The organism is Paeniglutamicibacter sp. NPDC091659 (assembly GCF_044756805.1).
Taxonomy (GTDB): Bacteria; Actinomycetota; Actinomycetes; order Actinomycetales; family Micrococcaceae; genus Paeniglutamicibacter.
Genome location: NZ_JBIVTO010000012.1, coordinates 1 through 55,528, shown reverse-complemented (window position 1 = coordinate 55,528; position 55,528 = coordinate 1). Strand labels below are relative to the sequence as shown.

56 protein-coding genes and 2 pseudogenes (1 of these 58 cut by a window edge) are annotated in these 55,528 nt (G+C 63.4%); 18 read left to right on the top strand and 40 right to left on the bottom strand.

Translation table 11 applies throughout. The features are described 5' to 3' along the window. On the bottom strand, positions 1-118 hold the 5' portion of the coding sequence (locus ACIQLF_RS18570; protein ID WP_400301738.1) for an ABC transporter ATP-binding protein. It extends 635 nt beyond the left edge of the window; 118 of the gene's 753 nt are visible here — the first part of the coding sequence; its start codon is at positions 116-118; its stop codon lies beyond the left edge, outside the window. Between the two features lie 126 nt (positions 119-244). Between ACIQLF_RS18570 and ACIQLF_RS18565 the strand changes: the two genes are divergently transcribed. From ACIQLF_RS18565 to ACIQLF_RS18555, 3 genes are all read left to right on the top strand, one after another. Then, the gene (locus ACIQLF_RS18565; RefSeq protein WP_400301735.1) at positions 245-805 is read left to right on the top strand and encodes a VanZ family protein; all 561 of its coding nucleotides are present in this window, start codon (positions 245-247) and stop codon (positions 803-805) included. A gap of 127 nt (positions 806-932) precedes the next feature. Next, a complete protein-coding gene (locus ACIQLF_RS18560; RefSeq protein ID WP_400301732.1) occupies positions 933-1,694 on the top strand; it encodes a FadR/GntR family transcriptional regulator in 762 nt (253 codons plus the stop codon). Then, entirely contained in the window at positions 1,691-2,395 is a 705-nt protein-coding gene (locus ACIQLF_RS18555; protein WP_400301729.1) for a cache domain-containing protein, read from the top strand. Before ACIQLF_RS18560 ends, ACIQLF_RS18555 begins: the two co-directional genes overlap by 4 nt. Before the next feature lie 47 nt (positions 2,396-2,442). Here ACIQLF_RS18555 and ACIQLF_RS18550 read toward each other — a convergent pair whose 3' ends face one another. From ACIQLF_RS18550 to ACIQLF_RS18515, 8 genes are all read right to left on the bottom strand, one after another. Further along, positions 2,443-3,267, bottom strand: coding sequence for a gamma-glutamyl-gamma-aminobutyrate hydrolase family protein (locus ACIQLF_RS18550; RefSeq protein ID WP_400301726.1), 825 nt, complete (start codon positions 3,265-3,267; stop codon positions 2,443-2,445). Then, positions 3,264-4,034: a gamma-glutamyl-gamma-aminobutyrate hydrolase family protein gene (locus ACIQLF_RS18545; protein WP_400301724.1), complete on the bottom strand. Its 771-nt coding sequence runs from the start codon at positions 4,032-4,034 to the stop codon at positions 3,264-3,266. The genes ACIQLF_RS18550 and ACIQLF_RS18545 overlap by 4 nt, the downstream gene beginning before the upstream one ends. Next, positions 4,031-4,753, bottom strand: a complete 723-nt coding sequence (locus ACIQLF_RS18540; protein WP_400301721.1) for an ABC transporter substrate-binding protein — start codon at positions 4,751-4,753, stop codon at positions 4,031-4,033. Before ACIQLF_RS18540 ends, ACIQLF_RS18545 begins: the two co-directional genes overlap by 4 nt. After that, entirely contained in the window at positions 4,753-6,168 is a 1,416-nt protein-coding gene (locus ACIQLF_RS18535) for a glutamine synthetase family protein (protein ID WP_400301719.1), read from the bottom strand. The genes ACIQLF_RS18540 and ACIQLF_RS18535 overlap by 1 nt, the downstream gene beginning before the upstream one ends. A gap of 28 nt (positions 6,169-6,196) precedes the next feature. Beyond that, complete coding sequence (locus ACIQLF_RS18530) at positions 6,197-7,426, bottom strand: NAD(P)/FAD-dependent oxidoreductase (RefSeq protein WP_400301716.1); 1,230 nt, start codon at positions 7,424-7,426, stop codon at positions 6,197-6,199. A 2-nt stretch (positions 7,427-7,428) separates the two neighbouring features. Then, complete coding sequence (locus ACIQLF_RS18525) at positions 7,429-7,620, bottom strand: ferredoxin (RefSeq protein WP_400301713.1); 192 nt, start codon at positions 7,618-7,620, stop codon at positions 7,429-7,431. Positions 7,621-7,670: 50 nt separating this feature from the next. Beyond that, entirely contained in the window at positions 7,671-8,882 is a 1,212-nt protein-coding gene (locus tag ACIQLF_RS18520; RefSeq protein ID WP_400301710.1) for a cytochrome P450, read from the bottom strand. A gap of 75 nt (positions 8,883-8,957) precedes the next feature. Further along, a complete protein-coding gene (locus ACIQLF_RS18515) occupies positions 8,958-10,466 on the bottom strand; it encodes an APC family permease (protein ID WP_400301708.1) in 1,509 nt (502 codons plus the stop codon). Positions 10,467-11,582: 1,116 nt separating this feature from the next. Between ACIQLF_RS18515 and ACIQLF_RS18510 the strand changes: the two genes are divergently transcribed. The 3 genes from ACIQLF_RS18510 to ACIQLF_RS18500 all read left to right on the top strand — a co-directional run bounded on the left by ACIQLF_RS18510 (position 11,583) and on the right by ACIQLF_RS18500 (position 13,066). Beyond that, the gene (locus ACIQLF_RS18510) at positions 11,583-11,792 is read left to right on the top strand and encodes a transposase (protein WP_400301705.1); all 210 of its coding nucleotides are present in this window, start codon (positions 11,583-11,585) and stop codon (positions 11,790-11,792) included. A gap of 390 nt (positions 11,793-12,182) precedes the next feature. Continuing rightward, a complete protein-coding gene (locus ACIQLF_RS18505; RefSeq protein WP_400301702.1) occupies positions 12,183-12,557 on the top strand; it encodes a PadR family transcriptional regulator in 375 nt (124 codons plus the stop codon). Further along, positions 12,557-13,066, top strand: a complete 510-nt coding sequence (locus tag ACIQLF_RS18500; RefSeq protein WP_400301699.1) for a hypothetical protein — start codon at positions 12,557-12,559, stop codon at positions 13,064-13,066. The genes ACIQLF_RS18505 and ACIQLF_RS18500 overlap by 1 nt, the downstream gene beginning before the upstream one ends. 248 nt (positions 13,067-13,314) lie before the next feature. Here the strand turns inward: ACIQLF_RS18500 and ACIQLF_RS18495 are convergent, their stop codons facing one another. The 7 genes from ACIQLF_RS18495 to ACIQLF_RS18465 all read right to left on the bottom strand — a co-directional run bounded on the left by ACIQLF_RS18495 (position 13,315) and on the right by ACIQLF_RS18465 (position 18,867). Then, positions 13,315-13,977 (bottom strand): ATP-binding cassette domain-containing protein, encoded by a 663-nt coding sequence (locus ACIQLF_RS18495; protein WP_400301697.1) that lies wholly within the window; start codon positions 13,975-13,977, stop codon positions 13,315-13,317. Beyond that, the gene (locus tag ACIQLF_RS18490) at positions 13,949-15,424 is read right to left on the bottom strand and encodes a hypothetical protein (protein ID WP_400301694.1); all 1,476 of its coding nucleotides are present in this window, start codon (positions 15,422-15,424) and stop codon (positions 13,949-13,951) included. Before ACIQLF_RS18490 ends, ACIQLF_RS18495 begins: the two co-directional genes overlap by 29 nt. A 101-nt stretch (positions 15,425-15,525) precedes the next feature. After that, complete coding sequence (locus ACIQLF_RS18485) at positions 15,526-16,404, bottom strand: hypothetical protein (RefSeq protein ID WP_400301691.1); 879 nt, start codon at positions 16,402-16,404, stop codon at positions 15,526-15,528. Continuing rightward, the gene (locus ACIQLF_RS18480) at positions 16,401-17,333 is read right to left on the bottom strand and encodes an ATP-binding cassette domain-containing protein (protein WP_400301689.1); all 933 of its coding nucleotides are present in this window, start codon (positions 17,331-17,333) and stop codon (positions 16,401-16,403) included. The genes ACIQLF_RS18485 and ACIQLF_RS18480 overlap by 4 nt, the downstream gene beginning before the upstream one ends. A 15-nt stretch (positions 17,334-17,348) precedes the next feature. Further along, positions 17,349-17,951, bottom strand: a complete 603-nt coding sequence (locus tag ACIQLF_RS18475) for a hypothetical protein (RefSeq protein ID WP_400301687.1) — start codon at positions 17,949-17,951, stop codon at positions 17,349-17,351. Beyond that, on the bottom strand, positions 17,948-18,475 hold the full coding sequence (locus ACIQLF_RS18470) for a hypothetical protein (RefSeq protein ID WP_400301685.1): 528 nt from the start codon (positions 18,473-18,475) through the stop codon (positions 17,948-17,950). Before ACIQLF_RS18470 ends, ACIQLF_RS18475 begins: the two co-directional genes overlap by 4 nt. 83 nt (positions 18,476-18,558) lie before the next feature. Continuing rightward, complete coding sequence (locus ACIQLF_RS18465; protein WP_400301682.1) at positions 18,559-18,867, bottom strand: hypothetical protein; 309 nt, start codon at positions 18,865-18,867, stop codon at positions 18,559-18,561. Between the two features lie 607 nt (positions 18,868-19,474). On the opposite strand from ACIQLF_RS18465, the gene ACIQLF_RS18460 reads away from it, so the two are divergent. Further along, positions 19,475-19,681, top strand: a complete 207-nt coding sequence (locus tag ACIQLF_RS18460) for a hypothetical protein (protein ID WP_400301679.1) — start codon at positions 19,475-19,477, stop codon at positions 19,679-19,681. Positions 19,682-19,834: 153 nt separating this feature from the next. Beyond that, positions 19,835-20,688, top strand: a pseudogene (locus ACIQLF_RS18455) (IS5 family transposase). Here ACIQLF_RS18455 and ACIQLF_RS18450 read toward each other — a convergent pair. Together ACIQLF_RS18450 and ACIQLF_RS18445 are read right to left on the bottom strand one after the other, a co-directional pair. Then, on the bottom strand, positions 20,685-21,605 hold the full coding sequence (locus ACIQLF_RS18450) for a cation diffusion facilitator family transporter (protein ID WP_400301676.1): 921 nt from the start codon (positions 21,603-21,605) through the stop codon (positions 20,685-20,687). The pseudogene ACIQLF_RS18455 and the gene ACIQLF_RS18450 sit on opposite strands and share 4 nt — an antisense overlap. After that, positions 21,605-22,000 carry an ArsR/SmtB family transcription factor gene (locus tag ACIQLF_RS18445; protein WP_400301674.1) on the bottom strand — a complete coding sequence of 132 codons (396 nt, stop codon included), beginning with the start codon at positions 21,998-22,000 and terminating at the stop codon, positions 21,605-21,607. Before ACIQLF_RS18445 ends, ACIQLF_RS18450 begins: the two co-directional genes overlap by 1 nt. Positions 22,001-22,064: 64 nt before the next feature. Here ACIQLF_RS18445 and ACIQLF_RS18440 point away from each other — a divergent pair, with 64 nt between their 5' ends. Continuing rightward, positions 22,065-22,661 carry a DNA-3-methyladenine glycosylase I gene (locus ACIQLF_RS18440; RefSeq protein WP_400301671.1) on the top strand — a complete coding sequence of 199 codons (597 nt, stop codon included), beginning with the start codon at positions 22,065-22,067 and terminating at the stop codon, positions 22,659-22,661. Continuing rightward, a complete protein-coding gene (locus ACIQLF_RS18435; protein WP_400301668.1) occupies positions 22,658-23,506 on the top strand; it encodes a DNA-3-methyladenine glycosylase family protein in 849 nt (282 codons plus the stop codon). The genes ACIQLF_RS18440 and ACIQLF_RS18435 overlap by 4 nt, the downstream gene beginning before the upstream one ends. 90 nt (positions 23,507-23,596) lie before the next feature. On the opposite strand, the gene ACIQLF_RS18430 is transcribed toward ACIQLF_RS18435, so the two are convergent. The 5 genes from ACIQLF_RS18430 to ACIQLF_RS18410 form a co-directional block, all read right to left on the bottom strand. After that, positions 23,597-24,265, bottom strand: a complete 669-nt coding sequence (locus ACIQLF_RS18430) for a heme oxygenase (biliverdin-producing) (protein WP_400301665.1) — start codon at positions 24,263-24,265, stop codon at positions 23,597-23,599. A gap of 611 nt (positions 24,266-24,876) precedes the next feature. Further along, entirely contained in the window at positions 24,877-25,725 is an 849-nt protein-coding gene (locus ACIQLF_RS18425) for a siderophore-interacting protein (RefSeq protein ID WP_400301662.1), read from the bottom strand. Positions 25,726-25,911: 186 nt separating this feature from the next. Next, positions 25,912-26,514: a histidine phosphatase family protein gene (locus tag ACIQLF_RS18420; protein WP_400301659.1), complete on the bottom strand. Its 603-nt coding sequence runs from the start codon at positions 26,512-26,514 to the stop codon at positions 25,912-25,914. A 261-nt stretch (positions 26,515-26,775) separates the two neighbouring features. Continuing rightward, entirely contained in the window at positions 26,776-27,240 is a 465-nt protein-coding gene (locus ACIQLF_RS18415; RefSeq protein WP_400301656.1) for an acyl-CoA thioesterase, read from the bottom strand. Further along, positions 27,237-28,319, bottom strand: coding sequence for an App1 family protein (locus ACIQLF_RS18410; protein WP_400301653.1), 1,083 nt, complete (start codon positions 28,317-28,319; stop codon positions 27,237-27,239). The genes ACIQLF_RS18415 and ACIQLF_RS18410 overlap by 4 nt, the downstream gene beginning before the upstream one ends. A gap of 120 nt (positions 28,320-28,439) precedes the next feature. Here ACIQLF_RS18410 and ACIQLF_RS18405 point away from each other — a divergent pair, with 120 nt between their 5' ends. Further along, positions 28,440-28,880: a pyridoxamine 5'-phosphate oxidase family protein gene (locus ACIQLF_RS18405; protein ID WP_400301651.1), complete on the top strand. Its 441-nt coding sequence runs from the start codon at positions 28,440-28,442 to the stop codon at positions 28,878-28,880. Here the strand turns inward: ACIQLF_RS18405 and ACIQLF_RS18400 are convergent, their stop codons facing one another. From ACIQLF_RS18400 to ACIQLF_RS18385, 4 genes are all read right to left on the bottom strand, one after another. Beyond that, positions 28,881-29,759 (bottom strand): 3-hydroxyacyl-CoA dehydrogenase family protein, encoded by an 879-nt coding sequence (locus tag ACIQLF_RS18400; RefSeq protein WP_400301649.1) that lies wholly within the window; start codon positions 29,757-29,759, stop codon positions 28,881-28,883. A 149-nt stretch (positions 29,760-29,908) separates the two neighbouring features. Then, positions 29,909-31,372, bottom strand: a complete 1,464-nt coding sequence (locus tag ACIQLF_RS18395; protein WP_400301646.1) for an aldehyde dehydrogenase family protein — start codon at positions 31,370-31,372, stop codon at positions 29,909-29,911. A 31-nt stretch (positions 31,373-31,403) separates the two neighbouring features. Beyond that, positions 31,404-32,591, bottom strand: coding sequence for an acyl-CoA dehydrogenase family protein (locus tag ACIQLF_RS18390; protein WP_400301643.1), 1,188 nt, complete (start codon positions 32,589-32,591; stop codon positions 31,404-31,406). A 69-nt stretch (positions 32,592-32,660) separates the two neighbouring features. After that, positions 32,661-34,022: an aminotransferase class III-fold pyridoxal phosphate-dependent enzyme gene (locus tag ACIQLF_RS18385; RefSeq protein WP_400301641.1), complete on the bottom strand. Its 1,362-nt coding sequence runs from the start codon at positions 34,020-34,022 to the stop codon at positions 32,661-32,663. An 82-nt stretch (positions 34,023-34,104) separates the two neighbouring features. Here ACIQLF_RS18385 and ACIQLF_RS18380 point away from each other — a divergent pair, with 82 nt between their 5' ends. Further along, the gene (locus ACIQLF_RS18380; RefSeq protein WP_400301638.1) at positions 34,105-35,658 is read left to right on the top strand and encodes a PucR family transcriptional regulator; all 1,554 of its coding nucleotides are present in this window, start codon (positions 34,105-34,107) and stop codon (positions 35,656-35,658) included. Here the strand turns inward: ACIQLF_RS18380 and ACIQLF_RS18375 are convergent. Next, complete coding sequence (locus tag ACIQLF_RS18375) at positions 35,644-36,846, bottom strand: CaiB/BaiF CoA transferase family protein (protein ID WP_400301636.1); 1,203 nt, start codon at positions 36,844-36,846, stop codon at positions 35,644-35,646. The two genes, ACIQLF_RS18380 and ACIQLF_RS18375, sit on opposite strands and share 15 nt — an antisense overlap. A gap of 362 nt (positions 36,847-37,208) precedes the next feature. Here ACIQLF_RS18375 and ACIQLF_RS18370 point away from each other — a divergent pair, with 362 nt between their 5' ends. Beyond that, positions 37,209-37,631, top strand: a complete 423-nt coding sequence (locus tag ACIQLF_RS18370) for a DUF1801 domain-containing protein (protein ID WP_400301634.1) — start codon at positions 37,209-37,211, stop codon at positions 37,629-37,631. A gap of 25 nt (positions 37,632-37,656) precedes the next feature. Here the strand turns inward: ACIQLF_RS18370 and ACIQLF_RS18365 are convergent, their stop codons facing one another. Next, positions 37,657-39,216: an MFS transporter gene (locus tag ACIQLF_RS18365; RefSeq protein ID WP_400301632.1), complete on the bottom strand. Its 1,560-nt coding sequence runs from the start codon at positions 39,214-39,216 to the stop codon at positions 37,657-37,659. Further along, entirely contained in the window at positions 39,213-39,677 is a 465-nt protein-coding gene (locus tag ACIQLF_RS18360) for a MarR family winged helix-turn-helix transcriptional regulator (RefSeq protein ID WP_400301630.1), read from the bottom strand. Before ACIQLF_RS18360 ends, ACIQLF_RS18365 begins: the two co-directional genes overlap by 4 nt. A gap of 158 nt (positions 39,678-39,835) precedes the next feature. On the opposite strand from ACIQLF_RS18360, the gene ACIQLF_RS18355 reads away from it, so the two are divergent. Then, entirely contained in the window at positions 39,836-40,696 is an 861-nt protein-coding gene (locus tag ACIQLF_RS18355; protein ID WP_400301628.1) for an inositol monophosphatase family protein, read from the top strand. Here ACIQLF_RS18355 and ACIQLF_RS18350 read toward each other — a convergent pair. Together ACIQLF_RS18350 and ACIQLF_RS18345 are read right to left on the bottom strand one after the other, a co-directional pair. Beyond that, a complete protein-coding gene (locus tag ACIQLF_RS18350) occupies positions 40,693-41,511 on the bottom strand; it encodes a hypothetical protein (protein WP_400301626.1) in 819 nt (272 codons plus the stop codon). The two genes, ACIQLF_RS18355 and ACIQLF_RS18350, sit on opposite strands and share 4 nt — an antisense overlap. Before the next feature lie 90 nt (positions 41,512-41,601). Beyond that, positions 41,602-42,093, bottom strand: coding sequence for a DUF2087 domain-containing protein (locus tag ACIQLF_RS18345; protein WP_400301623.1), 492 nt, complete (start codon positions 42,091-42,093; stop codon positions 41,602-41,604). 57 nt (positions 42,094-42,150) lie between these two features. Between ACIQLF_RS18345 and ACIQLF_RS18340 the strand changes: the two genes are divergently transcribed. Further along, positions 42,151-42,363 (top strand): hypothetical protein, encoded by a 213-nt coding sequence (locus ACIQLF_RS18340; protein ID WP_400301621.1) that lies wholly within the window; start codon positions 42,151-42,153, stop codon positions 42,361-42,363. A 50-nt stretch (positions 42,364-42,413) separates the two neighbouring features. Here the strand turns inward: ACIQLF_RS18340 and ACIQLF_RS18335 are convergent, their stop codons facing one another. Further along, a complete protein-coding gene (locus ACIQLF_RS18335; RefSeq protein ID WP_400301618.1) occupies positions 42,414-44,102 on the bottom strand; it encodes an FAD-binding dehydrogenase in 1,689 nt (562 codons plus the stop codon). Positions 44,103-44,311: 209 nt separating this feature from the next. Here ACIQLF_RS18335 and ACIQLF_RS18330 point away from each other — a divergent pair, with 209 nt between their 5' ends. After that, positions 44,312-45,649 (top strand): hypothetical protein, encoded by a 1,338-nt coding sequence (locus tag ACIQLF_RS18330; protein WP_400301615.1) that lies wholly within the window; start codon positions 44,312-44,314, stop codon positions 45,647-45,649. A 124-nt stretch (positions 45,650-45,773) separates the two neighbouring features. Here ACIQLF_RS18330 and ACIQLF_RS18325 read toward each other — a convergent pair whose 3' ends face one another. The 6 genes from ACIQLF_RS18325 to ACIQLF_RS18300 form a co-directional block, all read right to left on the bottom strand. Next, positions 45,774-46,568, bottom strand: a complete 795-nt coding sequence (locus tag ACIQLF_RS18325) for an IclR family transcriptional regulator (protein ID WP_400301612.1) — start codon at positions 46,566-46,568, stop codon at positions 45,774-45,776. Between the two features lie 144 nt (positions 46,569-46,712). Beyond that, positions 46,713-47,183 carry a nucleoside deaminase gene (locus ACIQLF_RS18320; protein ID WP_400301610.1) on the bottom strand — a complete coding sequence of 157 codons (471 nt, stop codon included), beginning with the start codon at positions 47,181-47,183 and terminating at the stop codon, positions 46,713-46,715. Positions 47,184-47,323: 140 nt separating this feature from the next. Further along, a complete protein-coding gene (locus tag ACIQLF_RS18315) occupies positions 47,324-48,580 on the bottom strand; it encodes an aminopeptidase P family protein (RefSeq protein ID WP_400301607.1) in 1,257 nt (418 codons plus the stop codon). A gap of 57 nt (positions 48,581-48,637) precedes the next feature. Next, positions 48,638-50,038 (bottom strand): MFS transporter, encoded by a 1,401-nt coding sequence (locus ACIQLF_RS18310; protein WP_400301604.1) that lies wholly within the window; start codon positions 50,036-50,038, stop codon positions 48,638-48,640. Between the two features lie 259 nt (positions 50,039-50,297). After that, positions 50,298-51,092 (bottom strand): creatininase, encoded by a 795-nt coding sequence (locus ACIQLF_RS18305; RefSeq protein WP_400301601.1) that lies wholly within the window; start codon positions 51,090-51,092, stop codon positions 50,298-50,300. Positions 51,093-51,261: 169 nt separating this feature from the next. Continuing rightward, a complete protein-coding gene (locus tag ACIQLF_RS18300; RefSeq protein WP_400301599.1) occupies positions 51,262-52,863 on the bottom strand; it encodes a purine-cytosine permease family protein in 1,602 nt (533 codons plus the stop codon). Between the two features lie 176 nt (positions 52,864-53,039). On the opposite strand from ACIQLF_RS18300, the gene ACIQLF_RS18295 reads away from it, so the two are divergent. Then, positions 53,040-54,548 carry a PucR family transcriptional regulator gene (locus ACIQLF_RS18295; RefSeq protein ID WP_400301597.1) on the top strand — a complete coding sequence of 503 codons (1,509 nt, stop codon included), beginning with the start codon at positions 53,040-53,042 and terminating at the stop codon, positions 54,546-54,548. On the opposite strand, the gene ACIQLF_RS18290 is transcribed toward ACIQLF_RS18295, so the two are convergent. Next, positions 54,545-55,216: a GntR family transcriptional regulator gene (locus tag ACIQLF_RS18290; RefSeq protein ID WP_400301595.1), complete on the bottom strand. Its 672-nt coding sequence runs from the start codon at positions 55,214-55,216 to the stop codon at positions 54,545-54,547. The genes ACIQLF_RS18295 and ACIQLF_RS18290 overlap by 4 nt on opposite strands. 163 nt (positions 55,217-55,379) lie before the next feature. On the opposite strand from ACIQLF_RS18290, the pseudogene ACIQLF_RS18285 reads away from it, so the two are divergent. Further along, a pseudogene (locus tag ACIQLF_RS18285) lies at positions 55,380-55,528 on the top strand (serine hydroxymethyltransferase); the annotation flags it as partial.

Genomic DNA, 55,528 nt, shown 5'->3' with positions numbered 1-55,528 from the left:
AGGAGACGTCGACGCCGCGCAGGGCCTCGACGCGGGTTGATCCCTCGCCGTAGGTCTTGGTCAGGCCCGTGGCGTAGACAGCGATATCGGTGCTGGTATGAGGTGCAGTAATGGTCATACCAACACGTTATGTTGCGGCTGTATGGTTTTGGATCATCCGTAGGGCCCTACTTGGAGTCCTTGCGGCTCATACCCGGGTATGAGACAGCACGCTCACAGGGTGGTGGGCTAGGCTCGTGGCCCTATGCTTTATTTCCCCGCGTCCACCGTCACCGTGCTGGTCGTTCTCGGTGTGTTGGCTTGCGTCCTGCTGCTGGTGCGCCTGCTGGTGTTGCACCGGAACGGCGACCGGACGCGCATTCGCAGGATCGCCAGGGTGGCGGTTCCGGCGTGGGCGATCGGATTGATGGTTGCCGTCTTCTCTGCATCGCCGCAGCCGGATCCGTCGATCCCGGGCGGAACGTTCAACTGGGTGCCGTTCCTGGCCCACGGGGAACGCGACCTCGGCGTCGAGCTTGCGGCGAACCTCGGGCTCTTTGCCCCGCTGGCACTGGTGCTTGCGTTCTGCTGGCGCAGCCGTGCGGTCGCCAAGACGACGCTGCTGGTGCTGGGGCTCTCGGCCTGCGTCGAGGTGGCCCAGCTGCTGTTGGACAACAACCGGGCCGCCGACATCACCGACGTCATCACCAATACCGCGGGCGGTTTGGCTGCGGCGAGCATTTGTTGGGCGTTGACGCGAATCAAGGCATCGAGCACGCGCGACACCGCAGAATTGACCGTCTTCCCCCGACCCTCACACCACTGAGTCCGTTCTCTTGGCGGCCGTCACGGGTGAAATGTTTCTTTCCCCCAAAGTGGCGATCCGTCGTTTTCGGGTGGCAGTGCCGATAGACTTGGCGGAATTCCCAATTGTTTGGCTTGGAGTACCCGGTTTGGCCCTGAACATTTCTTTCCAGTCGCAAATCTATCGGTCATTGCCCGACCTGGAACGTTCCGATGCCATCGTCAACCGAATTTCCAAGGCGATCACGTTGGGCATGCTGCGAGTCGGCGAGCGCCTGCCCAACGAAATCGACATGTCCGAGATGTTCGGTGTTGCTGCGGCAACCCTGCGTGATGCCCTTGCCGTCCTGCGCGACCAGGGAATCGTTGAGACCCGGCGTGGGCGCAATGGCGGCACCTTCATTTTGAAACAACCCCAGTTCCAGCTTGATGTCATGCGTGACTGGCTGCGAAACATGTCGATTGCCGAAATCCGGGATCTTGGCGACGAACAGTCCGCCATTGCTGCTGCCACGATCCGGTTGGCATGCGATCGTGCCGAACCACACGAGTTGGAGCGCCTGCAGGATCTGGCCCGTTCTTTGGTCTTGGCCGACAGCGCCCAGGCCAGGGCTCGAGCAGACAGCCGTTTCCACATTGAGCTGGCCGTCACCGCCCAATCCACCCGGCTGACGAATGCCGAGATCCGGTTGCAGGCCGAAACCGTTGAGGTCCTCTGGTCGCAATTGGGCGGCGATTTTGATGCCGAGCGTGCCACCGCCGAGCATTTGGCATTGGTGCGTGCCGTGGCCGAGGACCGCAGCCAGCAGGGCCAACAATTGGTGCTCGAACATATTCGTCGCAATACCCACCACCTCATTGATACGAAGCTTGCGCTGAGCTACGCGACCGCCCCGAAGGATGCCGAATGAGCCAGCCCCAACCGGTAGCAGCTGCTTTGAGTTCCATTTGCGATTGGTTCCGTGAGGCCTCGGTGTCCACATACGCCTTGGCCGCGGGGCTCACCGACCTGTTCACGAGCAAGCTTCCCCGCGGTTCGCATGTCTCCGGCGGGGACCTGGCGGGACTGCAGGAACTCGCGGCCGCATTCCTTCAGGAGCATCCATTTGCCTGCGGGTCCGGCGCAACATTTTCATCGGCGCGGGTCGCCGAGGGCCAGGGTCTGCTGGAGTGGTGGACGCCGGGTCCCCGCGGAGCAGAGAAGTTGGTGTTGGACCTGGACCCGGGTGGCGAAAGGTTTTATGACTATGAGCGACTTCCCTTCTTCACTGCCGCCGAAAGGACCGGTGAAGAAACCATCTGGGGTCCATACGTCGATTACTTGGGTTCCGACGAGTACATCCTCACGCACACGGCACCCTTTTATGTCCATGGGCAATTTACCGGCGTCGCCGGCTATGACGTCACGGTCCGTGCACTGGAAGAGGCCTTGCTGCCGACGATGCGTTTGATCAGCGGCCACGCGGCGTTGCTGAACGCCAGCAACCGGGTCATCATCGGCAATTCCGGCGCCTACCTGGTGGGCGACCGCATCAAGGCAGCCCCCGCGGGCAGCCGGATCGTCCCTCTGGACATCCCGCATTTGGGCTTTTCAATGTTGGTCCCAGCCTGAGGCAGCCGGTGGGTCGAGGTTCCCGACCCACCGGCCGCGTCAAGGTCTCAGACTCGCTGCGACATCTGGCTTCGCCGAAGCCGTGCCTGTTCCACCAGGGCTCCGAAGATCGCGGTGCGGTCCGTATCAGATCCGTCGCGGTCTTCCGGATGCCACTGCATGGCCACGGCCCATGTGTGGTCCGGATGTTCGGTGCCCTCTACGATCCCGTCGTCGGCGACCGCACTGACCAGCAGTTCCGGGGCCACTCGGTCCACGGCTTGGTGATGCCCCGATCGCACGGTGATCCGTTCACGGCCCAGGATCGCCCGAATCTTGCTGCCTTCTCCCAGCGTGACTTGTTCGTCAAGAAACATGGGTTTCCCTGGTTGTCCCTGGTGCAGGGTGGAAGGGACAATATCGGGGATCAGCGTCCCGCCGAGCGCAACGTTGAACAGCTGCGATCCCCGGCATATCGCCAGCAGCGGCTGGTCTCGTCCGAGGGTCCGATGGATCATGTCAATGCAGAAGTCATCGGCTCTTCGATCTACCCCATAGGCGTTGGGAATCCCGCCCAAGTGTCCGTATAGTTCGGCGTCGACGTCCCCGCCACCCAGGAAGATCACCCCATCGGCCTCTTCGGCCGCCGATGCGCTCCCGGGGTCTGCGGCGGCGCTGTCGATCAGGATTGCCCGGGCGCCGCAGTCCAGCAGCTGGTCAAAGGCACTGCGGGTGAAGCTGCGCATAATGTCATGACTCTCCCCCACCATGCCCGGGAATGTCAGTGAGACCACCACCGCCACCAGTGGCGCGTCCTGCGGCAATTGATCGAATCCCTCGGGAATTACATCTTCGAGGGCAAGTACCAGGTCTTTGCGTGATTCGGTGCTCATGCCGTGGCTACCTCCAAGGTGTTTGGGGCGCCGGGCGCAATGTCGGTTGCCCGTTGGTCTTTTGCTGCCTCGATCACCCATTCAAATAGCGCATGGTCGCTCGTCGATTCTTCGGCCAGGTCCTCCGGGTGCCATTGGACCGCGAGCAGCCTTGCCTCGGGAACTTCCAAGGCCTCAACGACCCCGTCCGAAGCCCGACCCGCAACTCGCAGACCCTCCCCCACCCGGTCAACCGCTTGGTGGTGGTAGGACGAAGTGCGCACCGGGGCAGGCCCCAGAACCGAGGCAAGCAGGGTACCGGATTCAATGGTGACCAAATGCTCGGCTCCGCGGTGTTCCACCGTGCCAACGGGCAGGTGCCCAATCAGAGTTCCGCCGTGGATGACGTTGAGTAGTTGCAGGCCGCGGCAAATCGCCAACGTGGGGATCCGGGACTCCAGACAGCCCTCCAGGAGGGCAGCCTCGTACGCGTCCTGTCCCGGATAGTCGGCCGGCCAATAGTGCTGATCGGGTTCACTGCCGTAGCGGCGTGGATCGATGTCCGCGCCGCCGGGAATGACCATGCCGTCCACGCGCGCCAGCTGTTCTGCCGCTGATTCGCTGCTGCCGGGGAACAGGATGACAGCTTCGCCGCCGGCCCGGTCAATGGAGCGCAGCACCTGCACCGCCACGGCCGTCCCGGCAAAGCGCATGCCCTGCACTTTGGCCGACCACATGCCGGGAACCCCAATCAGCGGCCGCCGTCCCGCGGTGGGTGCGCCCGTCATGCCCGGCTGCCCGTGGGCGTGTCGGCAGTGTGTTCCAGCGGGAATTCGAGCGTGGGCATCCACGCCTTCCAGACCTCGCCCAGGCTGCCATCGGCAATGACAGCCGTCAGCGCCGCATCGAACTCCTCCCGCAGGACCGGGTTGTCCTTCGCGACCCCGATGCCCCACGGGTTGCGGGTGGCCACCGTGAAGGCGACATCGTACCGGGGGTCGTTGGCGAGCGGAACCAACACCACGTCGTCATCGACCATGGCGTCCACGGTGGAATCGGCCACCGCCGCCAGCATGTCTTCATACACGGTGTCGCCACTGAACGGAACCAGGATGGCACCCTCGAAGGTCTTCGCCAGACGCATGTTGGCGCTGCCGGCAATGGCTGCCACCTTGTAACCGGCGAGGTCCGCCGGGGTACGCGCCGGGTCCCCCTTGCGCACCAAGACGGTCTCATCAAAGATGGCGTAGGGGCGGGTGAAATCCACGACCGCCTGGCGTTCGGGGATGATGCCCTGCCCGCACCACACGGCATCCACGCGGCGATCGCGTACCGCGGGGAGCATCTCGTCCCAGCCCATGACGACCCATTGGATTTCCAAGCCCATGCGTGCGGCGACCAGTGCGGCCACAGCCGGTTCATAGCCGGTGCGGTTTCCCCGGGCATCCACCGGGTCGAAGAGCGGGGACGCATCGGCATCGATGCAAGCCAGTGTCAGCGTGCGCATTACGGCATCGTCTCCCAGTACATTTCGCGGTCCCATTCGGTGATCGAGCCGCAGTATCGGGCCCATTCCTCCTGCTTCAGCTTGGTGTAAATGGAGACGAGATCGCCCGGGAGCTGGGAAGTCAGGTAGGTGTCGGAGACGAATGCGTCCACCGCATCGCCCAAGGTCAGCGGCAGCTGGGTGCCATCGGCTGGAACGTTGTCGGAGGCCTCATCCGGGGCTCCCGGATCCAGTTTACGGTTGATCCCGTCCTCCATCGAGGCAATCAGCAGGGCATGGGACAGATAAGGGTTCACGGCCGCATCCGGCACCCGGTATTCCATCCGGCCGTTGGCCGAGATGCGGATCAAGCAGCCTCGCGAGTCCAGACCCCAGTTGGCGGTGGAAGGCGCGAACTGTCCGGCATCCCAGAACCGTTTGTAGGAGTTCACGGTGGAGGCCATCACTGCCATGGAACCCTGGGCATGAGCCAGCATGCCACCAATTGCATGCTTGGCTGTTTCCGAGACGTGCAGCTCCAGGCGGCCCGCGTCTTCGATGACGTTGATGTCCCCGTCCCAGAGACTGAGGTTGTGGTGGCAGCCGTTGCCCATCTGGCCGTTGTAGGGCTTGGGCATGAAGGAGGCTGTGACCCCGAATTCGCGGGCTACCTGCTTACAGATCTGCCGGTAGGTGACCAGGCGGTCGGCTGTCTTTTCCACACGGTCGTACATCCAGTTCAGCTCGAGCTGGCCGTCATCCTCGTAGTCTCCTTCGATCATGTCCAGGCCCATGGCTTTGGAGTAGGTGACAAGTTTCTTGTAGATCGGACGCATGCGCTCGAGGTTTTCCACCTGGTAGGCGGGGCTGGAACCCGGGCGTTTGACGACCTCAAGACCTGGCCCTTCCCAGGTCATTTCGGGTTCGGTGCCCGAGCGCACTTCCAAACCCGTGCGTTCGGTGAAGGCAGCGTGGGTGCGCGTGAGGAGCGCGCGGGTGTCTATGGCCAGCGGCCGGCCACCGACCTCCGGCAGATGCGGGGGTTCGTATGCGGTGCAGAAGATCCGGGCGACCGAAGTGTCCCAAGGCAGCACCACGAAGGAATCAGGTTCCGGCAGGGCCCAGAATTCGCGGGCCTCGATGCCGCCGCCGATCAGGTTGCCGTGGCGATCGTTTTGCAGGTCGGACAGCGCCGTCCGGTGGAAGCAGATGCCTTTTTCCAGGTTGCGACGGAAGTGGTTGGCCGGCACCATCTTGGCGACCACGCGCGAACCGATGGTGGGCAGCGCATAGTAAATGTATTCAACTCCGGCAGCCTCGATCCGGGCCGCCAGGTCCCTGATGACCTCGGGCTCCAGGTTGCGTGTCTGGTGCCGGGCAAAGGCGTCGCGGTCCATCAGTGCGTCGGTTTCGGTACGGAATAGTTGCAAAGTCATCTAACTCAACTCATTTCTGCTTGAAGTCTTAGGTGGTGACAAGCGCGCCGGCGTCGAGCACCAGCTGGCGGTATTGCAAGTTTTTTTGGGCCGGGAGCCCTGCGTTGACAACCCCGATGAGTGTCCCGTTGCGGTAGTAGCCAACTGCCACTCCCGCCTCCGGGTCCAGCGGTTCACCCTCCAGGATTCGGGTCTCATCGGCGTGGGCGGGTGAACCGATGCCGTTGATGCGGAGCCCAAAGAGGTCGGTCCAGAACGTTGGAAGCGGGGATGGCGCCTCGGCAGGTGGCCGGTTGCCGAGCCCCGCGACCAGTGCCGGGGCAGCGATCTTGGCGGTGTCGCTGGGGGTTGCCCAATGCTCAACCCGTCTGGCCGGCAGGGCATTGCGCACGTCGGGGTAGCGGGCGATGTCGCCGACAGCGACGACCCCGACCAGCGGTTTTCCGTCCGCCGAAAGCACCCGCATGTGGCTGTCGCATTCCACCCCGTCGCCGAGGTCAAGTCCGTTGCCGGCCAACCATTCAATGTTGGCCATCGAACCCACCGCTTCGATGATCACCTCGGCATCCACCACGGTGCCGTCGGAAAGCTCTACCCCGGAGCAGGATTCATCACCCAGGCAGGCAACCACCGACACTCGTTCGCGACAGTCGATGCCGCATCCCGCCAGCAGATGACGTACCCCGCGGGAGAGCGCAGATCCCAGTGGACGTTCCATCGGGCCCGTGTTCCCTTCCACGAGGGTCACCGTGCAGCCAAGGGATGCGGCAGTCGCGGCGCTTTCGCAGCCGATGAACCCTGAGCCGATAACGACCACCCGGGCTCCGGGCACCAGTGCCGTGTGCAGCGCCAGGGCATCGTCAATGGTCCGCAGGACGAAACGTCCGGCACTCGGACCAGGCACTGCAACCCGGGCTGGGCGAAGCCCCGTGGCAACCACCAACCCGTCAAAGCCGAGCTCTTCCCCACCGTCGAGGGTGAGGGTTCCCGCCTCCAAGTTGGAGCTGGCGATGCGGGTTCCCAACCGCCACTGGATCTCGGTGGCGTTGCGCCGGGGTCGAAAAGCCAGCTTGGCCAATGCCTCCTCGGCTGTACCTGGTGCGGCCAGCACATCCTTGGACAAAGGTGGCCGGTTGTAGGGTGGGTGTTTTTCATCGCCGATAACCATGATTTCCCCGTCCCAGCCGGCCGCCCGCAGTTGTTCGGCGGCGCGTAGTCCCCCGAGCGAGGCACCTGCGACAATGATCCGCTGCCGCATGGCTAGTCCTTCAGGAAGATGGCTTGGACCGGACACACATCGATGGCTTCCTCGACCTCGTCGATGAGTCCATCGTCGAAGGTTTCGACGTATTCCAGGACTCCCTCGTCGTTCATCGAGAAAACAGCCGGGGCCGCGATGGCGCATTGGCCATGGTTGTCGCATAGTTTACGGTCGACGGTGATCTGTGCCATGGTGAAACTCGTTTCTTTGGTACCGGTAGTCAGGTGTTTTGGGCGGTGTTCTAGCCGCGTTTGGTGAACCCGATGGGCAGTCGGATGGGGCCGGTATTGCCCGAGTCAGGCAGCCATTCGTCCCCGCCGATCAGGTGCGGGTTTCCCAGGCGACTGGCGAGCAGCGGCAGGGCCTCGCTCATGTCGGCGCGTGCAACGAAGTGGCCCAGACAGTGATGGACGCCGCCACCGAATCCGTAGTGTGCAGGGTGCTCGCCGAGCAAATCCAGTTCAGGGTTCGGGAACGCACGCGGATCCGTTCCCGATGCCTGGGTAAACAGGTGCACGGTGGTGCCGGCAGTGATGTCCAGTCCCTGGTAGTTGAAGTCTTCGACAGCCTCACGGGTTACCCACGTGACTGTCGGGTTGATGCGCATGACCTCTTCGACTGCTTTGGCGCCCAGCTCCGGGCGTTCGGCCAGCAGCTCCCACTGGTCGGGGTTGCGCATGAATGACTGCATGGCCAGACCCAATTGGTTGCGGGTTGTGTCCATGCCGCCGAAGATCAACAGCACCAGGGCGTTGCGCAGTTCCTCGTCGCTGAGCTTGTCGCCATCGCGGCTGGCCAGCACCAGCCGGGAGACGAAGTCTTCGCCTGGGTTTGACTGGCGGTCCTTGATGAGCGCCTCCGCGTAGGCATAGAGCTCGGCCACGGCCGCGTCAACCTTGTCCAGGTCCTGCTTGAACGTGACACCCAGGGCCAATCCAATGGTGGAGGCGAGCCGGGCGATCGTTGGCCATTCGCTTTCCGGAATACCAAGCAGGATGGTCAGCACGCGTGTCGCATAGGGTTCGGCGAAATCACCAATGAATTCGCATTCACCCTTGTCAATGAATTCATCGATGAGTTCGTTGGCCAGTGATTGGAAGCGTGGCACCAGATCCTTGATCAGCCTTGGGGAGAATGCCGGGTTGAGCAGGCGGCGGATCCGGTGGTGGTCCTCGCCCTCTAGAACCAGCAGGTTCTTGGTCCACCAGTCGAAAAACAGACCGCCATGCACGCCGTTGTGCGCCGGCCACTTGGCACTGCCTTGGATGAGCTTGGGGCTCTTGAGCAGCTTGCTGACCTCGTCGTAGCGCAACACAGCGATTCCGTAGTTGGTTTTCGCGTACCAGCTGGCCTCACGGGCGTTGCGCAGTTCCTCCGACTGCATGGCAAACTTCGGATCGGAGATGTTCAGGTAGGGGACGTCAATGTGGTTGGGTGCGGTTTCGACGCTCACGGCGTGATCCTCTCGTGGTGGCTGTGGAAGTTGTTGGATGGGCCTTCCGGCTCATCGCAGACGAAGAAATGAGGACTAGGATTTGTTGGCAAAGTTCTGGGTTTTGATGGCATCGGCGGCCGGGGCATCGCCCAACAGGTGCGGCTTGCGTATGGCCAGGTACAGGCCTCCGACCGCCAGCACGACGAGGGAGGAAATCAGGACGATGTAGTTGGCAAACCATCCCGCTTCCGGGGTGCGTGGCCAGACCATGTTGAGCATGCCCAGGATTCCCCAGAACAGTGCCAGCACGTTGACCGGTATGCCCCATCCGCCAAGCTGGAACTTGCCGGCGGGCTTCCACCCCTTCAGTCGGGCGCGCAAGGCGGCCAGGATGACCATTTGGAACCCCATGTACATTCCCATGGCCGCGAAGGAAATGATCGCTACCAGCGCGTCCTCGGATATCTTTGAACCAATGACCACCAGTGCGGGGAAGATACCCGCGACCAGCAGCGCGTAGGGCGGTACATGGCGCCGTTCGCTGAAGCGGCTCAGCAAACCACTGGCCGGCAGGATGCCATCGCGTGCCATGGAGTAGGTCAGTCGACTGGCCGCTGCCTGCAGGCTCAGCACGCAGGAAACGAATGAAATGAGAACCACGCCAAGAACCACCCTGTATCCAACCGGGCCGAACGCTGCCAGCAGCACGCCCCCTAGCGGATCAGCGTCTGCACCGGAGATCACCGCACCAAAGTCGGGGACGGCCAAGATGAGGGAGAGGCAGACGAACATTGCGGCTGCGCCACCGATGTAGATGGTCATACGCATGGCCTTGGGGATGGTGCGGCCCGGGTTCGGGACTTCCTCGGCGACGTCGCCACAGGCCTCAAAGCCGTAGTACTGGAAGATACCGATCAGTCCGGCTGCGGCAAAGGCAACGAAGTAATCCGATCCTTCTCCAGCGCCAAAAGTATTGAAGAGGACCGATAGATCATGCTGCCGGTGCCCGATGATCAGCCACAGGCCAACGACGACTGCGCCGCCGAGTTCGGCGATCAGACCGATCATTGCCACCTTGTTCAGCACCCCGGTGCCCAGAAGATTGAGGCATGTTGCAATCGCGATGATGGCCAATGCGGCCAGGATGGTTGCGTCGACGGTGCTTTCCAGTCCCAGGAAGGAAGCGAGGTAGGGACCGGCACCATAGGCAACCGAGGCAATAGTGGTCAGCAGCGCGGCGAGATAGACCCAGCCGTTCATCCAACCCCATTTGCGGCCCCATAGCCGCCGCGACCAAGGGTATACCCCGCCAGCCACCGGATAGTTCGAAACAATTTCTCCAAAGATCATGGCGACCAGAAGCTGCCCCACGCCGACAATGACCAGTGACCAGAACATCGGGGGCCCGGCGGTGCCCAACGCGATGGCGAACAGCGAGTAGATGCCCACCACTGGTGAAAGGTAAGTAAAACCAAGCGAGACGTTGCCCCAGAAGGTCATTTCTCGTTTGAACTGCGTTTCATACTTGTAGCCGAGCGATGCTAGGTGCGCGGCATCCTCATCGGGCGAGGACTTTGATGCTTCGCGTGACTCTATAGACACGACGTCTCCTTGGCTGGAATGCGGTGTGGGGATCGATTTTCCGGAGCCACAAGTCATTGTGATGCGCATCACGTGATCTCCTGCAAAAACTGTATCCGTGAATGATTTAGAACACAACACTCTCCTCGGGATTTTTGCCACGGAGAGATTCCAGGAGATGCACCCTTGAAACCGCGAAGAACATTATCCATATCGCAGACTTAGGACGAAAAACAAGCGAGTCGACAACCTCCGAAAGGCCGGCGGCTCGCCCTTCCATGAGGAATCGGCTTCGAATTATTACCTGCAGTTTTGCAGTTTAAGAAGGAGTGCCGAGTCTCTGCCTTCGCCAAGCTGCAGCAAGTTCCGAAAAACCAGCGCACCCGCGCCCAGCAGACTCACGCTCAGCAAAATCGACAAGATCCACACAAAACAAGCCGGCACGCAAAAACGCTCGCACCCTAGTCTCAAACTGGAGAAACTAAGGCACGAGCGTTTCGATCAAAGGCCAACTCTCGGTAAACAACCATTGACCAATCTGCTTTCGCCGTGGTCGCATCGGAGATTTTAGAGCCAATGTCGTTTGGTTAGGGACCAGGATCGGGTCTCGAGATGTGCGTGTGTGTGTTCAGCGTTGCGGGGTAGGTTCGCCGGTCTATGCCACGACCTTTGGCCCGATACTTCGAGATCCCGCGTTTGACCACGCGGGCCGGGTGCACGCCCCGGCGCAAGGTAAGCGGTTTGTCAGTACCGCGGCCCCGAGCTTTCCGACCAGATCAAGGATGGACTGCGCAAGGATCCCGACTTCCTGAATGCCTTGGTCTGGTGCGGCCCGAATAGCAGGGTGGTGAATGAGGCTCACCCCGGATCGATCTCCGGACGATCAAGGATCGCATCGCTCATCGCGGACGTAGCATCTGGCAGGCCGTGAGCAGGTCCCTGACCTCCTGCTCGACTCCGGAGGAATACCGACACCCACCGAGCAAACCATCATTGTCCCCGAGATCTCCTCCGCTGGTCTCGTGCTGCCGCAACTGGCACTCGCCCTGACCCAAACCTGTGCCACCTGCGTCGAGGTATTGGCACAGGCAGAAAAGACTTGCGGAGGCCCGCCCTCTTCACCAGCTCCGCTCACCCATGCCAGCGCTCGGTGTCAGGGCCAAGGCCCGCGACCTCACCGAAATCGTCGACCGGGACTTCAAGACCGCGGGACATCTTAGATCCTACGCTGGGCTAGCCTTGGTCACATCGAGATCCGGGACCTCCATTCGAGACTCTCACTCCTCGAGTCAACGCAACAAAGTTCTCAAACGCGCTTTGCTTACTTTCGGCGCTTACGGCACTTGAATGCAAGGACCGAAGTTTGCGGGTCTATTACGACCGCAACCGGACCGAAGGAAAGAGGCACAAGCAGGCTGCCATCGGCCTGGTCGGCGCCGCTGCAACACGACCCCGCATGCGAGGCGGTCCGGCTCGGAAGATCCGAACTGAGCCGCTCAAAATCGCCCTCCGAAATATCTAGGAATACCTCCCAAACCCAGCAGAAGGCTTTGCGAACCAATAAAGTGGCACCCCGGGATTCCGCGGAAGTGTCTGCGAACACTGTCTGAAAACGAGATCAACCAAGCCATCAACCAATATCAATCGTGCATTTTTGTTGCTCTAGTGCCAAACGTCATCGATGAGAATCCAGCACACATTGTTGACACTCATACTAGATAGTGATTCTATCTAGTCATGGAATCGCAACCGAACACGGAGACCGAATCACCGTCGGACACCACTTGGAACAGCGAATGGATGCGGGGCCTGCTGCCTTTGTTTATCCTCGTTTCCCTGCGCGACGGGCCTTCATACGGCTACGCCATAATTTCCAAACTCTCAGATCACGGAATCAGCGGCGTCAAGGGAGGCACCCTCTATCCGCTTTTGTCGCGCCAACAGGAGGCGGGCCTCGTCACGACTGAGTGGAAGCCCGGGGATGGCGGACCAGGACGCAAGTACTTTGCGCTCACTCCCAGCGGCAGCGCCGAGGTAGAACGGCTCCGCGCAGAATGGACCCGCTTCATCAGGACCGCCGAAAAATTCATCATCAATGACGGGAAACTCTAATGAATACGACAGATCGATGGATAGTTGAGTTCCGCACAGAACTCGAGAAACGTCAGGTGCCAAACCACCGTATCGACGACGAAGTGGACACCGTTCGTGAGCATATTCGCGAAGCCGGCGACGATGCAGATGCCGCGTTTGGAGACCCTGTTGCCTACGCTGCAACCCTTGCCGACCCTGCCGACGATGACGCCCCAGGCGGTTTTCCCATCCTGGTTCTGTTGGCGGTCATCGCGTTCTTCATTCTCTTCACAATCACGGGCACGGGGTGGGTCAGCGGCGACACGGGCATGGCTACATGGGCTATCTTGAGCGGATCGGCTCTGTTAATCTCTGCAGCGGCAATGTCGATCTCACTATTCCAACGCGCTGTATCAGCTGCGTTGCGTGACAACTTGACGCGACAGACGAACGCGCAATGGCGGCTGGCTTCGGCCGTTCTACTTCTGCTGCCGTGGACTTTCATAGGCTTTGCGGGCCTCATTCTTTCCGTGACGGCACTCCGTTAGCGGATCCTTAGGGGTCGGACGATACCTATCATCAAGCTCGCCACACTGCAGAACTCGCTGACACCGGTCCATTGACGCTCGAACTTCGCCACCGTCAGCGGCCACGCGCGACGGACAACATCGACAACGGGTCTCAGAAGAGGCCAGATACCCCAAGATCAAGAACGCTGGGAGCCCCGATACTGAACTGGGCCCCCAGCGTTTTATCTAGCGCAACTTCTCTGCGATGAATCCAACGGCCTGATGCCTTAGTCGCGCTGCACCAGCGCTGGCTTGGCCAAGATCGGAGAATCTCTCCCAAGTTCCAGGATCCTCGCGTCTCTACGACCCAGCGCACCCTCATCGTGGGTCGCGCACAACACAGCACCACCTTCACCGAGGTGCGTAGCGATCTGCTGCCGCACGCGGGCGGAGCTGGCTTCATCGAGTCCATTGAACGGTTCGTCGAGCAGCCACAGCCAAGGCCGATGGAGGACAGCCAATGCGAGCCCCAATCTCTTGCGCTGCCCCAAGGAGAGCATGCTGGCGGAGATATCCGGAGTCCCCTCCAATATCGCACTGCTGATTTCCGCACCAGCAATCGGAATCCGCGCTGCAGTCCACAGTGAGATCGCGAGTTTCAGATGCTCATCCGGTGTCAGTTCTTCAAACAGATTTGGGGGATCTGTTACATATCCAATGTGACGCTTTGCGCGCGTGGAATCTGTGCGATGGCCCTCCACAACGACCGTCCCATCGAGAGGAGGGCGGTTGCCGGCCACGGTGGAAAGGAGCGTGGACTTGCCAACGCCATTCGCTCCGCGCACCAGGATGACATCACCGGGTGCCACGTCAAGGCGCACGCGTTGAATTACCGCACCACGCGCATATCCGATTTCGGCATCAATCTTGAGCACGATGTTTGACTCCAATCGTCGATGGTAGAGCCGCGGTGATCCCCGCGGCGATCAGGGGGGCAACGAGCACGGAAGACAACACAGTCGCTCCGGCAAAAAACCCGCTCCATTGGGCTCCCGAGGCGGTCGAGATGGCGACAGCAATAGAAATCCCGACGCCGTAGGTAACTGCCATTCGCGCCCAGCCACGTTGGCTGATCTCTGAGGCTTCCTTCCAGTCGGGCTGCGGATACCGCATGGACACAAAGCAGCCGAGGGTCGGGGCGACAATGGCAACCGCTGCACATGCCGATGCGGCAGTACCGATTGCCCTAGGACCGATCGGCACGAAAATGCAGAGAAGACCGATGAACAGTGCACCGGTGCCTGCTACGATCAAGGCGCCTGTAGCCGAACGTGCCGCCGCAAGAGAACGAATGCCGTGAGGGAACGTCCGCATTAGCGTCGTCCCATGCCTATCTGAATCGAGGGATATCAACGGATACAGCGAAGTGAGCAACACGAAAGAGTAGCCGGCACATACGCCGCCCACCACTGTGGCAGCAACAGGCCCCGCAGTCAGCTCTTCAATCGAGTCAACAAAGAACCATCTACCGAGCGCCCCAAGCATCGTTACGGACAGTGCCATGGACAGGATCATGTACAAGCCAGGCCGCATTCGCCATTCGAACGAGCGAAGCGACCGGCGGACGTCGAGCAGGATCAGTTCCGTAACAACGCGTCCGCCATAAACCCGTGACATACGACCTTGAGTTCGGTCTCCAATTGTTTCCGCTCGTTTTGTGACGATAGCCCAAGTGAGGGTTCCGCAATTTTTATAGGAACCGACTGCCACTACGATGCACACGACAGAGCTAACACACAGCGCTGCGGTCAGGGATGCCGATGGGAAGAACCCAGCACTTACGCCGTCTCCGTTCCGAAAACCAGCGACGCACGAATTTACCCACGATGTCGTCCATGCTGCGGAACACCCCACAAACGTGGCGAGGCCAATGACCGTGAAAACAACAGTCCACGGCCTGCCGTTCTGCGAAGCATGTGTGAGTCTGAGATTTGAGTAGGCGACACCGCATGCCGCCGCGCCTGGACCGGCGATGACGGCAACCGCCCATCCGATGGAGAGATCGGAATGTTCCGGGCTGAACAGCTTCAGGACAAACAATGCGGAAAGAATGCCGAACCCGGCAATGACCATCCGCGCCGACCGGCCCACAAGGAGGCGTCCGACAAGGAAGCTCCGAGGCGCGACTCCCCTGCCGGAGTAGAACCACCAGCTGCGTGTCTCCACAAGACTGGCTCGTATCTCCGGCCACAATGACCCGGTGCCGAAGCCACCTAGCAACCCTAGAATGGCCGCCGCGCCAACGGCTGTTTCCGGCGCGACTCCAAAGGCCAGGAGAATGAAGCCCATCCAAATACCGATGCCTGTCGAGATGAGGCCAGCGATCAATGTCGCCATAGCCCCGTGGCGAGGCGACAAGACGGGAATGGGTACGAATCGACGAAAACGACGCGTAGCCATTGCGCTCGATACGATGACCGAGTGTCGTATGTCTGAGGTCATTTCCGGTCTCCTGCCGCCGGCTCGCGTTGTGCTTGATGTCCACTCTCGGCATGCCAACACCAGTAGGCGAGCACAACGGAGAATGTGGCCCATACGATGAGCATGCAGCACGCGGACACCGTCCCCAGAAGATCGCCGGCTACTGTGGCCTCCAACACCGCGCCGACACGGCCGGCTGGCATCTGCGAGGCTACCCACGCATACAAGTCGTTTCGTGAAGTTGCACCTATCGTTCCCAATATTGCGGGGAGGACCACCATGATGCTCACGAAGACGCCAGCAGCGACCACACCGTGTCGCACGCAGAGCCCTATACCCGCAGCAAAGACTGCGACCAATGTCATTGCGAGTGTGGTGGCGCCCACGGCCAAGACTTGGTCGAGCAGGCCTACCTCGACAGAATGCCCAGACAATTCGCTAGCTACAAGAACCAAGATGCATGCCGACACGAAAGTAATCATGGAAACCGTAGCCGCACCCAGAGCTGTGACTGTCAATCGTGCGACAAAAGTCTTGCCAGTTGCTGGCACGGTGAGATCGGTCAGCCGCTCACGTCCGGTCGAACGTTCGTTGGCGGAAAGGTGAATGGCCGCGAACCCCAGGAAGAGCGCGACTGTTGCGGCACCGCTTATCGGTGCTCGCACAATGAGCATGTCTACTTCGCCTGCAGGAATGCCCTCTCCGAGAGATGTCAGGATCCGCGCGAACAGGAGGGCTGCGACAGTGCCGACCAGACCACCAGCGACAGCGGAACTCCACAACAGCCATTGGGAACGCAAGGTCCGTGCTTTGAGGAACTCCGACGCGATGACGTGCTTCAGCCTCTGCTGCCGCCGGGATCGCAACACAACGGGCACCCGATCAACGATGCTCAAGATTGGCCTTTCTCGCGGGGAAGCTCCCGCAGTGCAGGGTCGCGTGGTTCCATCTCAGCAAGCAAGCGGAGATACTCGTTCTCCAGAGAATCTTGTGCTTCGGACAGTGATTCCACGAAAAATCGTTCTCGAAACGTTAGTTCAGCCACAGCGCGCAACGTCATTCCGCGAATCAGAAGTGCGTTCCCTTCGCGCTGTGAAGTAGCGCCGTGTGTGGACAGCAGGCTTGCTAGTTCATCTGGCGTGTCACTCACGGCGACTACGTATCGTGCGAGATTACTCTCGCTGGTGCCGGTGAGATCCCGGGTTTGTAAAACACGACCGTTCGAGAGAATGCAAACATGATCGCTCACGAGTTCCAGTTCCGAAAGTACGTGGGATGAGATGAGCACGGTGGATCCCTCGGCGGCGGCCGTCCGCAGCAGGTCACGGATCCAATGGATGCCGTCCACGTCTAGTCCATTGAGGGGTTCATCTAGGATCAGATTTCGTGGTCGACCGAGCAGAGCAACTGCGAGGCCGAGACGTTGTCGCATGCCCATCGATAGTGATTTCACCCGTTTGTGTGCAACTGCCCCGAGGCCTACTTCATCGAGCACCGCGGTGACCCGCCGAGATGGCAGGCCACCCGCGGTTGCCGCGATCCGCACTTCATCCACTGCACGCCGCCCAGGGTGGAACGTAGATGCGTCGATGGCCGCACCCGCGCATTGCAAGGGCGATCGAGAGCGGGCATATGGATGCCCGTCGATGAGAGCGAAGCCCCCGTCCAGGGTTTCCAGCCCCAAGAGACAACGGAACAACGTCGACTTACCCGCACCGTTGGGCCCGACGACTGCTGTGACCTGCCCCGGGGCAGCTGTCAGATCGACGTTTGCTAGGGCCGTTGTGTGACCGTACTGCTTCTGTGCTCCGGAGACTTCTATCATTGTTCGTGTCTCCAGTCACTCAGCCGGTGAACCCGAAGAAGTGATTACAACTGTCTCGATCCCCGCACCGACCAGGATAAGAAAAATAGAGAGTGCGATAAGGAATGCCGCGGGTACCAGACCTGTGCGATATCGCTGTATAAGGTCTCGTCCACTGCCTCTCCCACCAGCGAGCGTGTATGCGAGAGGCAGGAACCCAGCAACAGCAGCCGCAGCAAGGCCAAGCATCTCTATGCCGACATAGGCGCCGACGGACTCGAACAAATCGCCAACCCCGACGGTGTTGACCGATGCCGCGATGGTGGCCCCCAGATACAAACCGAGGAACAGCCCGGATACAGCCGACAATAGACCGAAGGTGATGATCCCAGCAGCGAGTGAAGCAGCTGCAGGCAAGTTGCGGGCGAGGATGGCTAGGAAAACCTCTCCGAAATTGTTCGCGCCCGCCAACCCTGCTCGGACACCTGGCTCACCAGGAATTGTAATGCCGGACATGGCCGTCGAACCGCCGACAGCTCCCACACCGATCACCATCACGGCCAATGCGATCGCGATCGCGACAGAACGAACGATCGGCCCTTTCGGTGCCAACGACCGCCCAGTGACGAGAACGCTCATTGAACTGCGATAGCGTCAGTCTCGATGACACGGCCGCGGCGTCGGTGTGCGGTGCTCTCGGAAATGTAGCGGGTGGACGGAGCTGCCCAGCTCAGCGCAACGGCGGCACCGATGACAATCAGGCTCCCAATGGATAGAACGGTAGGTGAGGCGATCGTTCCCAATGCTTGAAGAAAGAAGAGGATGCTTGCGAGGATGCGAATGTATCCCCGGCCGGCCCGCAATGCGATCGCGATCCAGAGAGTCACACCTAGCGTGATCAAGACCAATAGCGCTTGAATAACAACGGCCGTCGATTGTGCGATGCTGACTAGCGCGTCGATGCCAATCTCGCCTTCAAGCGCCTCAGGTGTCGCGTAGATGCCCTCCCGTAGCATCGCCGCACCTTGCGGAGACATCACGCTCGCGATGGAAATCGCGGAACTTGCTATTGCGAACCCGGCCGAAAGTATGACCAACCAGAACGCGATAGTAATCGTCCTGGGTCGAGCAACTGGTGCCATTTTCTGTTTCTGGGTAGACATGGGGGGTACCTCATCTTTCTTGCTACCAAGATGGGGGCCGGACGACATGGAAACGCCGGCCCCCACCCAACGGGGGATTGGAATCAGGCGATGGCTGGGCCAGCGGCCCAGCTAACGACGATGAATGCGATCGTCGCCGTGATCGCTGATGCGACCCCTGCACCCGCAATGGCTGCAACTACGGTCACCGCACTCCTGCCAGCCTTGATGGCGGCTACGATTTGCGATGCCGCCGCGGCACTGATGCCCAGCGATCCTGCAATCCACATGGGGTTGAATCCGGTATAGACGACACCGACGATGGCGAAGGCGAGGGCGGCGCCGACGACGACCAGCCTCACATTGGATGTTGATCGCTGTTCGACGGCGAAGCCTGAACTGATTGCACTCATGATGGTTACTTCTCCTCTATTTATGTCATCACGCGGACTCGCTCTTGCGAGTTTTCACATCGGATGTGATTAGGACGGTATCGTTAATATCCAGTTAGACAAGACTAAAAAAGCGTTAAAACCAATCGTTTGACAATATTGTGGCCAAAAGTTTAGTGGATAAATCATCCAGTATTATTAACTTCCCACACACTGCGTCGGCCACTGGTTCAGTGCGCTCTAACTTCGGACGCGCATGTTTTGAATTATGAACTTTGAACCATAAAAACTAAACCTTTTCATGTCGAACAAAAGTAGAAAACAACAGAATCTTCACCATTTGGACATTTCTGCAATGCGGAAAACTTGAGAAATAAATGCGATCAACTAGTGGGGTTTGTTTATATTTCTATAATTATTGCGGGGTTCCAACGAAACCCCGAGAAACCCACCAATTAAAGTGTCCATAGAACCCCGGACGATCAGTTGTAGAGCCCCCACCAGTTGCTCACGCATGATTGAGCTATCAATACGTCGGAGCCCGTCCTTATGCTCATTTCAAGTTAGGCAACCGGCCACCCTCATACGCAACCGCATTTGATACGAAACTGACGCAGGAAACAAACTCATGATGTTCTTCATCGCCCCCTTCGTCATTGCAATCATCTTGCTCCTCTTCACGAAGCCGGGAATCAAAATCGCTCTCGCCATCCTGCTCCTGGCGACCGCAGCCCGCGTGCTGCTCATTGGCACCATCACGTTCTACGGGCTCTTCATGCCCGAGCATTTCCAGCACCTGCAGGAAGTCACCAGCACCCACGGCGACCATGACTGACCTCTACATGGAACGGTTGTTCGGCAACTTCTTCCCCCTGGCAGCACTAGGGCGTGTCTCTTAATCCCCGGCAACCGGGTTTGGGAGGATTGACGGGCGAAATCCCGTTACACCGTTTTCTCCGATGCCCAGTGGGAACTGATTGCCCCGCTGATGCCCGATTCCACGGGCAGGGCCGGGCGTCCCTTCAACGACCACCGGCTGATCACCGAGGGAATCATCTACCGCTACCGCGCAGGGATCCCGTGGCGTGACCTGCCGGAGCACTTCGGGTCGTGGAAGACCGTGTGGAAGCGCCACCGCCGCTACAGCAACGACGGTACCTGGGACACCATCTTGGGCGCCCTGTTGTCCCGCGCCGACGCCGAGGGGCTGATCAATTGGGAGGTGTCGGTGGATTCCACGGTGAACCGTGCCCACCAGCACGGCACCAACCTCCCGCGCCACACGGGGGGACCTGTCGAATTACAAGAATCTGCTCATTGAGCCCGAGGACCACGCCATCGGCCGTTCCCTCGGCGGGCTGACCACCAAGATCCATGCTCTGATCGACGGAAACCGGCGTCCCTTGGTGCTGCTGCTCGGAGCCGGGCAGGGCGGGGATTCGCCCATGTTCCAAAACCTCCTGGAGGGACTCAAGGTCAGGAAGGCCGGGTCTGGGGCGTCCCGGACCCGGCCCGACCGGGCGCTGGCGGACAAGGCGTACTCGTCAAAGGCCATCCGCAAATACATGCGGGACCGCGGCATCCAATGCGTGATTCCCGAATAGGAAGACCAGAAGGCCAACCGCAAGCGCAAGGTGAAGGCCGGCGGGCGGCCGGTGACCTACGACAGGGACGCATACAAGCGACACAATGTCGTGGAATGCAGCTTCACCACCCTGAAGCAGTGGAGGTCCTTGGCCACCAGCTCGCGGTTTGCTCGCCCTGACCTACCGCTCCGCGGTCGTGCTGCAGGCCGTTGTCATCTGGAGCGCGGCAATTTCGGCATTGGAAGACACACCCTAGTCGTGGCCCTCGTGTTCCGGGGTCTGGTGGCTGGAAGCTTCGATCTGGAACGTGGAGTGCTCGATGCTGACCTCGAAGTGCTGGGCCACGCAGGACTGCAGTTCGCCCAGCAGCGTCGCCGCGGCCCCGTTTCGGAAGGCCTCGTCCGCCACCACCACGTGGGCGGAGAGGATCGGCAGGTTCGAGGCGATCTGGCTGGCGTGCAGGTCGTGGACGGCGAGCACCAGCGGGTGGGCCGTCAGGTGCGCCCTCACGTCTTCAAGGTCAAGGCCCTTGGGCGTTGATTCGAGCAGGATGTGGGTGGTCTCCCCCAGCAGTTTCAGCGCGCGGGGAATGATCAGCCCCGAGATGAGCATCGCGGCGATGGAGTCGGCCTGCATCCACCCCGTGGTCGAAATGATGATGGCCGAGATGATGACGGCCACCGAACCGAGCGCGTCGTTGAGCACCTCAAGGAAGGCGGCGCGCATGTTCAGGTTGTCGTCCTTGCCCGAGGCGAGGATGAGCATCGAGGCGATGTTGCCCACCAGGCCGATGATGCCGAAGATGAGCAGCCCGCCGGCCGCCACCTCCGCGGGATCAAAGAGCCGGCGGATGCCGTCGATGAAGGCGTAGATGCCGACGCCGAGCAACAGCGCCGATTGCAGGGTCGCCGAAAGGACCTCGGCCCGGCGGAACCCCCAGGTGCGCTTGGCGGTTGGCTTGCGCATGACAAGGGTGGCCGCGGTGAGCGCCAGCAGCAGGCCGGTGGAGTCGGTGAGCATGTGGGCCGCATCGACGAGCAGCGCCAGCGAGTTGGTCGTGATCGCGCCGACGATTTCGGCGATCAGGATGGTGAAGGTGATCCCGAAGGCCCAGGCGAGCTTGGTGCGGTTGGAAGTGGCCGCACCGTGGTCATGGCCGTGGTCGTGTGCCATTACAGCCCCGCTTCCCTGTCTTGGTGCGGCCCGTGGACCTCGCTGAAATCGTGGTCGTCCAGCCCAAGCGCGGTGCTGCTGGCGATGTAGTTCGCGGCGCCGTCCAGGATCATGGAGAGCAGCCCCGGATTGGCCAGCGAGAACATGCTGGAACGACCCACCGCGCGGGAGGTGACGAGCCCGCAGTCGCGCAGGCAGGAAAGGTGCGCGCTGACGGTGCTCTGGGCCAGTCCCAGGTGTTCGGTGAGGTCCTTGACTTTGTGCTCCCCGGTGCGCAGGTGGTCCAGGATCATCAGTCGGGTCGGATCGGCCAGCCCATGGAAAAGTGCCGCCGACGGCGCATGGGTTTCCAGCGCTTCGTTCCTCGCGTGTCGCTCGCGAACTATCATCGTCATATTCCGATGATAGCGCTATTTGGCGATAAGGCCAGGGGCACGGAACCCGTGGCAGGATTGGAACATGGATACGGGGATTGTCATCGGAGAAGACCAACTTGCTCGGCCGGCCTGGGCCGCGACCGACCCGATGATGCGGGAGTACTACGACATCGAGTGGGGCATGCCGGTTCGAGACGAGCACGGGGTCTTCGAGCGACTGAGCCTCGAGGCGTTCCAGTCGGGGCTGTCGTGGGCCACGATCCTGCGCAAGCGGGAAAACTTCCGCGAGGCATTCGCAGGCTTCGACCCGGACACCGTCCAGGGCTTCGGCGAGGACAAAGTCGAGGAACTGCTCGGCAACGCCGGGATCATCCGGAACCGGGCAAAGATCCTGGCAACCATCAAGAACGCGAGGGCCACCATCGAGTTGCGGGAAGACTGCGGCCTGGCCGAATTCGTCTGGTCCTTCAAGCCCGAGCAGACACCGACCCCGCGCACCATGGCCGAGATCCCGACCACCAGCCCGGAATCGCTCGCGCTGTCCAAGGCCCTGAAGAAGCGCGGCTTTTCCTTCGTGGGACCCACGACGATGTATGCGCTCATGGAGGCGCTCGGGATCGTCGACACCCACCTGGTGCAGAGCCACCGCCGGGGCACCTCGGGGGTTTGGCCCGCGTGATCCGGCACTTTCTCGAAGCCAACGGAAAGCTGGACCCGGGGCACATGATGCATGTGCTGGGCATCCATTCAATCCCCGGCCTGGACATCCACGACCCGGCAAGCAACCGGCACACGCGCATGGTCCCCTTGGGTGCCGGGCCCCGCGCCGCCACCCTGGAATTCACCGAAGACGGCGTCCTCCTCGAGTGCGCGGGACCGCCAGCCGGTGACGCGGCGGAGCTCGTCCAAGCCGTCCGAAGCTGGCTGGATCTGGACACCGACCTTGCCCCGATCCAGGCGGCGTTCGGGGACGACGGGCTGCTGGCTCCGCTGGTGGGCGCCAGACCGTGGCTGCGCTCGGTCGGCTACCTCAACGGTTTCGAGGCGGCGGCCACCACCATCCTGGGGCAGCAGGTCTCGCTGGCTGCCGGCCGCACCTTCGGCGGGCGATTCGTCGCAGCCTACGGCCGCGAGGCCGCGGATGGGCTCCGGAATTTTCCGCGTCCGCAGGACGTCCTCGAGTACGGCCCGGATGCCCTGCGCGAGGCGATCGGGCTGACCCGGGCCCGTGCAACCACCCTCTTTGCCATGGCGGAGAGCTTTGCCGCCAAAGACTTTGCCGCGCCGGACGCATTCCCGCTGAATCGCAAAGAACTGCTCGCCTTGCGCGGCGTGGGTCCGTGGACCGCCGACTACCTGCAGATGCGCGGCAGGAGCGACCCCGATGCGTTTGTGCCCGGGGACTTGGTGGTCCGCAGGGCATTGAACCGCGTCACCGAGCGCAAAGCGGCGCAGCTGTCCGAGGCGTGGGCCCCGTACAGGTCCTACGCCATGGTGCACCTGTGGGCATCCGACGCGGCCTGACAGGCAAGCAAAAGGGCGGCTCCCCGAGGTGTTACCAAACCTCGCGGATCCGCCCTTTTCACCGGCTGAACTGGAATTCGCCGATTTTTGCTATGCCGACATCAATGCCGACTGCTGCGATTGGGTGAGCAAGTCCCTAAACAGCGCCTTGTTAAGCGTGAATCCCTTCGCCGCTTCTTCGAGCAGGGATGAAACCCGCTCGGGTGTCACCGCGTAAGCGTCAAGCTTCGCGCGGTATTCGTCCTTGTATGGCTTGTGCTTGTCGATCCCGTCGAAGCGCCACATGGTCAGGTCATCCTGGGCGATGCCGTAGTGGCGCTCGACGAGTCGGCCGATGATTTGGCCGCCGGACAAATCTCCCAGGTAGCGCAGGTAGTGGTGGGCCACGAGCCTGGCCGGATCGCCGGCCGCGGCACGAATGTGCTGCACATATTCTTTGGTTGCACCCAGCGGCTCGGGGATGTTCGAAAATCCATGCCCAGGCAGGAGGCTGGCGAGATCCGCCTGGATTTTCGACAGGCGTTCCAGGCGGAGATCAAAAATGGGATCCAGGTCGGCGTCGCCCGCCAGCGCCCGGACCTCGGTTTCCAGCGCTGAATAGATGTAGGTGTACTGCGAGAGCAAGAGGACGTAGTCGCGCGAGGTTCGCGTTCCGTTCATCAATGTCGTGATGAACTCGCTGCCTTCTGCCTCGCGGTGGTCGGACTGCGTGGCTTCCTTGAGCCTGGCAGAAAAAAGCACCTGGTCGTCCAGCGACATCGTTATCTCCCTGCGTATTGGCCTTTGAGTTAATGCCATCCTAACCATAAGCGCCCTAATAACGATAGTTTACAGTGACCTAATTGGCGGACTGTCGGTCACATGCCTCTCGAACACCGGCCCTTCAGGCCGCCGACCGCCCTGATTTCGGCGGCAAAACGTCCGGTCAAGGACGGCGGGCAGTGGAGCCGGGATCACGCGCACGCCCGGAGCACCAAACTCCCGCCCTGCCGCAACCAGCGGAATTGGCAAGCGAAGTGGCCGGCGACGGCCGACACCCCTTTCCGGGCCCAGGGCGCCTGCAAAGCCGCCGAGAAATCGCGGCCTTGGAATGAGGCAAACTCGGCGCCCACTCTTTAAAAGAGGAACTCGTGTCGAACGGGTGAATATCAATTCACGCGTCCGGCAGGAGTTCCTGCGCTCTTTTCTTCTCACAGGCAGGCGTTCATCGGCCGGTTCGACAACATCGTCCGGCTGCGGTGCGGCAAAAACCCTTCGGGGATGTGAACGAAGCATAGGTGGCCGCCGGATCGGCGACGCTCTCGATTGCGGTCCGGGCACATGTTGCCAAGGCCCCGTCGCGGCCTTGCCGTGCCAGCACCTACCGACAGTCAGGCGTTCAGCGGCTCGGGGAAGATCTGGCCGATCGGGCTTTTCTTCTCGGCCTGGAATTCGTCTTCGGCGCGGCCATAGGCCCAGTACGCAGAGAGGGACATGGCCTTGCGGTCAACCTCGCGTTCACCATGCAGGTATTCCCGAAGCGATTTCATGGTCTCCCGCTCGCCGTGGGCGAAAACCTGGACCGTTCCTTCGGGCCAGGGCGCGGCGCGCACCACCGATTCGAGCCTTGTGTTCTCCGGGGTGAAAGGTTCCCCGCGGTGCAGCCAATGGACCTCGATCCCCATCGGCACGTCGAGCTCGACATGGTCACCGGGGCCGCCGACCTCAAGGTAGATGTCGCCGATCATTTCGGGAGTCATGTCCAACACTGCGGCCGAGATGGCAGGCAGGGCCGTTTCGTCGCCAATCAGCAGCTGGCGGTCGAATTCCGGATCCGGCGTGTACAGGCCGCCGGGGCTGGTGAAGCAAATCAGGTCGCCGATTTCGGCGTTCCGTGCCCACGGGCCGGCCAGCCCCTCGTCTCCGTGAACCACAAAGTCGATTTGCACGGTTTTGGCTTCCAAATCCACGTGGTGCAACGTGTAGGTACGACGGACCGGGAAATCCTCGGGCGCAAGTTCCTCGCGCAGGGCGTCCAGGTCATAGGGCGGAACGAGCCCCAGCTCGGGCTTGGTGAAGAAGATCTTCACGTAGCGGTCGGAAACCAGCTTGTCTTGGTAGTTCGCAAATCCCTGTCCACCGAAGGTCAGTCGAACCATGTGCTCGGACAGCATCTCGGTTGCCAGCACTTCGAGAACTACCTGTGGACGAGCCGGACGTGCCAAACGCTGTGTACTCACCGAAGACCGCTTTCTTGGATTAGGGAAGGTATTCCTATCCTAATCGATGGTTCGATCGGCCGGTGAATGGCCACGTCAGCCACCAAGCCAGTGCATTTCGGCCAAAGCGTCAACAAGAATCCCCAAACCGATCGCGAACGCCGCGTCGTCCGGCGGTGCCCCGCGCACGGCTCCGTCTGGTCCTGCCTAAAGCGCTTGGCCCTGCCAACTGCGCACGGTCCAGGTGTCCCCCTTGCCCGATTCGAGGACGGCAACACCAGTGTTCTGCAACGGGGCATGGTGCAAGAGAGACACGTCGAAGTTTGATTTGCGGCTGGCCAGCCACGTCATCAGCATGGCCCCGTGGCTGACCACGGCCAGCGATTCGGTGCCGTCGGCACCCGCCCGCTCGATGACGGCACTGAACCGCTCCAGGGCGCTGCGCCCGTCCTCGCCGCCGGGGATCTTCGCATGCAGTTCGCCCTGCAGCCACTTGAAGAACACGTCACGGTAGGCCAGCTGCGCCGCCAAGTCCGTCCGCATTTCCAGTTCGCCCGCGGAGATTTCGCTCAGGCCCGTATGTTCGGCCAGCAGCAGCCCGCGGGTCGTCGCCAGCGGCGTTGCCGTCATCTTGGCGCGGATCAACGGGGATGAATAGACAGCGTCCAGTTCTTCCTTGGCGAGTTGCTTGGCAAGCCTTTCGGCCTGGGCCACGCCCACGTCGTTCAGCGGGGCGCCGGGGGCTGCCGTGTCCAGTGCCTGCACCACGTTGGAGGCCGTCTCACCGTGGCGAATCAGTATGAGTCTCACACTTTTACTCTAAAGCGTCGGAGCCCGGTTGGCAGGATCATTTACGGCTTCACGAGATGCGCGCCATTTTTCGGGTTCCGACCCGGCGTACACACCAGCCCCATGCTTCAAGGGTGGTTGGGATGACGAATCGGCTTTGCCGGCGCCCGCCGAAACAGGGCAAGAGCAGACGAAAGGCGCCATCGTCATGGGCAATGATCCTTCCATTCCCGACATCTGGCACGGGAGTTTGCCCGCGTGACCGAGGCTTTGCCGCAAGGGTTACTGGAACAGCGCCTTGGCTTCGTAAGCGCCCAGCGCGACTTTGTGTTCGGCACTCAGGCGCAGCAGCCGCTGGGTCTCCACGGCGAAAAACGCCAGGGTGGTGGTGGCACGCACACAAATCCCGCCGTCCACCGGATCGTGGAACTCGTAGCAAATGTCGAAGCTCGCAGCCTTGATTTTGCTGATCCACAAATCCACGTGCGCCGGAACGTTGCGGTAGTCGAGCGGTTTCACGTAGCGCACCCGATGCTCGACCACCAGGATCTGGGTGTTTTCCGGGACGGTGGAGAACAGGTCGACCTGCGGCAGGATGCCGGGTTTGCCGGTGCCTCCGGGTACCCCGAACCCGGCAATGCGCGCTTCCTCCATCATGCGGACGAGGTTGACGTTGTTGATGTGCCCGTAGGCGTCCATGTCGCCCCAGCGCATGGGCACCTCGACACTGATCTTGTATCCGCTCACATGTCGCTCCCGGGGAACGGGTCGGCCTCGAGGTAGCCGAGTTCGGTGAGCTGCGCGGCAATGCGGGCGCCGTCCGGTTCATATACCCAGGGCACGCCGGGGGTTGAGTTCAGGATCCCCTGGCTGCGCCCGCCGGCAAGCACCGCCTCCGAAGGCGTGAGCTGGCGGATGACGATGGCCGCGACGTGCCCGGGGAAGCGGCGGGCGAACTCGGCATAAAGATAAGGGTCGTGCTGGCCGTCGTCGCCGATCAGCAGCCACTTGATGTTCGGGAATTCGGAGGCGACGCGGCGCAGCTGGTCGGCCTTGTGCTGCATGCCTGAGCGGAACCAGCGCCGTTCGGTGGGTCCCCAGTCGGTCAGCAGCAGCGGGCCCTGCGGGTAGAGGTTTCGCGACAGGAACCGCGTGAGGGTTTGGGCGACGTTCCACGCACCGGTGGACAGGTAGAAGGTGGGGGCTCCCGGCTTGTTGCGCAGCAGCCGATCCATCATCACGGCCATGCCGGGGGTGGCAAGCCTCGCGTGCTCGGAAAGGACAAAGGAGTTCCAGGCCGCCAGCAGCGGGCGTGGCAGCGCGGTGACCACCACCGTGTCGTCGACGTCGGAAAGGACCCCGAACTCCTGGGCGGCATCGACCATCAGCACCGGGGCGATCACGGGCGCACTGTCTTCGATGGTCATCGAGATTTCATGCCAGCCCGGCTCGAGCACGGCGGCCACCCGGACGTCGAGGACTCCCCCGCGGTCGGCCTGTACGTCGAAATCCTCGCCGTTGATGCTCACGCGGATCTGCCCGTGGGGAACGATGGGCGACATGAAGTTGCGCCATCCGCGCACTCCGTCGGCGATGACCTTGGCGACGTGGCGCCCGTCCTCGAAGGCGCCGGGCTTGGCCAGGACGGCGCGGGCAAAGATGCGAACCCAGCCCTTTTCCGGGTCCGCCAGACCGTATCCGGTGTATGACAGGAGAGTGGGCACCAATCCGCGCTCGCGGGCGCGCTCCGCGCGCAGCTCGTACACGCGATCTTCGAAACGCGCGGCTATATGCCGTGCATGTTCCACACTCAAATCCTTGACCATGGTTCCAGTCTTTCATGTGCGGTGCGGCACCGATGGATCGGAAGGATGATTCTTCGACGCGCCAAATGATTCGACGGCACAAATCTGGTATTTTTCTACGATACGTAGAATACTGAAGCCATGATGTTTGAACACGACGATGACCAGCCGATACTCACTCTCGACGACGACCAGTCATGGCGTTTGCTCGAACATACAAACCACGGACGCCTGGCCACGGCAGTGGGAGGAATCGTTGATATCTTCCCGCTGAACTTCGCGGCAAAAGACCGTGTCATATACATACGCACGGCGCCCGGGGAAAAGCTTGCGGCCTTGACGGTCAACGGGCAGGTCGCGTTCGAGGCCGACGGCATCCTGTCCGACGAGGCGTGGTCGGTGGTTGTCCACGGCACGGCGCACCGGCTCGAAACCCAGGACGAGATCGCCGCCGCCCGCGACTCGGGCGTCACCCCATGGATCCCCACCGAGAAGGAATCCTGGGTGAAGATCAAGGCCGAAAAGATCTCCGGACGCCACTTCCGCCTCGGGTCCCAGCCCGAGGTCGGAGACGCCGTCTAGTTACCGGTAGTCGTAGAAACCCGAACCGGACTTGCGGCCCAGCTTGCCCTCGGCAACCAGCGCGGCAATCCGCGCGTTCGGGGCGTCTACGTCCGCGCCGGTTTCGGCGTAGGTGGCCTGGTCGATGAAATTGACGACGTCCAGGCCCACCAGGTCCATGAGCGCAAACGGGCCCATGGGGTGGCCCAGCGCGGTGCGCGCCGTGGTGTCGATGTCCTCGATGCTGGCGATGCCCGAGTCGGCCAGGAACAATGCCTCGCGCCGGACCGCGCCCATCAGGCGGTTGGCGACGAATCCGGGGATCTCGCGGTTGATCAGCACCGGTTCCTTGCCCAGCCGGCGCGCCAGCTCCATGGTCGTTTCAACGGTTGCGTCGCTGGTGGTTTCGTGGCGGACCACCTCGACGCACTTCATGACCAGCGCCGGGTTGAAGAAGTGCATGTTGCAGACCCGGTCCGCGCGCCCCGTGGCCTCGGCGACCTTGGACGAACCGAGGGTTGAGGAGTTGGTGGCCAGGATGGCGTGCGCCGGGGCCAGCTTTCCGAGGCGCTCGAAGATCTGGGTCTTGATGTCCAGGCGCTCCGTGGCTGCCTCGATCACGAAGTCGGCGTTCGCCGCGGAAGCGTCGAGGTCGGTGCTGTAGGCCAGGGCGCCCAACGCCGAGTTCGCTGCCTCCTGCTCCAGCTTGCCCTTGGCTACGCGGCCCGCGGCCCATCCCTCGAGCTCGGTGCGCGCAGCCGCCAGGCCGTCCTCGGAGATGTCCTGGATGGTGGTCGCGTAGCCGGCAAGGGCCGCGGTCATGGCGATCTGGCGTCCCATGGTCCCGGCGCCGATGACCAGGATGGCGGAAATGTTCTCGATGCTGATTGGTGTACCCATCGTTGAATCCACTGCTTTCTAAGAATCGTGTTCACCGGCTCGCGCGCGGCCCGGGTTTGGTGTTCATCCTTGGCATGCCCGGGGGCGCCGGCCGCATCCACGAACGAGGATGACAACAGGCGCCCCGGGGCACTGCCGGTCGGGTTTGCCTACGCGCCGCGCAGGTACACGGTCGTCGTGTGCGTGAAGAATTCCCGGGCGGCCGAGCCCTGTTCCTTGGGTCCGTAGCCGCTTTTCTTCGCCCCGCCGAACGGCACGTGCGGATCCGCGCCCGCCGATTCGGAGTTCACGTGGAGGATGCCCACGTCGATGGTTTCCATGGCTTCCAGTGCCTTGGTCAGGTCCTGGGTGAAGACCGCGCAGCTGAGTCCGTATTCGGAATCGTTGGCCAGCGCGAAGGCCTCAGCGGTGGTTGCCGCGCGGCGGACCGCAAGGACCGGTCCGAAGAACTCGTCGCGCCAGGCAACGTTGTCCTCGCCCGCGGGGATCTCCAGCACCGTCGGCGCCACGAAGGCGGGACCGAGCCCGGACACGTCGCCCTCGAAGCGCGTGATGGCGCCCTGGGCGACTGACGCCTGGATGCCGGCACGGATTTCCGCCGCGGCCGAATCGGAGACCACCGGGCCCATGTGGACCGAGGCATCGGTCGGGTCGCCGGTCTGCCATTCGGCAAGGCGCTCGGCCAGGCGCGTCAGGAACGCATCGGCGATGGAATCCTGCAGCACCAGGCGCGAGGTTGCCGTGCACTTCTGGCCGGTGGAACGGAACGCCCCGAAGAGGACCTGCTCGGTGGCAAGTTCAAGGTCCGCGTCGTCGAGCACGACCGAGGCGTTCTTGCCTCCCATTTCCGCCTGGATCGGCACGCCGTTCCCGGCTGCCGCGGCCGCCAGCATGCGGCCCACCCCGGTGGAGCCGGTGAACGTGAGCCCGTCCAGGTCCGGGTGGTTGACGATCTCGTTGCCGAGCGAACCGGAGCCGATGACCAGGTTCAGCACGCCCGCCGGCAGGCCGGCCCCGGCGAGGGCCTGGGCCAGGCGCAGCGCCAGCAGCGGCACGGTGCTGGCCGGCTTCCACACCACGGTGTTGCCGAAGACCAGCGCCGGGGCGATCTTCCACGCGGGGATGGCGATGGGGAAGTTGAACGGGGTGATGACCCCGACGACGCCCAGCGGCTTGCGGGTGACAAGGATCCTTTCGCCGCGGCGCGGGGAGGAGAAGACTTCCCCGGCCAGACGGTCGGACTCGGCCGAGTAGTAGGTGAGGATCTGCGCGGCGCGCAGCACCTCGCCGCGGCCCTCGGCGAAGGTCTTGCCTTCCTCGCGGGCCAGCTCGGTGCCCCACGCATCGGCGTTGGCGGTGACGATGGCCGCGGCACGGGACAGGTATCCCCCGCGTTCGGCCATCGGGGTTGCCGCCCATCCGGCGGCCGCGGTCCGTGCTGCGGCCATGGCCGCCTGCACGTCCCCGGCCGTGGCGGTGCCGCCGGCGGCGATCACCGGGTCCGGGCTGGTCGGCGAGGTGGATTCCAGCCGGCGCCCGGTTCCCTCGACCCACTGGCCGTCGATCAGCAGGCGCAGCGCGACGGTGTCGGTCTGCGTGATGGTTTCAGTCATTTTTCCCTCAGGGTGGATGTCGGCCGAACGTTTAGCGGAAGGCCGGGACGCCGGTGAGCTTGTTGCCCAGGATCAGCGTGTGGACCTCGTCGGTGCCCTCGTAGGTGCGCACGGATTCCAGGTTGTTGGCGTGGCGCAGCGGCGAGTAGTCAAGGGTGATGCCGTTGCCGCCCAGGATGGTGCGGGCCTCGCGGGCGATCTTGATGGCCTCGCGGCAGTTGTTCAGCTTGCCGACGGAGATCTGGTGCAGGTCGAGGGTGCCGGCGTCCTTCTGGCGGCCGATGTGCAGGGCCAGCAGGTAGCCCTTGTTGATTTCCAGGGCCATGTCCACGAGCTTCTGCTGGGTCATCTGGTAGCCGGCCAGCGGCTTGTCGAACTGCATGCGCTGCTGCGAGTAGGCCAGCGCGTCCTCGAAGGCGTCGCGTGCCGCGCCCATGGAGCCCCAGATGATGCCGTAGCGGGCCTCGTTCAGGCAGGAGAACGGGCCCTTGAGCCCCACGACGTTCGGCAGCACTGCGGTGGCCGGCAGGCGGACGTCGGTCAGTTCGATCTCGCACTGGATGGATGCGCGCATCGAGAGCTTGGGCTCGATCGGGGTGGCCTTGAAGCCGGCGGTCTCGGTGGGGACCACGAAGCCGCGGATGCCCTCGTCGGTCTGCGCCCAGATGACGGCGACCTGTGCCACGTTGGCCAGGCCGATCCAGCGCTTGGTGCCGTTGATGACCCAGTCGTCGCCGTCGCGGCGGGCGAAGGTCTTCATGGCGGAGGGGTCGGAGCCCGCGGTCGGTTCGGTCAGGCCGAAGCAGCCGATGGCCTCGCCCTTGGCCATCTTCGGCAGCCATTCGGACTTCTGTTCCTCGGAGCCGTGCTTGTAGATCGCGCTCATGGCCAGCGAGCCCTGGACCGAGACGAAGGTGCGCAGGCCGGAGTCGCCGGCCTCCAGCTCGGAACCGGCCAGGCCGTACTCGACGGCGGTGGCGCCGGCGCAGCCGTAGCCTTTCAGGTGCATGCCCAGCAGGCCGAGCCTGCCCATTTCCGGGACGATTTCCAGCGGGAAGACGGCGTCCGCGTACCAACCGGCGATGTTCGGCTTGATGGCCTCGTCGACGAAGCTGCGGACCTTGGCGCGCAGCGCGAGCTCCTCGGCGCTGAGCAGCGAATCGAAGTTGATCAGGTCTGCCGGGTCCAGCAGGTGGGTTTCGTGGGCGGTGATGGTCATGGAGAACTCCTTGGAAGAGAGGGACCTAAAGGTTTTGGGCGATGCTTGCTTGGCGGGTTGCCTGGCCGGTTACTTGGCGGCGTCGGCGATGGCCTTGGCCAGGACCGTGAGGCCGTCGCGCAGCAGGTCCTCGCCGATGACCAGCGGCGGCAGCAGGCGCACGACGTTGCCGTGGGTTCCGCAGGTCAGGGTCAGCACGCCGGCCGCGTGGCAGGCGGAGGAGATTTCCTTGGCCAGGTCCGCGCGCGGTTCCAGGGTGGCAGCGTCCGCGAGTTCGATGGCAAGCATGGCGCCGCGGCCACGGATCTCGGCGACGACGTTGGTGGAGTCCAGCAGCGGCTCGAGGATTTCGCGGGCCACGGCCTCGATGCGGCGGGCGTTTTCCAGCAGCGTGCCGTCCTCGAACTGCTCAAAGACCGCGAGGGCGGCCTCGCAGGCCAGCGGGTTGCCGGCGTAGGTGCCGCCCAGGCCCCCGGCGTGCGGCGCGTTCATGACCTCGGCGCGGCCGGTGACCGCGGAGAGAGGGACGCCGTTGGCCAGGGCCTTGGCGGTGAGGATCAGGTCCCCCGCAACGCCCTCGTGCTCGGAAGCGAAGAGGGTGCCGGTGCGGCCCATGCCGGCCTGGATTTCGTCGATGACCAGCAGGATGCCGTACTTGTCGGCAAGCTTGCGCAGGCCCGGGATGAAGCCGGCGGCCGGGACGATGAAGCCGCCCTCGCCCTGGATCGGCTCGATGACCATGGCGGCGAAGGTGTAGGCTCCGTGCTCGAGGATGGTTGCCTCGACCGATTCCAGTGCCGCCTCGGCGCCGGCGGCCAGTCCCTCGGCCGGGCGCAGCGGGTTGGCGGAAGCGGCGCGGATGATCTCTGCGGGCAGCGGCCCGAAGTTCAGCTTGTACGGGTTGACCTTGGCGGTCATGGCCATGGTGAGCAGCGAGCGGCCGTGGTAGGCCTCGTCGAAGACCAGGACATTCGGGCGGCCGGTGGCGGCGCGGGCGATCTTGATGGCGTTTTCAACGGCTTCGGCGCCGGTGGAGAACAGGCCCGTGCGCTTGTCGAAGTCGCCAGGGGTGTTCCGGTTCAGCCATGCACAGACCTTGGTGAAGGACTCGTATTCGGTGACCATGAAACAGGTGTGGGTGAAGGCCGCGAGCTGGGCCGCGACGCGTTCGGCGACGAGCTTGTTGCTGGCACCCAGGGAAGTCACGGCGATGCCGGAGGCGAAGTCGACCAGGCGGTTGCCGTCGACGTCCTGGATGATGCCGCCCTCGGCGCGGGTCACGAAGACCGGCAGCGTGATGCCGAAGCCGTTCGTCACCTGTGCGGCGCGTTCGGCGTGCAGTTCGGTGGAACGCGGGCCGGGAATGGCTGTGGCAAGGTGGCGGGTCTGCGGCAAGGTGGCGGCTTCCGCGGCCAGGAGAGTTTCAGTCATGGGCTCCACGTTATGTGACTGCGTGACACGCGTCATTGGATGTTCTGCCCAATCTGATGGCTTGTGTTGGATAATCTAGCCCATGATCTCCCTTTTGCAATTGGGTGCGGAGCTGGGTAGCGAACTCGCGCCCTGCGAGGACGCCGACTTCAGCGCCAAGCCGATCACCGGTGTCCACGTTTCCGAACTGGAGGACCCGACCCCCTACCTGGAGGGCGGGGAACTGCTCCTGACCACCGGCATGCCGTTCGCCGCCTCGGCGGCGCTCTCCCGCGCCTACATGGCCAGACTCGAGGCCAAGAACGTGCACGCCGTCGGGCTGGGCCTGGGGCCATGGCTCAGGTCGGTCCCCGGGCACGTGGTGGCGGCGAGCCTTGCCGCGGGCATCGAGCTGGCGATCGTGCCCGACGGCGTCCCGTTCCAGAACGTCACCCGCGCCTACTGGCGGCTTGCCACCAGGGACGACACCACCAACCTGATGGATTCCCTCGGCACCCAGACCGCGCTGGCCCGCGCCGCGATGCGCCCCGACGCCACCAGCGCGGTGGTGCGCGGATTGGCCCAGGCGCTCGGCGGTTGGGCTGCCTATCTGCCGGCCGATGCCGGGGCGGAGACGGTGTGGCCCGCCTCGACGAGCGCCCTGGTCCCCGACCTGCGCTCCGAGTCCATCCGCTTCAACAAGGCAGGAGTGCCCTCCGCCGCGACGTTCGAGGTCCACGGGCAACCCGTGGTGCTCTACCCGATCCTCGTGGGCACCCGCATCCACGGCTTCCTGTGCATCGGCTCGGGCCGCACGCTGACCAAGGCCGACCGGCAGGTCATCATGACGGTTTCCACGCTGCTGGCCCTGCGCGCACGCCAGCGCGAGGTCATCGTCGGGACCACCAACGCGCTGGGCGCCGCAACCACCAAGCTGCTGCTGCACGGCCAGGGCGAGGCGGCGCACATGGTGGCCGAGGACGTGGGACTGGGCGAACTTCCCAACCGGGTGCGGCTGCTGGGCATCAGGCTTTCGCCGGGCGACGACCCGGGGCTTGCAGCCCGTGCGGCGGTGCGGCTGGTGGCCGACCCGGGATTGCCGGACCTGGCCGCGTCCGTGGACACATGCGTGCTGCGCCATGTCCAGGATTCGATCCTGTACCTGGTGCTGTCCGCCGCCGGCCTGGGCAGCTCCCCGGCGGACAGCGAGCGCGACTCGCTGGAACAGAATGCGATGCTGGGGGTCTCGGCGCTCGAGGAGCCCGAGGTCTCCGGGTCGCTGGCCGCGGCGCTGGGCGATCCGGTGAGCCTCGGCGAGATCCCCGGCAACCTTGCGGTGCTTCGCCAGGCCGTGTTGCAGGCAGCTCCGGGACGCCTGGTGGCGGTGAGCGCGAGCGAGGACGCGCGGGCCACGGGCTGGGTGCGGGTCCTGGCCGACTACCCGCGCGCCGACCTGCTGGAAACGGTCAGGGCCTACCTCAGGGCGCGCGGCACCTGGGAGGATGCGGCGCGGGCCCTGGGCATCCACCGGAATTCGCTGCGCCACCGGATCGCCGTGGCCGGCGGCCTGCTGGGCGTGGACCTTGACGATCCGGACGTCGCTGCCCACCTGTGGCTGGCGCTTCGGCGCGAGGAGAGCGGTTTAGGACCGCGCTAGCGCCGGATCCTGCTTTGCCGGCTTGCCGGGTTCGGCGGGCTTGCCGAGCCAGGAACGGACCGCGTCGGTGTGTTCGCCGAGCAGCGGCGGGGCCACGGACGGTGCATCCAGCCGCGGCGTCCAGCTGATCGGGTGGCGGATCTGCTTGCCGACCACCACACCCTCGGCGTTCCGCACCTCGATCACCGGGTCCAGCCCGAGCGATTGCGCATAGTCGATACCCTCGTCGATCCCCGCGACCTTGCCGGCGGGAACGCCGACGCCGGTGAAGCGCGCCTGCCACTGCGCACCGGTGTCGGCCTGCAGCGCATCCTCCAGCAGCGGAATGAGCACCTCGCGGTTGGCCACGCGCGCCGAATTGGTGGCAAAGCGGGCATCGGAGGAAAGCTGCGGTTCGCCAATCTCGGCGCAGAGCCTGGCGAACTGCCCGTCGTTGCCGCAGGCCACGGCGACGGATCCGTCGGCGCAGGCCAGCAGCTGGTAGGGCACGATCGAGGGGTGCGCATTGCCCATGCGGGTGGCGACCTTGCCGGCGCCCAGGTAGGCCTGGGCCTGGTTGGCCAGCGCACCCTGCAGGCTGGAGAGCAGGTTGACCTCGATGTGGGCACCGGCCCCCGAGTCGTTGCGGGCGGTCAGCGCCGCCAACACCCCGATGGTCGCATCCTTGGCGGTGAGCACGTCGACGAGCGCGACGCCGGCCTTCATCGGGTCGGCGTCGGCCTCCCCGGTGATCGACATCAGCCCGCCGAGGGCCTGGACGATAAAGTCGTAGCCGGGCAGGTGCGCCCCGCCGGCGGAACCGAATCCGGAGATCGAGGCGTAGACCAGTCCCGGGTTCTCCGTGGCCAGCTCCCCGTAGCCGAGCCCGAGCTTGGCCATGCCGCCGGGCTTGAAGTTCTCCACCAGCACGTCGGCGCGCAGCGCCAGCTCCCGGGCCAACACCAGGTCCCCGGGGTTCCCGAGGTCCAGCGCCACCGACTGCTTGTTGCGGTTCACCGACTCGAAGTAGGTGGAGCCGGTGGCGGAGAACGGCGGGCCCCAGCTGCGGGTGTCGTCCCCCGTCCCGGGGCGTTCGACCTTGATGACCGTGGCGCCGAGGTCGGCCAGCGTCATGGTGCACAGCGGGCCGGCCAGCACCCGGGAAAAGTCGGCGACGATGATGCCGTCAAGCGGGCGGATCGAATTCATGCGGGGATTCCTTCCGTGGCCTTCCTGCTCCGCACCATCTGCGAACAGCGTCCCGCCGGGATCTCCTGGATCCCCGCGTGGGTGCAGTGTGGTGGAAAGCCGGCCAGCGTTGTTCCTTCCACGTGAGCTACATGGAACACCCTACGAACAAACGTGACAGGAGTCTCGGATAATTCATCCAACTCGATGGCCACTTCATCCAGATGGAGTGCCGCTGACACGACCTGAGCTGCGCGCGGCTGCGGAATCAGATGTGAGTTGAAAGGCTTGCAGCTGCGGCACCGATGGATTGCTACGCCACCACCGGGGACTTGACCCTGCAGTAGTACTCTGGGTTATCCAGCACGATCTCGAGGAGACCCATGGCAGCGAAGCCGCCCGCAATGTCACCGTCCGACCTGCCGGTTGCGGAGGTGCTCGACCGCGCCACGGGCCCTCGGCGCGCCGAGGTCGACGAACTGCTCGCGCTCCTCGGCGATATCAGCGGCGAGCAGCCGGTCGTATGGGCGGGCCGCATCATCGGCTTCGGAGAGTACGAGTACCGCTACGAGAGCGGCCACGGGGGCCGCGCGCCCCTGCTCGCCTTCGCGCCGGGTCCCGCGAAGCACACGATCTACCTCGTCAACGACTTCTCGGAGCGCTGGCCCGATCTCATGGCCCGGCTCGGCAAACACCGTGCGAGCAAGGCCTGCCTCTACCTCACGCGATTGACGGAGGTGGATCGCAGGGCGCTGCGCCAACTGCTGGAGCGCTCGCTCGCCGACACGCGTGCGCAGGTGCGCTGAGCGCGCCCGCCCCGACACTTCGCATCTAGACGGTCCGGCGCAGCGGGGCTTCCTTGATGAACAGGATGCAGACCAGCGCAACCACGGCAACGGCGGCCGAGGCCATGAAGATGACGCCCGTGGCGTCGCCGAAGGCCGTCTCGTACATGACCCGCACGGCCGGCGGCATGGTGGACAAGTCCAGCGACGTGCTTCCCGAGGCAACCCCACCGGAACCGTCCGGGGAGATCAGGTGCGCGGCAATGAGTGCGTGGATGACCAGCGAGCTGACCTTGTCGGACAGCATCGCGCCGAGCACCGCGACGCCGGCCGCCCCGCCGACGGAGCGGAAGAACGCCACTGACGAGCTCGCGGTGCCGATGTCGGTGACCTTGACGTTGTTCTGCACGGCGAGCACCAGGTTCTGCACCATGAAGCCCATGCCTACGCCGTTGAAGAACATGCCGGTGGCCAGGATCCAGTAGTTGGTGTCGTGGGACATGGTGCCCAGCAGCGCCAGCGCGCCGATGTTGACGCTAGCTCCGACGACCAGGAAGATCTTCCACCGGCCGTGCCGGGAAATCATCTGCCCGGAGAACACCGAGCCGAACAGGTTGCCCAGGATCATCGGCAGCGTCATGACGCCGGCCAGGGTGGGGCTGGCCTCGCGGGCCACCTGGAAGTACTGGCCCAGGAAGGCGCCGGAGCCGAACATCGCCACGCCGATCGAGACCGAGGCAATGATGGACAGCGCGGTGGTGCGCATGGCGATGATGCGCAGCGGGATGATCGGCTCCGGGACGCGTCCCTCGATCCAGATCAGCAGCGCGATCAGCGCCAGCGAGCCGCCGACCATGGAGTAGGTCTGCCAGGAGTTGAATTCGAAGTAGCCGGCCTTGCCGACGTAGGAAACCCAGATCAGCAGCACGGACACGGAAACCGTCACCAGCACGGCGCCGGCCCAGTCGATGTACACCTTGCGGGCAACGTGCTTGATGTGCAGCGTCTTGTGGATCATCCACATGGAAATCAGCGCAATCGGGACGCCGATGAAGAAGGTCCAGCGCCAGCCCAGCGGCGAGTCGACGATCACGCCGCCCAGCAGCGGTCCACCGGCCGTGGCCAGCGCCATCACGCCGCCGAAGTAGCCCGAGTAGCGTCCGCGTTCGCGGGGCGGAATGACGGTGCCGATCACGGCCATGCCCATGGCGGTCAGCCCGCCCATGCCGATGCCCTGGATCACGCGGGCGCTCATGAGCATGGGGATGTTGATCGCGAACCCGGCCAGCAGGGAACCCGCAACGAAGGTCAGGATGCCGACCTGCAGCAGCTTCTTCTTGTCGAAGAGGTCGGCCAGCTTGCCCCAGATCGGGGTGGTGGCGGCGTTGGCCAGCAGTGCCGCGGTGAGGACCCAGTTGAAGTCGGTCTGCGTGCCGCTGAGGGCGTCCATGATGGTCGGCAGTGCGATCGAGACGATGGTGGTGGCCAGCATTGCAGCGAAGAACGCGGCCAGGACGCCGACGATGGAGCGCAGCACCTCCTTCTGGTCCATCTGAGGCTGGTCGCCCTGGCGCTCGCGCGTCACGGCGGTTGACTGCTCGCTCATGCTTTTCCTTCCTGTGCAGCTTCCGCCACGGGTAGGTTCTTGCCTTGCAACTGGTCGACGCCTGCGCGAAGCGCTTGCTGGATCCGGTTCACGGTGGCCGCGGCCTCCGCGATCTCCGTCGGGTCCCAGTCCTTGAGCAGATCGGACAGCAGGTCGGTCCGGCGCTTGTAGGCGCGGTCCACCTCGTCCTTGCCCTCTGGTGTCAGCGAAATGAGTTGCGCCCTGGCATCGTTGCGGCATGGGGTGCGTTCCAGAAGCCCCATGGACTCCAGGTCCGCAACCTGCCGGCTCAGCGCGGCGGGGCCGATCCCGATCCACTGCGCAACGTCGGTGGCCCGCGTGGGCTGGTTTCGGTAGACGTAGAGGAGCACCCCCATCGCGGCGAAGCCGACCTTCTGGCCACCCTCGCCCAGGTGAACGAGCTGTCGCAGGGTGCGGTTCAGCGAGCTGACGCTCTCCACGAGTTCCAATGTTTGCGAATCACCCTGAGGCAAAGGACGGCACTCCTCGAATCGAAAATTAGTTGACCTAGGCAAATGTTGCCTCGGTCAACCATATGGGCAATTTAGTTGCTCCGTCAAACTAATTTGGTGAGACGTTTGCGACTACGCTTGATCCCGTGAGCACCGAAAACTTCAGCCCGGCCGACATCGCACTAGCTTCCCGACTGCGCTTGACTGCACTGGAAGCGGCACGACTGGCCGCACCGGTCTTGCGTGAAGCCTTCCGCAACGACGTACAACGCGAAAACAAGACCAATGCCCACGACCTGGTCACGGCCTTCGACCGGCACAGCGAAGAAATCATCCGCACCCACCTCACCGGGGCGGAACCCGACTCGCGGGTCCTGGGCGAAGAGGGCGGGACCACCGGCAACGGAAGCATCCAGTGGATCGTGGATCCCATTGACGGAACCAGCAATTTCACGCACGGAATCGCATTCTTCTGCATCTCGATCGCCGCGGCGCGCGACGGCGAGCTGCTCGCCGCCGTCGTGCTGGATCCGATGGCGGGCCATGAATTCACGGCCGACGCGGAGCATGCGTACCTCAACGGGGAGATCCTGACTCCCGCGCCCCGGCCCGACCAGGCCCACGCCAACCTCATGACCGACTACCCCTCGGCGGAGGCGTTGGTTGTCGACGGTTCCCTGGGCTTGGCCGAATTCGGATCTTGGGTCACGGCCTTCGCCACGGTGCGCCGCAAGGTTTCTGCGGCCCTGGCACTGGCCCATGTGGCCGCCGGTTGGTGCGACGTCACCCTGGGCCTGGACACCAAACCCTGGGACATTGCCGCTGGCGCGCTGTTGGTGCGGCGCGCTGGCGGGCGCTACCTGGCCTACCGCTATGACGACGAGCGGCTGCCCGACTACGCAGCGCCATGCTTCATTGCCCTCGGACCGGGTGCCGAGTATCCGGCCGCCACCGCGTCGGTCGAACGAATCATTTCCGCGCGGCGCGCGGCGGGCTTTGGCGGCTAGTTGCCCGCCATGGCCTTGAGTTCGTCGCTGACCGAGTAGTCCTCGGTGTTTTCGAGCCAGGAAGCCCCGATCATGCATTGTGCCTGGGCGCCGATGCCTTCGTCCTCATCCTCGATGACGAGGTAGCCCTCGGAATCGAAAACCTCGCAGCGGACGATGCCGTCGTTGTCGCCGACGTTCGTGGCGATCACGCCGCCGAAGAGGGTCGATGCGATATGGCTTTCGGTGAAGGTGCCGCGCTGGTTGCTGGTCACCGCAGCGGCGGGTTCGGTGGTGGTGAGGGAAATCTGGTACTCGCCGGTGGAAGACGCAACGAATTCATAGGTGTCGCTGCGATCAATGAAGGACATGAGCGTCGTGAACAGGAGTGCATAAAGTATCGAAACCAGCAGCCCGAACGCGCCGGTCACCAACGCGGTCACAGAGAAGCCGCGGCGGTTCAGCCGCTTGGCAATGCCGACGATGCCCAGCACCATGGCAAGCGGACCCAGCAGGAAGGCCGCGAACCCAAAGACCGGGACGATCGAAATCGTTGCCGCCACGATGCCGGTGACCATCGCGAACGTGGTCATGCCATGTGTGCGTTCGGGAGCATTCCAGCCGCCGGGACCGTAGCCATAGGATCCATACGCCGGGTACTGTCCCTGATACTGCCCAGGATATTGCCCCTGGTAGTAGTCCTGTTGCCGGGCCTGCCCCGGGGCTCCGCCCTGGTACTGGCCCGCGTACTGGTCCGTGTAGTGCCCGCCGGATCCCTGCCGGTTCCACGACTCGTGGCTTGAGCCGCCGCCTGGCGAGGTATTCGGGTCGGACATTTGGCTCCTTGAACAGAAGGGATTGGCGTGCTGGTCGCTCTGCGGCTCTAGAACGAAATTACCCGCTTCTTGGAGCTTGGCACAATCCGACTAGTCGGAACCATCACTCAGGCGGTAGACGGATCCATCCGGACGACGAAGGAGCACACCATAGTCAACCAAGTACCGCCGCAGCAGCACCGCATCGTCGGTCAGGTCCTCAAGGCGCAGGGTGAGGTCCGGCTCGTTGAGCTCCTCGCCGTGCTTCATCACCCGGGCCCCGATGGACCGCAGCAGGGAAAGTCGCTCCCCGTAGTTCTTGGGGTACCGATCGATGCGGCCGTCGGCATCCAGGAAACGGTCGATCCCTTCCTTGGGCATGTTCGAGGCACCGACCGCCAAGGTCCGCGCATAAACGCCATCGTTGACCATCCCCTCGGCGGTGAGCAACCCCGCGGCCTGCAGGTTTTTCTCGGCCTTGGCCTGCCGCGCCGGCGGCAGGTCCCCGGGGATTCCCAGCACCGCGTGGGCGTATGCACGGCGTGTTTCTTCATTGGCCAGGGCACCGAATACCTGCCGCCAGTCGGCCGTCGATTCGCTCATTGGTTCCTTCACTGTTTTTCCCTCGTTTTTCCAACTTCTCGGGCATACCCTGAGGGCATGGCTACTCTATTTCACCGAAATGCACAGGCCGCCGCGCACCACCACGGTGGCGGATCCCTCATCCTCGGCGGCATCCTGGCAGCATTGCTGTTCGGGGTGTTCGCAATTTTCCTGGCCAGCAACAACGGCACGTGGACACCCATGCTGATAGGTGTTTCCTTCGGCATATCCGCCGCCCTCTTTGGGACGGTTTACCACTTCACGCACTGATCCAGTCCGAAACCACACCGGCCGGGAAACTCGCGATCGGTGTGGTTTTCCTATGTCCGGCCGACCGCAACGGCCCGGGCTTGCGACGCCGCCCGCCCGGCCGACCGCCCGCTGAACAGGCAACCGCCCAGGAATGTTCCCTCGAGCGCGCGGTAGCCGTGGCAACCACCACCGCCAAACCCGGCGGCCTCCCCCGCCGCATACAGGCCCGGGACAGGCTCGCCCTCGGCATTCAAGACGCGGGAGTCCAAATCCGTGTTGAGGCCGCCCAGGGACTTGCGGGTCAGGATGTTCAGCCGGACGGCAACCAGCGGCCCGGCCTTGGGATCGGTCAACGGATGGGGCTTGACGCTGCGCACGAGCTTGTCCCCCACGTAGTTCCGTGCGCTGGTGACCGCGGAAATCTGCCCGTCCTTGCCGAAGGGATTCCGGACGGCCGCATCCCGCGCGCCGACCACCGCCGCGACCTCGGCGGGGTCGAGCAGATCCTCGCCGGTGAGCTCGTTCATCTTTTTCACCAGCTCGTCGAGGTTCGGCGCCTGCACAAAGTCCTCGCCGTGGTCCAGGAATGCCTGCACCGGATCCGGCACATCGACTTTGGCCCTGGCCAGCACCGCGCGCACGTCCTTGCCCGTCAGGTCGGGGTTCTGCTCGCTTCCCGAGAGCGCGAACTCCTTGCCGATGATGCGCCGGTTGAGGATGAACCAGCTGTGGTCGTGGCCGGTCCCGCGCAGGTGTTCCAGGGTGCCGAGGGTGTCGAATCCCGGCCACAGCGGATCAGGCAGGCGCTTGCCCGTGGCATCGAGCCACAGGGAGCTCGGCCCGGGCAGGATGCGGATCCCGTGGTTTCGCCACACGGGGTTCCAGTTGGCGATGCCCTCTGTGTAGTGCCACATCCGGTCTCCGTTGACCAGCTGGCCGCCGGCACGCTCGGCGATGTCGAGCCCGCGCCCGTCCACGTGTGCGGGGACGCCGGCGACCATGTTTTTTGGCGCCGTACCCAGGCGTTCGGGCCAGGCTGCCCTGACCTTGTCGATGTTGCCGCCGATGCCGCCTGTGGCGACGATGACTGCCGGGGCAAAGTACTCGAACGTGCCGATCGCGTTCCGGTTGGTGGCCACCCCGCGTTCGGCGTCATCGGGCTCCAGCAGGGTGCCGCGCACGCCGATCGCGGCGCCTTCGGACATGGCCAGCTCGTCGAGTTGGTGGCGCCACAACATGGTCAACTGTCCCTTGGCAACGGCCGTCTTCGCGGCCTCGGCGAACGGCTCGACGATCCCGGGTCCGGTCCCCCAGGTGATGTGGAATCGCGGGACCGAGTTTCCGGGGCCCTGCGCCCCGGCGCCGCCGCGCTCCGCCCAGCCGACGACGGGGAAGAACCTGACGCCGCGCTCGCGCAGCCACGCGCGTTTTCCGCCCGCGGCCCAGCGTACGTAGGCCTTGGCCCACTCGCGGGGCCAGTGGTCTTCCTCGCGGTCGAATCCAGCCGTCGCGAACCAGTCCCGGAGGGCCAGCTCCTCGGAGTCCTTGACCCCCAGCCGGCGCTGCTCGGGCGAGTCGACGAGGAAGATCCCGCCAAAGCTCCAATGGGCCTGGGCCCCGAGGTTCGCCTCGGATTCCTGGTCGATCAGCAGCACCCGGCTGCCCGCGTTGACCGCCTCGGTGGCGGCGACCAGCCCGGAGAGGCCCGCGCCGACGACAATGACATCAAAGTTTTTCGAATGTGGTGTGTGCGCCATGGACCCACCCTACCGAATGGTAACGGCGATCACACCAGCTTCGCAGGACAGCAAGCACTCTCACATTCCGGTTTCCTTGGAAAAAGGCCCCTGCTCGACGTCAGCCATTGCCGATCCGATTTCCGGAATTCAGTCGATCATCGCGTTTGCGCAAAATGCAGATTGGATCTCGAATGCGAGAATAATCCCATGAACGCCCTGGTTGCAGCATGAACAAGACTTACTCCTTGGTGAGGCCCGACGCACAAGAATGGTCCGCGCTGCCGCTGCGCCCCGCCGCTTGGCGCCAGATGGTCGTTGCATGTTTGATCGGAGTCGCGACAACAAGCGCCGCGTTCATCGCCGACCGGGGATGGGAGGACCTCCCTCCGGAATACTGGGATGGCACTTACCAGGTTCTCGACATGTTCGGCATTTCCGCAATTTTCATGGCCATTCTCTTTTCTGTCGGCGGCTGGTTTTTTGGCCGGCTCGCTGTCGCAATGGCACCTCTCGTTTTGCTCTATGCGGCTGTGCCGTTCACCGTTGACGGAAATCCGAGCGCACTTATCTGGTGGGCGGGCACAATTGCGGCAACGCTCTGGTGGTTTTTCCAGGCAAATTTCACCGTCCGGCAAATCCGCGCCGTCCACACTCTCGCCAAAGCCTCTGGCACCAGACAAACCGTTGAGCTCGGGCCGATCGCCGGCAAAGCGCTCAAGCGCGTCACGCGGCGCGGCATTTGCTGGGCCGCAGGTCTTAGCCTTGTTGCCGCTCTCTTCTGGGTGGCAACTCTAGTGATCGCGCCAACCGAGTTGGGCCACACACACAAGGAGCTCGGTGACCTGGCACTCTCCGACTACCTCACAACGGCCGCGGCAGGCATGAGCATTCTGGCACTCATTCAGTGGTTGCGCTGTGGCTGGCGGGGTATGGCCCGCCGGCACGTCGGCAACTCAGTGTGGCATGTTCCGGTGGGCAACGGCCCGGTTCAAGGACTGTGGTCACAGCATTCCAGGGATCTCGGCACGGTGCCCTTCGGCGAAGCGCAATCCCTCCCGACGTGCATTTGCATTGAGGAATACCTCCGGTCTGATCCGGACGAAGATGAGGACTTTTACGAAACCTTTGGAGTTTCGGCTTCCAATTACTGTCCGGTTCACGGCCTCGACCAGATCAACTCCCTGGCCCCCGAGGAGTTCCGCTCCAATGCCACGAACACATGGTTGTGGGACGAAGATTCCCCCGAACCATCATCGGCGCCGGCGGAGGCCAATAGGTCTTTGCTCATCGGCTATGCCGGGCACGCATTTACCGGCCTGCCGGCCCGATTCGAGAACGGGTGGGTAGAGTGCGATCCCTACCTGGACTACCTCGCGCCCGAGCGCGAACCCGGCTTCGAAGAACCACACTGGGAGCGTCCGCTACCCCCGCCAAGCGGAGTGCTCGATCGCATTGACCTAGTCCCTGCGGGGCTGGGCGGATATGCAATCCGCTACCGCCACGGCAGGGCGTGGTTCGAAGCCAACGACCGGGCCCTGGGCTCACCGCTGATTGCCAGCAAGTAGCTATTGTCTTTCCGGGCGAAAGTCCCGAAGGCAAGTGCGCCGGCGGCCGGCTCCGACGGGATCGATGGCAAGAAGCGATGGCAATACGGGCCACCAGGCTCGGGTGCGCACCACCGGAGCGGGACTATGCGGGCTGGGCACCCATTCGCATGCTGATCTGCTGTGCCGCGCGGATGCATGCCATGCCCAGTTCGTGGAGCTGCTCCTTGGAAACCCGGTAGAAGGGTGCCGCGATCATGGCGCAGGCAACGACACTGCCCCGGTGGTCGTAGATCGGGGCAGCAACGCCGACCTCGTCGCTGGAGGTTTCCCCGTGGTTCGCCGCATAACCCAGCGCACGAACCTCCCCGAGCCGGGCCATGTACGCATCCCGCACATCGGCGCTGTTTTCGGGCAGGACGATGCCGCCGGATTCCAGCAGGTCCCGGGCCGCCTGCCCACCCTCGTGGGCGAGGAATACCTGCACCGAGGCGCTCAGCGCCGTGTTGTAGCGGCTGCCCATGACGGAGGTGTGCTTGACCTGGTGCACGCTGGGAATCTGCTCAACCGAGACGGATTCGGCCCCGTCCCAGATATTGAGCACGGCTGTTTCGCCTGTCGCTTGTGCCAGTTCCTCGAGGATCGGGAACGAAATCCGCCGCACGTCGAGGTTGGCCAGCAACGGCCCGGCCACGGCGATGAGCCCCAGGCCGAGGCTGTATTTGCGCGTGTTCTCGTCGCGGGCCACGATGCGTTCCTGTTCAAGCGTCGCGAGGATCCGCGAAATGCTCGACTTGTGGAGCCCGACCTTGGCCGCGATTTCGGTGACACCCAGCACGGGATGCTCGACGGTGAAGCACCGCAGGACATCGATCACGTTGACGATGACCGAGGCGCCGCGGGATTCCGTGGCGTTGGGTTCGGCCGCTTGGGCAACCATCTGGGCTCCTAGGTAAGATCCGGCGGATATGGGCAACGCTGCCGAACGGCGTTGGATTCGTTCACGTCGACGTTACCGTGATTTGCGGGCGGGCAGGGCCAACCCTGTTGCGGTGCAGGCATCTTGTCGCATTCCCGCCACGTTTCAGGCGTCTTCCGGAACTCCGATGTCCTCGTTCCAGAGGCCCGGGTTCTCGGCGATGAATTGGCCCATGAGGGCGGTGGCCTCCGCGTCGTCGATGAGCACCACCTCGACGCCGCGGTCCCGAAGCAGCTCGAGTTCCCCGTCGAAGTTCTTGTTTTCCCCGACGACAACCCGCGGAATGCCGAACAGGATGATGGCGCCGGAGCACAGCGCGCAGGGTGCCAGCGTCGAGTACAAGGTGGTTCCCGCGTACGAGGCGCGGCGGCCAACGTTGCGCAGGCAATCGATCTCCCCGTGCGAGGTGGGATCCCCGTTTTGGACCCGCCGGTTGTGCCCGCTGCCGATCCTCGTCCCGCCCTCGAAGAGGCTGGACCCGATGGGAATGCCCCCTTCGGCGGCGCCCAGCAGGGCTTCCTCAAGGGCCAGCGCGTAGCCCGCGCGGTCGTGCTCGTGTAGTTCCTGCTGGTTCATGGTCTGCATTCCCTGTTCGGCATCTTCTTCGTCTTGGTCAACGGTACGCGGCGGCGCCGGCCACTGGCGGGCCCGCCGCGGATTTTGGTTAAAGCCCAAAGTGGGTGGCGTCCCTTGGAACGCCACCCACAGGGTGCTGCCTAGCGGTCGATGATGTTGTTTTCCGGACCGAAGCCGAACTTGGTGATGTTCTCGACGCTGTTGTCCTCGCCAATGACCAGGATGTCGTGCTCGCGGTAGCCGCCGGCACCCGGCTCGCCGTCAAGCACCGTGATCATCGGTTCCATCGAGACGACCATGCCCGGCTCGAGAACCGTGTCGATGTCCTCGCGCAGTTCCAGGCCCGCCTCGCGGCCGTAGTAGTGCGACAGGACGCCGAAGGAGTGGCCGTAGCCGAAGGTGCGGTTCGGCAGCAGGCCGTGGCCGATGTAGATCTCGTTGAGCTCCGCGGCGATGTCCTTGCAGACCGCGCCCGGCTTGATCAGTTCCAGGCCGCGCTTGTGGACCTCGACGTTGACGTTCCAGAGTTCCAGCGAACGCTCGTCCGGCTCTCCGAGGAAGAGGGTGCGCTCCAGCGCGGTGTAGTAGCCCGAGGTCATCGGGAAGCAGTTCAGCGAGAGGATGTCGCCGCGCTGCAGCTTGCGGGTGGTGGCCCAGTTGTGGGCGCCGTCGGTGTTGATGCCGGACTGGAACCAGACCCAGGTGTCGCGCACTTCGCGGTCCGGGAAGGTCTTGGCGATCTCGTGGACCATGGCCTCGGTGCCGATGAGTGCTACCTCGTACTCGGTGATGCCCTCGCGGATGGCCGCCTTGATGGCCTCGCCGCCGAGGTCGCCGATGCGTGCACCGTGCTTGATGACCTCGATCTCCTCCGCGGACTTGATCATGCGCTGGCGCATGGCATCCTGCGAGACGTCCACCAGGGTGGCGCCGCCGAAGGCATCCTGGATGCGCTGGCGGGTCATCACCGGCAGGGCGTCGTCCTCGACGCCGATGCGGGAAGCCTTGACGCCCGCGCGACGCAGGGCTTCCTGCAGGCCGAAGTAGAAGTTGTCGCGCTGCCAGTCGGTGTAGACGATGTTGTCGCCGTAGCTGGTGCGCCATGGCATGCCGGCGTCGATGTTGGCGGTGATCGTGACCGACTCGTTGGCGGTGACGACCAGGGCGTAGTTGCGGCCGAAGGTGGTGTACAGGAAGTCCGAGTAGTACTTGATGCCGTGGTAGCTGGTCAGGATGACCGCGTCCAGGTCCTTGGCGGCCATGATCCGGCGCAGGCCGGACAGGCGGCGCTCGAACTCGGCATCGGAGAACGTCAGTTTCTGCTTGGTGCCGTTGTGCAGGGTCTTCAGTCGTTCAAGCTCGGAAACGTTGGTTGCGGTTGCCGGTGTAATGGTCATGATGTTCTCCTGTGTTCTTGATGTTTGGTGTTGTTGCGCGGGAAGAAGGTGAGGGAGCTAGGCCAGGGCCTTTTTGCTGGTTTCCACGGAGCAGGCGACGGCGATCAGGGAGATGACGGCCGCAGCCATGAGGTACCAGCCCGGGGCCAACAGGCTCCCGGAGGTTGCAATCAGGACGGTTGCCACGAACGGTGCGGTGCCGCCGAAGAGCGCGTTGGAAAGGTTGAAGCTCACGGCGAATCCGGAGTAGCGGACCCGGGTGGGGAACATTTCGGCCAGGTAGCTGGGCAGCGTTCCGTCGTTGAGGCTGAGCATGCCACCGAGTAGGACCTGCACGAGCAGGATGATGACGAAGTTGCCGGTGTCCAGGAGCATGAACGCAGGAACGGTGAGCACCACGAAGAGGATCGATGCGCTCATCAGGACCTTCTTGCGCCCCAGCCGGTCAGAGAGCATGCCGGTGAGGAAGATGAAGCCGATGTAGGTCAACAAGGCAACCGTGGTCGCCACGTAGGATGCGGTTTCATCCATTCCCAGCTCCTGAGACAGGTAGGTGGGCATATAGCTGAGGATGACATAGAAGCCGACCGCGTTGAGCAGGACCGCGCCCACGGCCTGGATCAGCTGGCGCCAGTGGTTCTTGAACAGCATGCTGACCGGCGCCTTGATGACTTCGTCTTCCTTGGCGAGCTCCTTGAAGACCGGGGAGTCCTCGAGCTTGGTGCGGATGTAGCGGCCGATCAGGCCCATGGGTGCGGCCAGGAGGAACGGCAAGCGCCAGCCCCAATCCTGCATCTGTCCCGGTTCAAGCAGGCCGGTCAACAGTGCCGCCAGCAGCGAGCCCAGCAGCAGGCCGGCGGCGGTGCTCGCCGGTACGACCGCCGCATAGAGCCCTCGGCGGTTGGCCGGCGCGTATTCCACCAGGAAGGCAGAGGCTCCGGCGTATTCGCCCGAGGCGGAGAAGCCCTGGAGCACGCGGATGATGAGCAGCAGTATCGGCGCCCAGATTCCGATGGTTGCGTAGGAAGGAATCAGCGCGATGCAGAAGGTCGCTGCTGACATGATCAGGATCGACCAAGACAGCGCCTCGCGCCGGCCGATCTTGTCGCCCAGGTGACCCCAGAAGAAACCGCCCAAGGGGCGGACCAGGAAGGAGATCGCAAAGAGTGCGAAGGTCAGCATGAGCCCGGTCTGCGGATCCGATTCCGGGAAGAAGACCGCGGTGATGGTGACTGCCAGGTAGCCGTAGACAGCGTAGTCGAACCACTCGACGAAGTTGCCGATGAAGCTTGCGGCCACGACCTTACGGCGGGTTTTCTTGCCGATCCCTGCAGGATCGGGTCGCTCCTGGCCACTGAGCGTAGGGCCAAGATCGATGCGTGGATCTGTGGTGAGAGAGGTCGTTGCAGAACGTTCGGGGGCGGGGGTGCCGGCCGGGGTGTTGTTGCTCTGATTCATTGGGATTACCACCAGAAGGAATTGGAGTTGCATTCATTGCAACGCTGTTGCACTCACTGTATTTGTGTCCCGCATCACTGTCAAGGGTTGGATTTGACCTGCGTCATACCCCTTTGTGCTTGGTGCCAAAACACTTGGGCGCCCGGTTTCCCTGGGCGCCCAAACACGCGTGTCGTCAATGGCCCAGGGGCCCACATTCGGCACCAATTCCGCCGGATCCAGGCGCACCGCACGCGAGCACGACGAGCCACAACTGCCGCTATCTGGTCCCAAGGACTTCCGTGGACAACGAGTACTCGGCCTCGACGGCCCCTGCCACACCGTTGGTCACGGCATCCAGGAGCAGCTGCCCACGCTCGGCGCTGGCGCCGAGCGGCGAGGACAGGCATCCGCTGGCAGGTGTGCGCGACGGATCCTCGGGGAAAACGTCATAGGTCTTCAGCTGTGCCGGCGGATGGTCAACGGCACGGGACATGTCCACCTTTTCCGGATGCAGCAGCAACATGAGGGAGGTCTCCAGCACGCCGCCATGCTCGATGTCCCAACCCAGGAAGCCGTCGGGGAAGACCTTTTCCAGAGTTTCCTCATCCACGAAGTCCCAGTAGGAAAGCAACATGGCGCGTGCATCCAGCCCGGTTTCCAGGGCGCGGCCCACGGCGATCTCCAAGCCCTCGTAGATGAATTGGTAGTTTTCAAAATGACCGTTGAGGATGACCACCTTGGTGAACCCCTGGCCGAGGAAGGAACGGGCAACGTCCTCGACCTGGCCGCTGAGCGTCGCTCCGCTCAGGCTCGTGGTTCCGATCCGGTGGTTTCCTCCGCCGGAGCGTGGCTGCGACTTGTAGCCGTATGTAATCGCCGGAGCCACCACGGCGCCGAGCTTCCGCGCCACCTCCGCTGCGATGGCCCGCGACAACATCGCATCGACGCCAAGTGGCATGTGCGGGCCGTGTTGTTCGGTTGCACCGGCGGGGATGATCACCGTCGCATGGGGCTGGGCCACATATGCGGCATAGGTATCGGCATCGATATCTTCCAGAAAGACCGACTGCATCGGGGGCTCCTTGTTATGTGGTGCGAAGCGACTGACCTCGTGCCGGCCGCGCGCGTACTGCAGTGAACAGGGGAATGGGCTTGGATAACTGTTGCAAGTGCGGTGGGCCCCGCGGCAACCCTTGCCGCCACGGGGCCCACCATGCCTTGCCGGAGCTGAGGGTTGGCGGCTACGAACCGACCTCATGTTTTGCCTGATCCGAATCGTCGACAATGTGGTTGCCTGCCGCCACCGGCTCGTCGTCGATGCGCTGTTCGGTCCTCAGGAATTCGGCGCTGCCGTGCTCCTTGATGAATTCCGCATCGGAGCAGTCAAGCTTCAGTCCCAGCGGCACACCCTGCTCGATGCGGGACTTGAATCGGCTGTAGCCCAGGGCGTAGTACAGCCCTGCACTGGTGGCGGTCCCCGCCAGCCAGGAAAAGTCGATGCCGCCCACGGCGGTGGCAATCGGGCCCTGCAGCTCCGGAACCGAACCGTACATGCACATCCAGGTCATGAAGATTCCGCCGGCGAAGGCAATGAATGCCGCGGGATTGAAGGACCTGAGCTTGGTCGACTTGGGATCGAGGAACAGGTAGGAGAAGTCCTTGTGCCGGCGCTCGAAGACAAAGTAGTGGACAGCCATGATGCCGCCCCAGGTCGCGACCCATGCCGCGATGGCGATGATCCAGTTGTGCAGGACCTCGGCGAAGTCATGGGCGAAGAGGAATGCAATGACCGCGCCCATGGACAGGAAGCCGACCATGATCGAGAGCTTCTTGCGGGAGATGTTGATGTCCAGCGCCTGCGTGGCAACACCGAAGGTGTACATGTTGATGATGTTGGTGGCGATCGGCCCGTGGATAACCAGAAGGATCACCGGGATCGACAGGGTGCCGAAGCTTTCGACGATCAGCTGCCCGGGGTCGGCAGTTCCGTTCTTGGTCGCGAGGCTTGCCCCCAAGATTCCAAGCCACACGACGGGAAGGAACTGGCCGAGGACACTGACGATGTAGAGCTTGTGCGACTTGATGCGCTTGGACACGAAGCGCGAGTAGTCAGGTGCGTAGGTGAACCAGCCGATGCCCCAGCCGATGCCGATGGCGGTCATGATGGAGGACATGGCGGCGATGCGCGGCATTCCGGTGAGCACTTCGCCGACGGGACCCTGGTAGCTCCAGTCGATGTCCAGCTGCGTCCAGGCCAGGATCGACATGGCGATGAGCACCAGGATCGTCGGCGGCATGGTGATGCGTTCGAAGCGTGCGATGGCCTTGTATCCGCGGTAGCAGATGGCCACCTGGATGGACATGATGGCCGCCGCGGTCCCGATGCGCCAACCCATGTTGCTCGCGGACGGATCCACCCAGCCGATCATGCCGAACAGCGCCATGATCAGGTCCAGGATGACCCAGGTGTTGACTGCGGACCAGCCGATGGCGATGACCGCCTGGATGGCCGCCGGCAGGTATGCGCCGCGGCGGCCGAAGGCGCCGCGGGCCAACAGCATGCCCGTGGCGCCCGTCTTTTGTCCGAGGATTACGAAGAATCCGAATCCGAGCATGCCGATGACGTTTCCGGCGATCAGGACCGTCAGGGTGTCGGCCAGGCCGAGGCCAAGGTGGATGCCGAGGGCTCCGAGAATCCAGTTGATGGGAGCCACGTTGGCCCCCGCCCAGATCCAGAACTGACCGGATAGCTTGGTGGTTCGGGCCGATTCCGGGATCGGCTGCAGGGAGTCCTCGACCTCATGGGTCACACTTTCAGATGAACTGGCAACATCTCTACTCATTGGTTCACTCTCTCGACTGCGGGGGTTCGACAAGAACTTATCCACAAGCTTAGGAGTGATCCACGCCACTAGGTACACTCGGAATGTATATAACTTCGCCACATCGGGTGACACATTGTCACCATCGCGAGTGGCGTGAAACCGGACATCAAATAGTTTCGCTCGAGGAGTGACGCATGCTTTTGCCGCTGCAGGACGTACTGGACAGCCCTCTTTTCCTCAAGTCGCGACCGCAAATCCTGGCGGGAGCCACGCGCATTGAACAGACGGGCGTCCGGTGGGTGCATTCGAGCGAGGTGCTTGAGATTGCACCCCTCCTGCGTGGCGAGGAGTTGCTGCTCAGCGGGGGCCAGGCGCTGCTTAAGTTACGCCATGAGGCACAGGTCCAGTACGTCCAAAGCCTTGCCGACAGGAATGTCTCGGCCCTTGCGATCGAGACGGCCGGGCTGCCCATGGGCATTGGGAAGCGACTCATCGAGGCGGCCGAGGACGCCGGCCTTCCGTTGATTGAGTTACGGATAACCGTTCCCTTCGTGGAAATGGCCGAGACCATCAACCGCATCATCGTCTCGCAGCAGGCATTGGCGTTGCAGCGTGCCGATGCGATCTCCCAGCAGCTGGCACAGCACATTGCCACCGCCGGGCCGAACCTCACGCCGCTGGTCATGCTGATCGCAGACGCACTGTCGGTCAATGCCCTTCTGGTGGATCTGGCCGGCGTCCCGCTGGCCACGAGCCGAAGTATTCCGGAGGAGGACGAAGCCCTGGAAATCGTCTCGGACATTTTCGTCGGCGACGTGGTCGCCGCCAGGCTTCGCCTGCAAAGCCCGCGCGAGGCGGATCGGGAACTGCTATCGACGATCGCCGAACGGCTGGGCAGCATCCTCGCCTTGGCACTGGCGCAGCACCACAGGCCGACCCGCTCGCAAATTGCCGACTCGGCACTCATCCAGGCAATCATCCGCAATTCGAGTGCCCCCGAGATCCGCGAGTTGAGTGCACAGGTCGGCCTGTCGGTGACGACACCCATGGCGATCCTCATTTTCCGCAGCGTCGAACTGGGGCGCATCCGCGGCGCACTTGAACGGATCCTGCGCAGGCACAGCCCGGAAATCAAGACATACATGGATTCGGAATACCTCTACGGTCTCATTCCGCTGAACCCCGACTTCGCCCGCGCGGATCGCAGGCGCCTTCTGGAGCTGATGCGTGCCGACATCCACCCACTGGCCGTCCATGGTGTCATGGGGCCGGGCGTGCACGACGCCACGCACGGTTCTTGGTCGTTGCGCGAGGCGCTGCTTGCCGAACATCTGGTGAGCAGCATGCCGCATGCCGGCGGGCTCAGGGACTGCGACGACGTCGTCCTGGAACGGTTCTGCGCCCGGGAACTCGACGGCGATGCCGTTTACCGGTTCACCCAGGAACTACTCTCCGAACTCCTGGAACACGACGCCCAGCGCGGAAGCAACCTGGTCAAGACCCTTGAAACATGGCTGACCTCGGGCTGCAATTCAACGGCGACGGCCACCACCCTCTTCCTCGAACGCCAGACCCTGCACAAGCGGCTCAACAAGATCTTCGAGATCCTGGGCGGAGACCCGCGCGGCACCTCGCGCATGGCGGCGCTGCACCTTGCCACGAAACTCGCGCAAAACTCCTTCGAGCCGGTGCTGAAAACCTAGAGGACCGCGCGGATGGTCTGCTCGAAACTGGAGATATGCCCGAGCGCCAAGTCAGCGGCATCATCGGCCCGGCCCTCGACAATGGCATCGAGCAGGGCCACGTGCTCATCGACATGCCCCGCCACGGATGGAACCTTGTCCAGCACCAGGCACCAAATGCGGGTAGCCAGGTTGTCCAGGCGGATCAGCGTGTCCTCGAGGTGCGGGTTGCCGGCCGCCTTGTAGATCAGTCGGTGCACGTTGAGGTCGAAGGTCATGAGCCCGCGCTTGTCCACGTCGCGCTCCCCCAGCCGTTCGATGTCCCGCGCCAGCTCGGCCAGCTCCCGGCGGCTCCGGTCCGACGCGCTTTGCGCTGCCTTGCGGGCAGCCAGCGGCTCGAGGACCCGGCGGATTTCCGAGACATCGGCCAACTCGGTGATGTCCACGATGGTGGCAAAGGTGCCCCGGCGCGGATAGGAGACGACCAGATGGTCGGTCTCCAGCCGCTTGAGCGCCTCGCGCACGGGGGTGCGCCCGATGCCCAGCTCGAGGGCCAGCTGGCCGTCGTTGATCGGTTCGCCGGGCCGGATGTCCAGCATGATGAGGCGGTCTCGGATGTCGCGGTAGGCCTGCTCCGCCAAGGAAACGGGCGCTTCGGCGAGCTCTGCGGGAACTGCGATGTTGCTCATCTGACGACTCCTTAGCGTGGAAAATACGGGAAACATCTTAGTTTGGGTGCCGTTGCGACATCTTCCGGCAGGGCCATTGACAGCATGTGATCCCCATCATAGCATTGCAACCAGTTCTGATATATCAATCATCAACAACTTGTACTTCAGGAGTGGAAACCGGATGGCACTTACGACCACGACGCTCGTCGAGTCAACCTTGACCGAGAGCATTGCGACCCTTGATCCGGAGATTGCGGAGCGCATCGACGCGGAGCTGGCCCGCCAGCAGCGCGGCCTGGAAATGATCGCCTCGGAGAACCACACGGCCCT

Bases quoted from the DNA above. Each gene is read 5' to 3' on its own strand.
- ACIQLF_RS18565 (WP_400301735.1), top strand. From the start codon at position 245: ATGCTTTATTTCCCCGCGTCCACCGTCACCGTGCTGGTCGTTCTCGGT.
- ACIQLF_RS18555 (WP_400301729.1), top strand. From the start codon at position 1,691: ATGAGCCAGCCCCAACCGGTAGCAGCTGCTTTGAGTTCCATTTGCGAT.
- ACIQLF_RS18550 (WP_400301726.1), bottom strand. From the start codon at position 3,267: ATGAGCACCGAATCACGCAAAGACCTGGTACTTGCCCTCGAAGATGTA.
- ACIQLF_RS18545 (WP_400301724.1), bottom strand. From the start codon at position 4,034: ATGACGGGCGCACCCACCGCGGGACGGCGGCCGCTGATTGGGGTTCCC.
- ACIQLF_RS18540 (WP_400301721.1), bottom strand. From the start codon at position 4,753: ATGCGCACGCTGACACTGGCTTGCATCGATGCCGATGCGTCCCCGCTC.
- ACIQLF_RS18535 (WP_400301719.1), bottom strand. From the start codon at position 6,168: ATGACTTTGCAACTATTCCGTACCGAAACCGACGCACTGATGGACCGC.
- ACIQLF_RS18530 (WP_400301716.1), bottom strand. From the start codon at position 7,426: ATGCGGCAGCGGATCATTGTCGCAGGTGCCTCGCTCGGGGGACTACGC.
- ACIQLF_RS18525 (WP_400301713.1), bottom strand. From the start codon at position 7,620: ATGGCACAGATCACCGTCGACCGTAAACTATGCGACAACCATGGCCAA.
- ACIQLF_RS18510 (WP_400301705.1), top strand. From the start codon at position 11,583: ATGCCAGCGCTCGGTGTCAGGGCCAAGGCCCGCGACCTCACCGAAATC.
- ACIQLF_RS18505 (WP_400301702.1), top strand. From the start codon at position 12,183: ATGGAATCGCAACCGAACACGGAGACCGAATCACCGTCGGACACCACT.
- ACIQLF_RS18500 (WP_400301699.1), top strand. From the start codon at position 12,557: ATGAATACGACAGATCGATGGATAGTTGAGTTCCGCACAGAACTCGAG.
- ACIQLF_RS18490 (WP_400301694.1), bottom strand. From the start codon at position 15,424: ATGGCGACATTGATCGCTGGCCTCATCTCGACAGGCATCGGTATTTGG.
- ACIQLF_RS18480 (WP_400301689.1), bottom strand. From the start codon at position 17,333: ATGATAGAAGTCTCCGGAGCACAGAAGCAGTACGGTCACACAACGGCC.
- ACIQLF_RS18475 (WP_400301687.1), bottom strand. From the start codon at position 17,951: ATGAGCGTTCTCGTCACTGGGCGGTCGTTGGCACCGAAAGGGCCGATC.
- ACIQLF_RS18470 (WP_400301685.1), bottom strand. From the start codon at position 18,475: ATGTCTACCCAGAAACAGAAAATGGCACCAGTTGCTCGACCCAGGACG.
- ACIQLF_RS18465 (WP_400301682.1), bottom strand. From the start codon at position 18,867: ATGAGTGCAATCAGTTCAGGCTTCGCCGTCGAACAGCGATCAACATCC.
- ACIQLF_RS18460 (WP_400301679.1), top strand. From the start codon at position 19,475: ATGATGTTCTTCATCGCCCCCTTCGTCATTGCAATCATCTTGCTCCTC.
- ACIQLF_RS18450 (WP_400301676.1), bottom strand. From the start codon at position 21,605: ATGGCACACGACCACGGCCATGACCACGGTGCGGCCACTTCCAACCGC.
- ACIQLF_RS18445 (WP_400301674.1), bottom strand. From the start codon at position 22,000: ATGACGATGATAGTTCGCGAGCGACACGCGAGGAACGAAGCGCTGGAA.
- ACIQLF_RS18440 (WP_400301671.1), top strand. From the start codon at position 22,065: ATGGATACGGGGATTGTCATCGGAGAAGACCAACTTGCTCGGCCGGCC.
- ACIQLF_RS18430 (WP_400301665.1), bottom strand. From the start codon at position 24,265: ATGTCGCTGGACGACCAGGTGCTTTTTTCTGCCAGGCTCAAGGAAGCC.
- ACIQLF_RS18410 (WP_400301653.1), bottom strand. From the start codon at position 28,319: ATGGTCAAGGATTTGAGTGTGGAACATGCACGGCATATAGCCGCGCGT.
- ACIQLF_RS18405 (WP_400301651.1), top strand. From the start codon at position 28,440: ATGATGTTTGAACACGACGATGACCAGCCGATACTCACTCTCGACGAC.
- ACIQLF_RS18400 (WP_400301649.1), bottom strand. From the start codon at position 29,759: ATGGGTACACCAATCAGCATCGAGAACATTTCCGCCATCCTGGTCATC.
- ACIQLF_RS18395 (WP_400301646.1), bottom strand. From the start codon at position 31,372: ATGACTGAAACCATCACGCAGACCGACACCGTCGCGCTGCGCCTGCTG.
- ACIQLF_RS18390 (WP_400301643.1), bottom strand. From the start codon at position 32,591: ATGACCATCACCGCCCACGAAACCCACCTGCTGGACCCGGCAGACCTG.
- ACIQLF_RS18385 (WP_400301641.1), bottom strand. From the start codon at position 34,022: ATGACTGAAACTCTCCTGGCCGCGGAAGCCGCCACCTTGCCGCAGACC.
- ACIQLF_RS18380 (WP_400301638.1), top strand. From the start codon at position 34,105: ATGATCTCCCTTTTGCAATTGGGTGCGGAGCTGGGTAGCGAACTCGCG.
- ACIQLF_RS18375 (WP_400301636.1), bottom strand. From the start codon at position 36,846: ATGAATTCGATCCGCCCGCTTGACGGCATCATCGTCGCCGACTTTTCC.
- ACIQLF_RS18370 (WP_400301634.1), top strand. From the start codon at position 37,209: ATGGCAGCGAAGCCGCCCGCAATGTCACCGTCCGACCTGCCGGTTGCG.
- ACIQLF_RS18365 (WP_400301632.1), bottom strand. From the start codon at position 39,216: ATGAGCGAGCAGTCAACCGCCGTGACGCGCGAGCGCCAGGGCGACCAG.
- ACIQLF_RS18350 (WP_400301626.1), bottom strand. From the start codon at position 41,511: ATGTCCGACCCGAATACCTCGCCAGGCGGCGGCTCAAGCCACGAGTCG.
- ACIQLF_RS18345 (WP_400301623.1), bottom strand. From the start codon at position 42,093: ATGAGCGAATCGACGGCCGACTGGCGGCAGGTATTCGGTGCCCTGGCC.
- ACIQLF_RS18340 (WP_400301621.1), top strand. From the start codon at position 42,151: ATGGCTACTCTATTTCACCGAAATGCACAGGCCGCCGCGCACCACCAC.
- ACIQLF_RS18335 (WP_400301618.1), bottom strand. From the start codon at position 44,102: ATGGCGCACACACCACATTCGAAAAACTTTGATGTCATTGTCGTCGGC.
- ACIQLF_RS18330 (WP_400301615.1), top strand. From the start codon at position 44,312: ATGAACAAGACTTACTCCTTGGTGAGGCCCGACGCACAAGAATGGTCC.
- ACIQLF_RS18325 (WP_400301612.1), bottom strand. From the start codon at position 46,568: ATGGTTGCCCAAGCGGCCGAACCCAACGCCACGGAATCCCGCGGCGCC.
- ACIQLF_RS18320 (WP_400301610.1), bottom strand. From the start codon at position 47,183: ATGAACCAGCAGGAACTACACGAGCACGACCGCGCGGGCTACGCGCTG.
- ACIQLF_RS18315 (WP_400301607.1), bottom strand. From the start codon at position 48,580: ATGACCATTACACCGGCAACCGCAACCAACGTTTCCGAGCTTGAACGA.
- ACIQLF_RS18310 (WP_400301604.1), bottom strand. From the start codon at position 50,038: ATGAATCAGAGCAACAACACCCCGGCCGGCACCCCCGCCCCCGAACGT.
- ACIQLF_RS18305 (WP_400301601.1), bottom strand. From the start codon at position 51,092: ATGCAGTCGGTCTTTCTGGAAGATATCGATGCCGATACCTATGCCGCA.
- ACIQLF_RS18300 (WP_400301599.1), bottom strand. From the start codon at position 52,863: ATGAGTAGAGATGTTGCCAGTTCATCTGAAAGTGTGACCCATGAGGTC.
- ACIQLF_RS18295 (WP_400301597.1), top strand. From the start codon at position 53,040: ATGCTTTTGCCGCTGCAGGACGTACTGGACAGCCCTCTTTTCCTCAAG.
- ACIQLF_RS18290 (WP_400301595.1), bottom strand. From the start codon at position 55,216: ATGAGCAACATCGCAGTTCCCGCAGAGCTCGCCGAAGCGCCCGTTTCC.